Below are 54905 nucleotides of genomic sequence, written 5' to 3' on the forward strand. Positions count from 1 at the left end.
GAGGACGATCGCTCACTATACGAGCCGTTCACTATCGAGGAAAGCCAATCATGACCCAGACCCAAGCCGTCGTCGCCTTGATCGAGGATTACTTCAATTTGGCTTATGAGCCGGAGAGCCGTGACTTCAACAAGGTCTTTCACCCGAGCTGCCTGATTCAGTGGCTGGATGAAGGCCGGCTGCGCACCCTGTCATCGTCGGAGTATGCGGCGCTCATCAACGGGAGGCCGAGTCCCCGATCAACCGGCGCACCAAGAGACGAGGCGATTCTCTCCATGGAGAACATTTCGGACAGCCTTTCAACGGCCACGGTGCGGGTGCGGATCGGAAACAGACTGTTCAACGATCACTTCGCCATACACAAGGTGGAAGGCAGTTGGCTGATTGCAAACAAGGCGTCTGCCATCGTGAGTACGTTCGACTGAAGCGCAGCGCTGCAGATGCGACAGAGTCCGCGCAAACACCAACGAACAAAACCCCGGGAAACTCGTCGAATTCCCGGGGTTTTCATGCCATCGAACATTGATCGACTCGACGCGGGCGCCTGAAAGGCAGGCTCGAACCGTTCCCGTCAAACATGTCCCTCATGTTCGATCGGCGCGCCATGCCCCGCCCGCGCCGCAACGATAATCGGCGCCCCTGACCCCCGCGCCGCCCGCCGCGCCCACATCGCCGTCAGAATCGGCACGAGAATCGCCGTGACGAGGCAAGCAGTCGCGACGATCGCGGTCGCGGCCGGCACCATCGGTTTGAACTTCGGAATCATCTCGCCGATGATCGCCGGGTTCGCGACCGCGGCGCCGGCCGTCGACGACGCGGCGAGCCCGGCCGTGCCGTTGCCGCCGCCGACGAATTTGTCGGCGAGGATCAGCGGCACACCCGTCACGACGATCACCGCGAGCCCGAGCGCGATGCCCGGCAGCCCGCTTTTCGCGATCACGTTGAGATCGATGCCGTTGCCGAGCGCGAAGCCGAAGAACGGAATCAGCGGATGCACGCAGCGCCCGAACAGCTCGCGCAGGTCGGCATCGAGGTTGCCGAGCGTGAAGCCGATCAGGAACGGCAGCACCGCGCCGACGAACAGCCGCGTCTCGAACACCGCGACGCCGGCCGCGCCGAGAATCAGCATGCTGACGAGCGGCCCCGATTCGATCGACATCAGCACGAACGCGCCGGCCTCCTCCTTGCTGCCGTACTGCTGCATCACGGCCGCATAGAGGCCGCCGTTGGTCATGTCCATCGACGTCGTGATCGCGAGCAGCGACAGGCCCGCGAACAGGCCCGTCCGGATGCCGTCGTCGGGGATGAACCGCGCGGCGATCAGCGTCGCGAGCCACGCGACCACGATCTTGGTCGCGAGCAGCGTGCCCGATTTGCGCAGCACGACGCCCGTCGCGCGCAGGTTGATCGTCGCGCCCATGCAGAAGAACCACACGGCGAGGATCGGCACCGTGCCCGCGATCAGGCCGTTGGTAAACGAGCCGAAATACTTCCCGGCGTTCGGTGCGAACGTGTGCACGCACGCGCCGAGCAGCATCGGGACCAGCATGAGCCCGCCGGGAATGCGGTCGATGGCCTGTTTCAGCTTCACGTCTCCTCCGTGGACGTCGATGCGTCCTGTTGTCGAATGATGTCTGCCGACTGACTATAGGACATGATTCGGAACGTCGGTCCGTTTTTATGATTTTGTCGGGTAGTCGTATACCCGTAACTTCATAAATTGCTGATAAAAAAGGGATTAACTTCCAAAAGGAGCGATGCAAAAAATTCGGTCCATCGTTCCGAATCAGAAAAATCTGTGCTTCAATTCATCGTATGACCACCGGCCGCCCAGGTGTCGGAGGCGTATCCATCCCCCGCGGAGAACCGGTATGGAAGTGCGGCAAGGCATCCACAGCGAACACGCGAAGACGCTCGACACTGCCGGCCTGCGCCGGCATTTCCTGGTGGAGAACGTGTTCGCGCCGGACGCGCTGTCGCTCACCTACAGCCATATCGACCGCATCATCGTCGGCGGCGCGTGGCCGGCCGCGCGGCCGGTCGAGGTGCCCGCATCGCTCGGCGCCGAGATGGGCGTCAGCCATCTGCTGGAGCGGCGCGAACTGGGTGCGATCAACATCGGCGGGCCCGGCTGGGTCGAGGTCGACGGGCAGCGTCACGCGGTGGGCACCGAGGAGGCGATCTACATCGGGCAAGGCGGGCAGGGCGTCGTGTTCGGCAGCGACGATCGCGCGCATCCCGCGAAGTTCTACGTGAACTGCGCGCCTGCGCACACCGCCTATCCGACGCGCACCGTCACGCTTGCGCAGGCGTCGCCCGAGACGCTCGGCGATGCATCGACGAGCAACCGCCGCACGATCTACAAGTTCATCGTGCCCGACGTGCTGCCCACGTGCCAGTTGTCGATGGGGATGACGAAACTCGAGCCGGGCAGCCTGTGGAACACGATGCCGTGCCATACGCACGAACGCCGGATGGAGGTGTATTTCTACTTCAACCTCGCCGACGATGCGGCCGTGTTCCACATGCTCGGCGAACCGCAGGAAACGCGCCACGTGATCGTGCACAACGAGCAGGCGGTGATCTCGCCGAGCTGGTCGATCCACTCGGGCGTCGGCACGAAGGCGTACACGTTCATCTGGGGGATGGTCGGCGAGAACCAGGTGTTCAAGGACATGGACCACATCGCCGTCGCCGATCTGCGCTGACACCATGAAACGCGACAACCCCGATCTCCCTTCCGCCGATGCGCGCTCCGCGCTCGCCGGCCTGTTCGACCTGACCGGCAAGGTCGCGATCGTCACCGGTTGCAACGCGGGGCTCGGCGCGGCGATGGCTGTCGCGCTCGCGTCGGCCGGCTGCGACATCGTCGGCGCGAATCGCTCGGCGCCGGATGCGACGTCGGCGCGTGTCGAAGCGGCCGGGCGGCGCTTCGTCGACGTGCGCGCGGACCTGTCGACGCTCGAGCCGGTCGAGCGGATCGTCGGCGGTGCGGTCGATGCGTTCGGTCACGTCGACATCCTCGTCAACAACGCGGGCATGATCCGCCGCTGCGATGCGCTCGACTTCACCGAGGCCGACTGGGACGCCGTCGTCGACGTGAACCTGAAGAGCGTGTTCTTCCTGTCGCAGGCGGTTGCGCGGCAGATGGTGCGGCAGGGGCGCGGCGGCAAGATCGTGAACATCGCGTCGATGCTGTCGTTCCAGGGCGGCATTCGCGTGCCGTCGTACACGGCGTCGAAGAGCGGCGTGCTCGGCCTTACGCGCTTGCTCGCGAACGAATGGGCGGCGCGCGGCATCAACGTGAACGCGATCGCGCCCGGCTACATGGAGACCGACAACACCGCGCAGCTGCGCGAGGACGCTCGGCGCAGCGACGAAATCCTCGGCCGCATCCCGGCCGGCCGCTGGGGCGTGCCCGACGATCTCGCGGGCGCGGCGGTGTTCCTCGCATCGCGTGCGTCGGACTACGTGCACGGCCACACGCTCGCGGTCGACGGCGGGTGGCTCGCGCGCTGACCGTATCGCGCGGCGGACGCGTTATGCTCTCCCGTTTCGCATCTCATGGATTCACGGACATGACAGCAACGCTCAGGCAGCGCAAGCGCGATCAGGCGAACATGGCACCGCAGGCCGACCCGTCGGCGGCCGGTGCCGTGGAGAAGGCCGACTCGGTCGCGGCCGTCGGGAAGGTCTTCACGATCCTCGCGGCGCTCGGCGATCGCCGCGAGATCGGCATCAGCGAGCTGTCGCAGCAGCTCGGCATGTCGAAGACGACGGTCCATCGTTTCCTGCAGACGCTCAAGACGCTCGGTTATGTCGCGCAGGAAGGCGAGACCGACCGTTACCGGCTGACGATCCGGCTGTTCGAGCTCGGCAGCAAGGCGCTGGAGAGCGTGGACCTCGTGCGCGAGGCCGATCTCGAGATGCGCCGCATCGGGCAACTGACGCGCGAAGCCGTGCACCTCGGCGCGTTCGACGAGGACGCGATCATCTACATCCACAAGATCGACGCCGAATACGGGCTGCGCATGCAGTCGCGGATCGGCCGGCGCAATCCGCTCTACAGCACGGCGATCGGCAAGGTGCTGCTCGCGTGGATGTCGCCCGACGACGCGCGTGCGGTGCTGGCCGGCATCGAGTTCAGGAAGTCGACCGCGAAGACGCTGTCGTCGGCGGATGCGGTGATGAGCATCCTGCCGCACGTGCGGCAGCAGGGCTACGGCGAGGACAACGAAGAACAGGAGGACGGCCTGATGTGTCTCGCCGTGCCCGTGTTCGATCGTTTCGGCCGCGTGATCGCGGGGCTGTCGATTTCGTTTCCGACGATGCGCTGCGGCGCGGATACGAAGGCGCATTACATCGCATTGCTGAAGGAGGCCGGGCGAGCCATTTCGGAACGGCTCGGGTATCGCCCGGAAGCGGCCGGCATCGAGCCGGCGGCGGTCGCGCGGGATTGAGCGTTCGAGGTGCGCGCGATATGGCCGCACACCTCGGCGGCGACGCCGCTAAACCCATGCGCAATCGCGCCTCAGGTTCTCCGCCCGCTGCGGCCACTGATACAGGTAGCCTTGCGCATACTGAATCCCGATCGCCTCCAGCGCGCAATGCTGCGCTTCGGTCTCCACGCCTTCGGCGATGATCTTCAGGCCGTAGTAATGCGCGACTGCGGCGATACCCTCGATCAGCCCTGCGCCGCCATCGCTCAGTCGGGCGATGAACTGGCGATCGATCTTCACGTAGTCGAACGGAAAGCGCGACAGCATGTCGAGATTGCTGTGATTGGTGCCGAAATCGTCGATCGCGAACTTCACGCCTTTCGACCGGAGTGCATGGAATATCGCGGTGGTCCGTGCGTTTTTCTCGAGCAGGACGCGCTCGGTGACTTCGAGCACCAGCGTAAAGCCGGGCGGCAGCGAACGGATTGCTTTGTCGACGACGGACACGAACCGCGCGCGTTCGAGATCCCTTGGCGAGACGTTCACGGCGATGCGCAGCGGCACGGACGGCGTCAGCGCGGTCAATTCGGACACGGCCGTGCGCAGCACGAATTCGGTCACCTTCGGCAGGATCGTGCTCGATTCCACCTGCGGGACGAACAAGGCCGGACTGATTGGCCCCCATTTCGGATGGTTCCAGCGCAGCAATGCCTCGACGCCGACCGTCCTGCACGTCCGGACATCGACGATCGGCTGGTAGACGACATGGAACTCGTTTCGCCTAAGTGCATTGCGAACGGCCTTCAGCAACAGCCGCCGCGGCGCCATTGCCAGCAGGTAGGCGGCTATCACGAGGCCATCCGCGAGCAGCGCGATCGTCATGCAGATCAGCCAATAGCGGCGCTGGACCTGCGACGCGTATTGCGTCGACGCGGCGACCGACACCGCGAAAGGCCAGCGTTGCGATGCGATCGCACTGCCGCCTGCGGGGCCCGGCTCCGATTCCGGCGTGAACCTCCCGTGCTCGTCGAGACGGCCCGAACCCGCGATCGACAGCGTGGCGGTTTCCGCGCCGAATCGGGCGCTGTGCGCGAGCGCGTCGGCCACGTAGTCGCCCTCGATCAGGTAGAGGACGCCCGCGCCGCGCGCGGTGGCGCGAAACACGGACAGCACCGGAATGCCGTGCTGAAACGGCGTCTGGCGCAGCAGCGTGACGATCGTCGATCCCGGCTCCGGCTCGCGCGTGTACGCGTCGAGCGGCACGTCGATCGCGCCGAGCGCCGACGAACACGTGACGCGGCCGTGGTTCACCAACCCGACGGCACGCAGGTAGCGCAGGCGAGTGCCCACTTCGGCCAGCGTCCGGAAGATCGTCGAGCATCGCCGCCCGACGAGCGCGGTCAGCTCGTCCGCGTGTCGCTGCTGAACGCCATCCAGGATGCGGTCCATCGATGCGACGATGTCGTTCGCGACGACGCGTTCATGCGCGGTGACGGCATCGCGTGCGTAGCGATCGGCGAGCACCATCGCGAATCCGGGCACGAGTACGCAAACGATTACCGCAACGAAAAAGGCAACCCGCGGCCACGCGCCGCTGCGCTGGAAAACTGGCTTCGAGCCTGGCGTGAGCGCCGACATTCCCGCGGTTGCCTTTGGTGTTGTTCGCATGGAGAGGCAAGTCGAACCGGTCGATGCGCAAACGGCGAGCATGCGTCATGCCTGGTTCTGCAATACGGCGTGCGCCGATATCGCGATGCCAATCGATTCAACGGTCGCGACGGTCATGGGCGGCACCGTCGCGATCGGCCATTCATCCGGAGGCTCGCCTTTATAACATGTGCATGTTGCGCATGTATTTAGACGTAGCACACCGAAAAAAACCCCAGCCGCAGGGTCGTGCGGCCGGGATGAAAGACACCTTCTCTTGGCACGAGGATGGTGCGCGGCAAGTATAAGGCGCGACGCGAGATTGCGAAATATTGTTATTTAACAATTGGTGCAGTTTTGTGATTGCATCTCGACAGGAAATATTTTTGCAAGGTACCGTTTTCGGCGATTCGCGGCTGGCGCGCGAGCGGCCGCTGCACGGTCCGGTTGCACGTCATGCTGGAGTTTCGCGATGGAAGAAGAATCCATGCCCACGGTCATCGTGACCGATGGCGCAGCCGTGGCCGACGGCGGTTCGCTGTGGATCCAGGTTTCAGTGAACGGACAGATCCGCAACTACGGGCTCGACCGCGCACTCGCGTCGCGCGGCACGCCGCGCCATGACGCGATCAGCGGGGCAAACGGACTGCTTTCGAAAGGAGAACGACAGGAATTGCTGTCGCTGCTGGAGCGCATTGCCGACCCCGGTGCGTTGGCCGGTATCGCGGGCACGTTCATGCAGGTGCTGAAGCAGTCTGCCGGCGAATGATCGATGCAGCGCCGGCGCGTCGCACCGGCCGCGCTTCAGAAATCGTTGCGCATCTTGTGAAGCAGGTCGCCGGGCGACTGGTGCGTGTCGACCGCGTTGAGCACATCGGTCAGGAACCACGGCAGGTTCAGTTGCGTATCGGAATCGCCGACGCACACGCGGATCGGCGGCGCCTTTGACGGGGAGCGGACGTCATGTGTGGCGTCCCGCGACGGGACGCAATTTTTCGCATGTGCTTGAACTGGAACCGGCGCGTCGGCGCCGGATGACGGTGCGCCGGCGGCTGCCGGCAAGCTGGCGGCGGCAAGCAGGGTCAGTACAGCGAAAGCGGCAACGCGTTTCATGGGAATCTCCGGCGATGCAGGTTCGACCGCGCGGGCGGTCGCGAGTTCGTTGATGCCGTGGCGACTCATCCGCTCATCCGCCCGCGCCGGTTGCGCCATTGCGGTGGCGGATTCTCCCGGCTGTTGACGGTTTTGCGACGATGGCATGCGGCACCACGCATCCGGCGTCGGCCGGCGAAATCGGCATGCGGACGCTCAAACGCAGGAACACCGGGAAGAACAAGGAGCGGATCGAGGTGATGCTGCTCGAGCCGCAGGTTGCCGGAGGGCATCCGGGCGCGCGGTTTGCGTGATCCGCACCGCGCGTCACATCACTGATACCCGTAACACCGCTTCAATCCCGCGTAGTCATAGAAGTGGCTAGCCGGCGCGATCTTCGCGCCGTCGCACGCGGCCTGGAAATCCGTCTCGCGCTCGTTGTACAGCATCTTCACGATGAGCCGCGACCCGTTGCGATAGACATCCCACTGCATGTTCGCGGCCATCGGCGACACCTGGTCGCCGCGCCACGGGTTGTTCGCATACGTGTAGGTCTGCGCCTGCGGCGTCGGCACGAACACGTTCTTCAGGTTCATGATCGACGCGAACGGAATCACGATCTCCGCATGCGTGAAGCGCAGCTTCGCGGCGCGAGTCAGGTCGCCGCGCGCGATCGCATCGACTTCGCCGAAGAAGTCGTCCTGTAGCACTTTCGCCATCCGGTACGTGACGGGGTTCGCTTCCTGGATGCCGGGCCCCTTCTGGTAGTAGTCCTCGGCATCCTGCAGATAGGCCAGATACTGCGCCTGCTCCGCGCCGATGTATTTCTCCATCGTGACGCCGCCGGTTTCCGCCGTCATCGCGGGCGCGACCTGCAGCAGGTTGTACAGCACGTTCACCGCATCGACGGCCGTCGCGATCTTCGTCTTGCCGTCGCCCTTCAGCGTGTTGGTGAACTTGCCGTCCGCCGACGTGAACGCATAGGTTCCGGTGTTCGCGAACGTGTAGCCGTCGGTGCCTAGCTTCGCGATGAAGGCCGGCAACACGAGCGCGGACAGCACCGTTTGCGCGACGTCGGCCGCCCGCGGTGCGGCCTTGATCGCCTTCAGCTTCGCGGCCACCGTCGCGTCGTTCGCGTAGGCCTGGTAGGTTTGGCTCGCCTGATAGGTCGCGTAGTACGGATCGCTCGTATCGGTCACGAGATCGGTGGCCGGCTTCAGCGAATGGAAATACAGCAGGAAGCGGTTGGTGCCGGCCGGCTGTGCGGCCGGTGCGTTCGCCGGATAGCCGGACGGCGCGGCCGGCAGCGTGATCGCCGAGGCCAGCGCTGGCTGCGCGGCGACGAGCGCCGCGGAGAAATATGTCGAGCTGTCGACCGCGCGATCCTGGCCCGAGTTGACGACGACGACCTGCCGGTTGCCCGCCGAGAACAGTGCGGGCAGCCGCTGTGCGAGCCGCGCGGCGAGCTGCTGATGCTCGCGGATGCCGGTTTGCGTGAGGTTGCCGTATCCGGGCGTCGAGATGCCAGGCACGCCGTAACCGAGCAGCGCATTGGCCTTCATCATCGCGTACGTATCGGCCTTGAGCTGTGCGCCGAGCGCGGTCAGCGCACCGTCGGCCTCGGCCTTGACCAGCATCGCGTAGATTGCGCCGTCGTACTTGAAGCCCGACAGCCCGCGCGAGCCGTGGCGCGCGACGAGTTCCGCATAGACGGGTGCGTAACCCGCAGGCGGCGCTTCGTACGTCGAGGCGTCCTGCTGCGGGCGGTACGGCGTCTTCGTCTGGTAGTAGGTCGCGGGAGCCGGTGTCGGCTGAGGTTGCGGCTGCGGTGCGGGCGTCGAGCCGCTGTTGTCGGCCGACGTGGCGGGCGGCGTCGAGGTTTCCCCGCCGCAGGCGGCAAGCAGCAGGCAGGCGATCGTGAGGGCGGCGGCGGTGTGGGTCGGGTGTGTCATCGTGGCGTGCAACGGGCGGGGCGATGCGGTATCGCGTCGTCCCGCCTCCGGGAGAGATGGGTCAAGCCCGGAAGTGTTGCAAGCGACTTTGACAGCAGAATGTCAGGATTCGGTCGGGCATTCGTCGGAATGCGGCCCGATCGAGGCTGGCCGGCCGCCGCCGGCCAGCGTGCCGGCGTTCAGTGCAGGCCGGCCGATGCGATCGAGCGCACCGTATCGGTGATGTTCACGCAGCGCGACAGGCCGAAATGCTCGGCTTCGCGGCGCTCCGGTTCGCTGCTCGCAATCGCCACCGCACGTTCGCGCGGCACGCCGAGCGCTTGAAGCGCAACGTCGAACGGATGCCGGTTTGATCCGGAGTCCTGCTGATTTGAGTCCGTGACGACGACCGAGAAGCGGTCGAGGTTCGCGCGGCCGAACTGGCCTTCGAACATGTCGCTGAGCCGTGCGGCCGGCAGCGTCGTGACGAGACCGAGTCGATATCCTTCTTCCGACGCGCGGTCGAGCCACTGGATGATCGCGTCGCGCTGATGGCGCGCTTCGTGCGAATCCGGGGTTGCTTCGATCTGCGCGAATGCAGCGTCGAGACGTGTGACGATGGCTTCGATAACCACGGTGATTCCTCTTCAGAAACGTGATGATCCGTTCGCCGACGGGAATGCCACACACCTTAGCGTCGATCCGGAAAACGCGACCAATTAATATTTTTATCAGACTCATACGATTCGACTAATGAATCGGGTTGCGAGCCAGCGTGGGCGCGGGATGCGTGTCGCGCAATGTTTTCTGCGCGATGTGCATCGTATCGACGGCCTTCAATGCGATGCACCAAACTCGCGCACGTTGCGTATGCATCGGTCATATGCATATGAAAAAACGGCGTATCGGGGCGATGCGCGCCCGATACGCCGTCTTGCGACGCTGCGTGTCGGCAGTCGATCAGTGCAGCTTGATCGACGGCTGGTTGCGGCTTTGCAGCCAGTGGCTCAGCGACTGGAACAGCGCGCGCTTCACGCCGTACACGCTGAACAGGTGCTTGCGGTACAGGAACTTGTACAGGCCGATCGCGGCGAGCCCGTCGACGATCAGCGAGCGCGAACGCACGCCGAGGTCGGCCTGGTACACGGCACCGGCGTGCCCGAGCGACACGACGGTGCCCGCATCGCGGAACGTGAAGCCGGCCACCGGCTTGCCGGCGACGCGGCGCGCGAATGCGTGGACCAGATACACGGCCTGCTGGTGCGCGACCTGCGCGCGCGGCGGCAGGAAGCCGCTCGCACCGGCAGACGGGCACGCGGCGCAATCGCCGAACGCATACACGTGCGGATCGTCGGGCGTCTGCAGTGTGTCGGTCACGATCACCTGGTTCGCACGATTGAGGGCGATGTCGCCGATCTCCCGCAGGATCGCGGGGCCCGCGACGCCGGCCGCCCAGATCGTGATGTCGCTCGCGAGCCGTTCGCCCGTCGCGGTCGTCACGGCATCCGCGCTCACTTCCGCCACGCGCGTATCGGTCATCACGTCGACGTTCAGCGTGCGAAGCTGCGCATGCATCTTCGCGGACAGCCGCGCGTCGAGCGCCGGCAGGATGCGCGCGCCGCCTTCGATCAGCCGGATGTGTACGTCGCGCGCCGACACCAGCGCCTTGAAGCGGTACGTCGTCAGTTGCTGGATCGCGTGCCGCAGCGCGGCGGCCAGCTCCACGCCCGTCGCGCCCGCACCGATCACGTTGATGCAGATCGGCGCCGCGCGCTTCGCCGGATGCTGCTCGGCCTGATGATTCGCCTTCGTGCAGGCCGCGAGAAACTTGCGGCGGAAATCCTCGGCCTGGTCGAGGTTTTCGAGCGGCAGCGCATGGCGTGCCGCGCCCGGCACGTTGAAGAAGTTCGTCACGCTGCCGACCGCCAGCACGAGATCGTCATAACCGAGCTCGCGCTGCGGCAGGATTTCCGTGCCGTCCGCGTCCTGCACGGCCGCGATCGTCGCCGTGCGTGCGGCGCGGTCGACCTGCTGCAGCGCGCCCTGCACGAAGCGGAAGCCGTGGCGCTTGGCCTGCGCCGCGTATTCGATCGTGTGGGATGCCGGGTCGCGATGGCCCGACGCGGCTTCGTGCAGCAGCGGCTTCCAGAAGTGCGTCGGGTAGCGGTCGACGAGCACGACTTCGGCCTGCCCGCGGCGTCCGACCGTATCGCCGAGACGCGTGGCGAGCTGCAGGCCGCCGGCGCCGCCGCCGACGATCACGATGCGCGGCATGCGCGGCGCGCGGTCCGTTGCAAGGTTGGGCGTGATGTTGTCCATGTTGGGCTCCCACTGATGACGATTCGGATGACATTGCTCAAGAACCGACGATATAGTTTCGAACCCAGTCGAACAATTTAATGTTTATAAGCGACTCATATGTATTCACTTATAGGAAAGACCGCGACGTTCCGGCAGCTGAAGGCGCTGGACATGATTGCGCGGCTCGGCAGCGTGTCGCGCGCGGCCGAGGAGCTGAACCTGACGCAGCCGGCCGTGTCGCTGCAGGTTCGCCTGCTCGAGGAGGCCGTGGGCGCCGCGTTGCTACAGCGAGTGGGGCGTGGCGTGCAGCTGACCGCGGCCGGAGAGATCGTGTCGCGTTATGCGCGCGAGATCCTGCATCTGTGGAGCGAAGCCGGTGACGAAGTGGCCGCGCTGACGGGCGATCTCGGCGGCACGCTGCGGATCGGCGCGATCACGACGGCCGAATACCTGATCCCGCCGCTGCTCGTCAAATTCACCGCGACGCGCCCGCACGTGAAGACGTATTTCAAGGTCGGCAACCGCGACGACATCATCCGCATGCTCGCGACGCATGAAATCGATCTCGCGGTGATGGGCAGCGCGCCGAAGGAACTGCGCACGCACGCGGTCGAGTTCGCGAAGCATCCGATGGTGTTCGTCGCGGCGCCCGGCCATCCGCTGATGCAGCGCAAGCGCGTCGCGCTGAAGGATCTCGAATCCGCGCACCTGCTCGTGCGCGAACGCGGCGCGGGCACGCGCTCGACCGTCGAGAGCCTGTTCAAGACGGCCGGCTACCGCTTCCATGTGGGGTCCGAATTGTCGAGCAACGAGGCGATCAAGCAGATGGCCGAAGCGGGGCTCGGCATCGCGTTCCTGTCGTTGCACGCGTGTGCACTCGAACTGCGCACGGGGCTGCTCGGGCAGCTGCCGTTCCCCGGCAACCCGATCGAGCGCGAATGGTATGTGGTCACGCTCGCCGACCGGCGGATCTCGCAGGTGACGGGGCTGTTTCGCGACTTCCTGATCAAGCAGGGCGCGCCGGTGATCGACGGCGCGACGGCGGCGCCGCACGAGCGGCGGCGCAAGTAGGTGGATGACGTCGGCCGGGCGGTTAGAGGAGCCCGAAGTCGTCGTTGCTGTCGGGAATCGACGCGAGCAGCCGTTCGAGCCGATACCAGCCGACGATGCGCAGGCACCACGCGGCGACGGTGATCCGGTCGTTGCGGGCGTCGGGGCGGGACGAAAGGCGGGCGGCGCGGGACGGCGAGCGGGCGATGAATGCCGCGCATTGCTGGCAGTAATGGGGCATGACGGTCTCCGTAGGTGTCGGATGGGGCGATCGTAAGCGGCGGGGTGCCCGCCGGCGCTCACGTAAGGATCGGCTTGAGCAGAAACGGATGATCTTTTTCCATCAGCCCGGATACGGCCTCCGCAGGCCCGGCACGCCGCCCGAAAACGCGTCACAATGCGCGTTCGACACACGATCTGGTGGAGCCAAGCCATGAGCGATCCGATTCTCGCCGCGCCGCCGGACAACGGCGTGCCGGTCAGCCTGCGTTCCAGTCGCGGGCTCGGCTGGCGGGGTTTCGGCGCGGCGCTGCTCGACATTCGCGCCGGCACGTACCGGATTCCGGCGGCCGACCATCACCGCATCGGCGTGCATATCGGCGGGCCCGTTCGTGCGGACTGCGTGTGCGACGGCGAGCGCGTGTCGCGCATCCAGGCGCATGGCGACGTCGACGTGATTCCGGCCGGCCTGCCCGGCCAGTGGACCGACAGCGCCGACTGCCGGATCCTGCACATCATGCTCAGCGACACGTTCGTGCGGCGGACCTTCGAGCACCTCGAACTGAAGCCGTCGCAGGCGCAGATTCGCCGGCGGCTGCAGGTGCGCGACCCGCGCATGCAGCACATCGCGTGGGCGATGGCCGCCGAACTCGAAGCGGAAGACGCGTCGGACCCGCTCTATGCGGAAAGCCTGTGCACGGCGCTCGTCGCACGGCTGGTCGACAGCCAGCCGGCGTTCCGCGAGCGCCGGCGTACGCTCGCGCCGAAGGCGGCAGCGCGCGTGATCGACTATGTCGAAGCGAACCTCGACCGGCGCCTGACGCTTGCCGAACTCGCGGCGCTCGTATCGATCAGCGTGCCGCATTTCAAGGTGCTGTTCCGCGAAACGCTCGGGATGCCCGTGCACCAGTACGTCGTGCGGCGCCGCGTCGAGCGCGCGAAGGCGCTGCTGCTCGAAGGCCGGCTCAGCATCAGCCAGATCGCGCTCGAAGCCGGTTTCGCGCACCAGAGCCACATGGCGAACTGGATGAATCGTGTGCTCGGCGCGACGCCGATGGAGATTGCGAGAGCGGGGGCGGGAGGCGGGCTGCGGCTGGCTTACGACGGCGACGGAAGTCAGGCATAACGAAGCCGTTGGGCGTAGGCAAGGTGTTGTTCTGGATGCTCCAGCTTGACCGGCAACACCGGGTTATGGCCCCGGGGCAATTGTCCAACTGCCTGTTGGACGATTGCCGCGTCCGGCCAGGCGTCGGCGAAAGCGCGCATGGACATCAGGTCGGCGCGGGAAGATCCCTTCATACCCGGAAAGGTGGTCTCGAGGGCGAGCGCCAACCGCTCGATGGCCTTGCCCCCTAATCCGTCATCCTTTCCTGTCCGAATCATCCCTCCGTGCGCGCCGCCATGCGCGCGCATGCCGACAATCACCACACCATCATCCCCCCAGGAGCGGATCGTGTTCGTGATCTTCGGCGCATCAGGCAACGTCGGTTTGTCGACCGTAACAACCTTGCGCAATGCAGGCCATCCCGTGCGCGCGGTGCTGCACGACGCACGCCATCGTGAACGTTTCGCGCAGCTCGGCTGCGACGTGGCGATCGCGGCGCTGACGGACGAGCAAGCGGTCGCGTCGGCGCTCGACGGCGCGCAGGCCGTGCAGATGCTGTGCCCGGTGCCTGCCGCCGACCCCGATCCGGCCGCGACGATGGAGCGGACGATCGACGTCGCGACCGCCGCGCTCGCCGCGAATCCGCCGCCGGCGCTGCTCGCGCTGTCGGATTACGGCGCGGAGCGCGACGGCAATACGGGCATCACGCGTCTCTTTCATCGCTTCGAGGAACGGCTCAAGACGATCCCGACGCAGCTGACGCTGCTGCGCTCGGCCGAGCATCTGCAGAACTGGGCACGGGTCCTGCCGGTCGCGCTCGGCACCGGTGTGCTGCCGAGTTTTCATCATCCGGTGTCCAAGGTATTTCCGACGGTCTGGGCGCCCGATGTGGGCGTCGTCGCGGCGCGGCTGCTGCTCGATGCGCCCGAAGGCGGCAACGGGCCGCGCATCGTCAGCGTCGAAGGGCCGCGGCGAGTGAGTGTAGCGGCGATCGCGGATACGCTCGGTGCGGCGGCCGGCCGCGCGATCGTCGCGCATGAACTGCCGCGCGATACGTGGAATGCGACGCTGCTGCGTGCGGGCCTCAGCGAACGGCATGCGCAACTGATCGTCGATCTGTACGAAGTGCACAACGCCGGGCAGATCGACGTCGAGGCGGGCGTGTCGGAGCGGCTTTACGGCACGACGACGCTGGTGGATGCGCTCGCGCAACTGGTGCGCCAGCACGCGCGGTGATCGAAGCGGCGGCGAGCGGTGCGCACGACGGGCACAACGTGCATCACGCTTGCCGCCGCACCTTGTTCAGCACCGCATACGAAAGCGACCCGATCACGATCCCCCAGAACGCCGAGCCGAGCCCGAGCCACGTCATCCCCGATGCGGTTGCGAGGAACGTGATCACCGATGCTTCGCGGTGATTCTCGTCCTCGAAGATCCCGTGCACGTTCGCGCCGATCGCACCGATCAGTGCAAGCCCTGCGAGGATCGCGACGAACGCCTTCGGCAACGCGAAGAACACCGTGACGATCGTGCCCGCGAAAAGCCCGCCGATCAGGTAGAACGCGCCGTTCGCGAGCCCGGCGATGTACCGCCGGTCCGGATCCTCGTGCGCGTCCTTGCCCGTGCAGAGCGCCGCGGTGATCGCCGCGACGACGATCGTGATCCCGCCGAAGCATGCGACGACGAGCGACACCACGCTAGTCGCGGTGATGATCGGGCGCGCGGGCGTGTGATAGCCGGAAACGCGCAGGATCGTCATCCCCGGCAGGAACTGGCCGGTGAGGCTGACGACGACGAGCGGCAGCGCGAGGCTGAGCGTCGTGCCGAGCGTCCATTCGGGCGCGATGAAGATCGGCTGCGCGATGCTCGGCGACACGTTGCCGAGATGCGTCATCCCGAGCAGCGTCGCAAGCGCGGCGCCTGTGAGCAGCACGAGCACGATGCTGTAGCGCGGCAGCAGGCGCTTGAAGATCACGTAAGCCGCGATCATCCCGAATGCGAGCGCCGGCTGGTCGGATGCGGCGGCAAATGCGTGCGTGCCGAACGGCAGCAGGATGCCGGCCATCATCCCGCACGCGATGCCGCGCGGAATGTGGCGCACGAGCCGGTCGAAATAGCCGGTCACGCCGATCGGCAGGATGATCAGCGCGGCCGTGATGTACGCGCCGACGGCCTGGTTGAGCGTCAGTTGCGGAAACAGGCCGACGAGCAGCGCGGTGCCGGGCGCCGACCACGCGGTGATGACCGGCACCTTCAGCTTCCAGCTCGCGAGCAGGCCCGATACGCCCGCGCCGATCGAGATCGCCCAGACCCACGACGACACCATCGCATTGGACGCGTGAGCCGCCTGCGCAGCCTGGAAGAAGATCGCGAGCGGGCCCGCGTAGGAAATCAGCACCGCGAGAAAGCCCGCGGTGATCGCGGAAACGGACCAGTCGTTGCCGATCGCGCGGATCGCGCCGGACGGAGTGTTCGGTTGCATCGTCGTCGGAGGGTGGGGCGCCCAGCCAGGGGCGGAGCCGGGGTGAATGGCTTGTTTGGGGAACCCCGGATGACCCGCCATTCTGGGCATTGCCTACGCGATTGGCAATTCGCCGACGTATCTCCGTCTTGTCGGCATTTCGTAAGAAATCCGCGCCGACGCGAGCGGATCGGCAATGCGTGCGGCCTTGCGCCTGCATCGTCGAATCGGGCGGCTTCACGACGACGCGCGGCTCCGTCGAACGTCACGTACTGATCTGCAGAACCCCGTCGACCACCGCCACCTTCACCCCGCCCCCCGTCGACAGCGACGCCGTGCCCTGGTCGAACGGATGCACGGGCGCATCGGTCGGCGTCCACGTATGGCGCGCCAGCAACTCGCGATATCCGCCGCGGATCACGAAGCCGCCGCATTTCTCCGCATACGCGTCGCGACGCATCCGGTACGCGCGCGGCAAGTCGTACCACGGCAGCTTCGGCAAGTCGTGATGGACGAGGTGGTAGTTGTTGTTCAGGTACAGCAGCCGCATCGCGAAGCCGGCTTCGTTGATCGCGATGCGCGCCTTCGGATGCGGCGCGGCGCGGTGCTCGTACAGCGAGCGGATCATCGCGAGCGACAGCGCGGGCCACGTGACTGCGAGCAGGTAATACCACCACGGCACGCCGATCGCCCATTGCAGCCACGCGAGCAGCGCAACCACGCATGCAACGTGCGTCGCCCACATCGGCAAATAGCGGAAGTCGCCGCGCCGTAACGCGGCGAACGCATCGGCGAACATCGCGGCGACGCCCAGCGGCGGCCCGACGACGATCCGCCCGACGAACGTCTTGCGCGCGACCGTCAGCGCGCGACGCCAGCGCGGCAGCGCCGCCCAGCGGGCGCGCGACACGTAGTTCGTTTCGGGATCGACGCCGGGTACGGTCAGGTCTTCGTCGCGATGATGGTCGAGGTGCGTGTCGCGATACAGCGTGTACGGATACCAGACCGTCAGCGGCGGATAACCGAGCACCTTGTTCACGAACGCGGAACGCGTCGGATGGCCGTGCAGCAGTTCATGCTGCAGCGACAGGTGCCACGCGCCGAGCAGGATCAACGGCGGCGTCGCGGCCGCGAGCGACAGGTGCTGCGCACGCACGAGCAGCAGCACCGCGAGCCAGCCGCCGTAGATCGCGACGATCAGCAGCCAGGTCGGCCATTCGGTGCGGGCGGTGAAGCGTGCGTCGAGTGCGGCAATCGCGCGCGCGTGGTCGACGTCGAAGTATTCGGCCATGGTTTTGTGATGGAGCGAGCCGGACGCGGTGCGCCGGCCGGGACAACGACGAGCAAAAACGGAAAACGGAGGCGAGCGCCGCTCAATCCGGCGCGAGCCGCGCGGCGGCCGGCGCGAATGCGCGGCCGGCCTGGCCGAGCACGTCGTACACCGCCACCGCGAGCAACGCGACGACGATCCCGCCCTGCAGCACGAACGCCGTGTTCGACGTCTGCAGGCCCGCGATGATCACGTCGCCGAGTCCTTTTGCGGCGACCGTCGAGCCGATCGTCGCGGTGCCGAGATTGATCACGACTGCGAGCCGGATGCCGTTCAGGATCACCGGGAACGCGAGCGGCAACTCGACCGCGAACAGTTGCTGGCGCGCGCTCATGCCCATTCCGCGCGCGGCGTCGAGCGTCGCGGCGGGAATGTCGCGCAACCCGGCGATCGTGCTTTCGAACACGGGCAGCAGCCCGTACAGCACGAGCGCGATCAGCACCGGCTTCACGCCGAAGCCGACGGCCGGCACCGCGAGCGCGAGCACCGCGACGGGCGGGAAGGTCTGGCCGATGTTGACGATGCTGCGCGCGATCGGCAGGAAGTCCGCGCCTGCCGGCCGCGTGACGAAAATGCCGGCGGCCAGCGCGACGATCGCGCCGACGGCACTGGACACCGCGACGATCGAGAGATGGGCGAGCGTCAGGTCGAGCAGGCTCGACCGGTCGTAGAGCGCCGGCGCACCGTTGTCGGCGAACGGCGCGAACAGCGGCGCGAGCCATTCGCTGCGCAACAGCAGCACGAGCAGCGCGGCGAGCACGGCGGCGCGCGCGGCGCCGGAAGCGAACGCGGCGGCCCTCATCGCGGCTGCCTCGCACGCGCGACGATCGCGGGCAGTGAGATCCGGCCGCGCACGACGCCATCCGCGCCGGCGACCGGCAGCGCGTCGACGCCGCGCCACAGCAGCTCGGCGATCGCGTCGCGCAGCGATGCGGCACCGGACAGCGGCGCACCGTCGGCCGCGCCGGGCTCGACGGCCTCGTCGATGCGGGTCAGCGCGAGCAGCCGCAGCGGCCGGTCGTCGCCCGCGACGAGCTGTTCGACGAAACCGGGCGCGGGCCGCGCGAGGATGTCGGCGGGCGATGCCGCCTGCAGTACGCGGCCGCGATCCATCACGACGATCGTATCGCCGAGCTTCAGCGCTTCTTCCATGTCGTGCGTGACGAAGACGATCGTGATGCCGAGCCGGCGTTGCAGCGCGAGCAGGTCGTCCTGCGCCTTGCTGCGGATGATCGGGTCGAGCGCGCCGAACGGCTCGTCCATCAGCAGGATGCCGGGCTCGGCCGCGAGCGCGCGCGCGACGCCGACGCGCTGTTGCTGGCCGCCCGACAGTTCGTGCGGCAGCTTGCCCGCATAGACGGCCGGATCGAGCTCGAACAGGGCGAGCAGTTCGCGTACGCGCGCGTCGATGCGATCGGCCGGCCAGCCGAGCAGGCGCGGCACGGTCGCGATGTTGCGCGCGACGCTCCAGTGCGGGAACAGGCCGTGCCCCTGGATCGCATAACCGATGCCGCGCCGCAGTTGTTCCGGAGGGAGAATTGCGGTATCGACGCCGTCGATGCGGATCGTGCCGCTGGTCGGCGCGATCAGCCGGTTGATCATGCGCAGCAGTGTCGACTTGCCGCTGCCCGACGCGCCGACGAGCGCGGCGATCGTGCCGCGGCGAATCGACAGCGTGACGTTGTCGACGGCGGTCTGTTCGCCGAAGCGGCGGCTGACGTGTTCGATGTCGATCATGCGCGGCGTCCCTTTGCGAGTGCTGTAGCGGCGTCGAACACGACGGCGGCGGCGAGCGCCAGCACGATCGTCGGGATCGCGCCGAGCAGCACGAGGTCGGTCGCCGACTGTCCGATGCCCTGGAAGATGAAGGTGCCGAAGCCGCCGCCGCCGATCAGCGCGGCGACTGCTGCGAGGCCGATGTTCTGCACGAGCACGATCCGCACGCCGCTCAGGATCACCGGGAGCGCGAGCGGCAGCTCGACCTGGAACAGCCGCTGCGCGCGCGTCATGCCCATCGCGGCCGCGGCCTCGACGGCCTGAGACGGAATCTGACGCAGGCCGACCACGACGCTCGAGGCGATCGGCAGAAGCGAATACAGGAACAGTGCGAGCGCGGCCGGCGCTGCGCCGATCCCGCGTACGCCGAGCGCGGCCGCGAGCGGCACGTGCGCGGCGAGCAGCCCGAGCGGCACCATCAGCAGCCCGTACATCGCGATGCTCGGGATCGTCTGCACGATATTGAGAGCAGGCAGCAGCACGCCGCGCAGCGCGGCCGAGCGCGCGCACGCGACGCCGAGCGGCACGCCGGCCGCGCTCGCCGCGGCGACCGAGCCGCCGACGAGCGCGGCGTGCAGGCCCGCTTCCTGCCAGAACGTGTCGGCGCGCGCCGCGTATTCCTGCATGACCGAGAGACCGTCCCACCACCCGGCGTGCAGCAGCGCGGCGAGCACGGCGAAGGCGGCGGCCAGCGCGGCGAGGCGTCTGACCGGGCCGAGCGCGAGCCGTGCGGACGCATCGACGACGAGCGCCGCGTACGCGAAGAACAGCAGCCACGCGCCGGCCGCAGGCGACACGCGCGCGAGCGGATTGTCGTCGGTGACGAGATGGGCCGGCACATGGCCGACGAGCGCGCCGAGGCCGAGCAGCAGCACTGCGCCTGCCGCGAAACGCGGCGCCGGCCGGCCGCGCAGCAGCGCGAACAGCGCGCTCGCCGCGCCGGCCGCGTACAGCGTCACGGCCTGCCAGTGCGGGAAGATGTCGGCCAGCGCGAGATCGTGCCCGGCGACGATCCGGTTCGCGCGGAACGTGACGAATGGCGCGAACGCGAGCGCCGCCGCGATCGTGCCGGCAATCAGTACGCCGACGCGGTCGACGCGTGGCGCGCGCACGTTCGCGGCGCCGGCGCTCGAACCGGTGTCCGCCGGCTGGCCGGCCGCTGCGTGCGCGCCGGCGATCATTTGACGAAACCCTTCGACTTCAGATAGCCGGCGGCCACGGCCGACGCGGGTTCGCCATTGAGCTGGATGCGGCTGTTGAGCGTTTGCAGCGTCTTCAGGTCGAGGCTCGCGAACACCGGCTTCAGGTAGTCGGCGATTTGCGGATGCGCTTTCAGCACCGCTTCGCGGATCACCGGCGCCGGCGCGTAGACGGGCTGCACATGCTTGGCATCGTCGAGCACGACGAGGCTGGACGATGCGATGCCGCCGTCGGTGCCATAGACCATCGCGGCGTTCACGCCGTCGGTCTGGTTCGCGGCGGCCTTGATCGTCGCGGCCGTGTCGCCGCCCGACAGCACGAGCAACTGATCCTGCTTCAGCTTGAAGCCGTACGCCTTCTCGAACGACGGCAGTGCGGACGCGCTGTTCACGAACTCGGCCGACGCCGCGAGCTTCACCTTGCCGCCGCCGCTGGCCCATTTGCCGAAGTCGTCGAACGTCTTCAGCCCGTTCGCTTTCGCGACCGTGCCGAGCACCGCGACACCCCACGTGTTGTTGGCCGGCGCGGGCGTGAGCCAGACGAGATGGTTGGCCGCGTAGTCGAGCTGCTTCGCGGTGTCGTAGCCTTTCGCGGCGTCCTTCCAGACCGGATCGTCGGCCTTGTTGAAGAAGAACGCGGTGTTGCCGGTGTATTCCGGATAGATGTCGATCTCGCCGGTCGTCAGCGCCTTGCGCACGATCGGCGTGGTGCCGAGCCCGATCTTGTCGGTCACGGCGAGGCCGTGCGACTTCAGCACCTGGGAAATCAGGTTGCCGAGCAGGTTGCCTTCGGTGTCGATTTTCGATGCGACCGTGATCGACGGCGCGGCGCAGACGGCGGCCGAAGCGGTCACGGCGAAGGTGGCGACGCCGAGGCGGCGGATCGATCGGAGGAATGTCATGGGGGACCGGGGCTCCAGCGTGTTGTCGAGGCTTGCCGAATGCCGCGCCGCGCCGCGTGTCGTGCGCGCGGCTTCGGGGTGCCCGTCGTGCGGGTGACGCGACGGACACACGCTGCGAAACGGCCGACCCGGTGCGCCCGCCGCGATGCGACGTGCGGGCGAACCTCAGGCGGCTCGCGACGATTCGGAAGGAACGCGAACTTTACCGAACCGATGCGGGACGGCCAATCAATCGATTCGCATTTGCTTATCGCGATGGCTCACAAGCCTGCCGGCCGGCGTCCGACGGGGCGTGGCCGGGAAATTTCTGGAATCGAATTCTCGATTCGTTCGTTGGCGCGCGCCGGGCGCATCGATATAGTCCCGCATTCCCCGCTGACGGTTCGCATTTCTGAACAAATAAAACGGAACATCCCGATGAAGAAACTCCTGTTCGCGCTGCCGCTCGCCGCGGCCGCCACCGCCGCCGCCCACGCGCAAAGCAGCGTCACGCTGTACGGCATCGTCGAGGATGGCGTCGACTACGTATCGAACGTGCAGGGCAAGCACCTCGTGCAGCTCGCGTCGGGCGTGACGGCCGGCAGCCGCTGGGGCGTGCGCGGCACCGAGGATCTCGGCGGCGGCCTGAGCGCGATCTTCCGGCTCGAAAGCGGCTTCGACATCAATTCCGGCCGTCTCGGCAGCGGGCTCGCGTTCTCGCGCAACGCATACGTCGGCCTGAACGACGCGAGGCTCGGCACGCTCACGCTCGGCCGCCAGTGGGATTCGATCGTCGACTATGTCGAGCCGTTCACGCTGAACGGCAACATCGGCGGCTATTACTTCGCGCATCCGAACGACATGGACAACACCGACAACGGCTTCCCGATCTCGAACGCGGTCAAATACCGCAGCCCGACGATCGCGGGCGTCACGTTCGGCGGCCTCTATGCGTTCGGCGGGCAACCGGGCCGGTTCTCCGACAACGCGACGTTCAGCGTCGGCGCGAGCTATGCGGCGGGGCCGGTCGGCATCGGCATCGGCTACCTGCGGATCAACAACCCGGGCGTGTCGACGCAGGGTTATCAGAACTATCCGGGCTTCACGAACGCGATCTACGGCAACTACCTCGACGCGGCGCGCGCGCAGAAGGTGTTCGGCGTCGGCGCGTCGTACCAGGTCGTGCAGTGGCTGAAGGTGCTGGCCGACTTCACGAACACGAACTTCCAGCAAGGCAGCGCGGGGCACGACGCGACGTTCCAGAACTACGAACTGTCGGCGCTCGTCACGCCGACGCCCGCGGTGACGATCGGCACCGGCTACACGTACACGACGGGCCGCGACCATGCGACGAACGCGGAGCCGAAGTATCACCAGTTCAACCTGAGCGTCGAGTACGCGCTGTCCAAGCGCACGAGCGTCTATGTGATGGGTGCGTTCCAGAAGGCGGCGGGCGACGCGCCGGTCGCGCAGATCGCGGGCTTCAATCCGTCGGGCAACCAGAAGCAGGCGGTCGGGCGCGCGGGTATCCGGCACGTGTTCTGACGTTTCGACCGTAGAATGCGCGCATGAGCCAATGGATCGCAGAACTGCCGATGTACAACGTGACGCCGCGCCACGCCGCGCTGTGGCGCGCGCTGCTGCGCGACGCACTCGATGCGTTCGCGAACGCGGGCGGGCCGGCGGACGTCGCGCTGCCCGACGAGCCGTTCGACGACCTGCACGCGCTGTGGCGGCGCGACGATCTGCTGCTGTCGCAGACCTGCGGCTATCCATACCGGATGCTCGGGCTGCGCGATACGGTGCATCTGGTCGCGACGCCCGTATTCGATGCCGAAGGCTGCAATGGCGCACGCTACCGCAGCGTGCTGGTCGTGTCGGCGCGCGTGCATGCGGGCGGCGCGACCACGCTCGCCGCATGTCGCGGGTTGAGGGCCGCATTCAACGGCGGTGATTCGCACAGCGGAATGAACGCGTTCCGTCACGCGGTCGCGCCGCATGCGCACGACGGAAGATTCTTCGGATCGGTCACGCCGTTCGGTTCGCACCTGAACGTGCTGCGTGCGCTGGCGTCAGGAGAAGCCGATTGCGCGGCGATCGACTGCGTGACGTTCGCGTATGTGCGCGATGCGCTGCCCGGCTTGCTGAAGGAGATCCGGATCATCGGCACGACGGCATCCGCGCCGGGGTTGCCGTTCATCGCATCGCGGGCGCTGGAGGAAACGCAGGTCGCCGCATTGCAGGATGCGCTCGATCGCGCGGTCGCGGCCGATGCGGAGCGCTCGCGCGTGCTGAGACTGAAGGGATTCGAACGGCTGTCGCCGGACGACTACGAGACGATTGCGCGGTTTGCGCGGGAGGCCGCCGCGCACGGGTATCCGGAACTGGCGTGAGGTGCGGGTGGTGCAGGGCGGCGCGCAACGGTGAGACCGTCCGCGCCGCTTCCCGTCACTCTTCGTCCATCAACCGGACCTTGACCCGCTTGCCCTTGATCTTCCCCGCATTGAGCTTGCGCAGCGCATCGTGCGCGACGCCGCGCTCGATCGCGACATAGGTCGCGAACTCGGTCACGTTGATCTTGCCGATCTGCTTGCCGTCGAACCCTGCATCGCCGGTCAGCGCGCCGAGCACGTCGCCCGGGCGGATCTTGTCCTTGCGTCCGCCGAGAATCTGCAGCGTTTCCATCGGCGGCAGCAGCGTGTCGTCGCCGGCCGGCTTCAGCTCGGCGAGCGGATGCCATTCGACGTCGCGCTTCTGCGCCTGCTCGATCGCGCCGACGCGGCCCATCTCGTCCATGCTCGCGAGGCTCAGCGCCCAGCCGTCCTGATCGGCGCGGCCGGTGCGGCCGATGCGGTGCACGTGCACTTCGGGGTCCGGCGTCACGTCGACGTTGATCACCGCTTCGAGCTGCGCGATGTCGAGCCCGCGCGCGGCGACGTCGGTCGCGACCAGCACCGAGCAGCTGCGGTTCGCGAACTGGATCAGCACCTGGTCGCGTTCGCGCTGGTCGAGCTCGCCGTGCAGCGCGAGCGCGTGGAAGCCCTGCGCATGCAGCACGTCGAGCAGGTCGCGGCACTGCTGCTTCGTGTTGCAGAACGCGATCGTGCTCACGGGCCGGTAGTGGTTCAGCAACTGGCCGACCGCGTGCAGCCGCTCGTTCTCGGTCACTTCATAGAAGCGCTGGCGGATCTTGCTGTTGTCGTGGCGCTCTTCGAGCTTCACTTCCTTCGGATTGCGCAGGAACTGCTGGCTCAGCTTCACGATGCCGTCCGGATAGGTCGCGGAGAACAGCAGCGTCTGGCGCGTCGTCGGGCACATCCGCGCGACCTTCGCGATGTCGTCGAAGAAACCCATGTCGAGCATCCGGTCGGCTTCGTCGAGCACCAGCGTGTTCAGCGCGTCGAGCTTCAGGTTGCCGCGATCGAGGTGATCCATGATGCGGCCCGGCGTGCCGACGACGATATGCGCGCCGTGCTCGAGGCTCTGCGCCTGCGGGCGCATCGGCGTGCCGCCGCACAGCGTCAGCACCTTCACGTTTTCCTCGGCGCGCGCGAGGCGGCGCACTTCCTGCGCGACCTGGTCGGCGAGTTCGCGCGTCGGGCACAGGATCATCGCCTGCACGTCGAAGCGGCGCGCGTCGAGGCGCGACAGCAGCGCGAGCGAGAACGCGGCTGTCTTGCCGCTGCCCGTCTTCGCCTGCGCGATCAGGTCCTGGCCGGCCAGCGCGATCGGCAGGCTCGCGGCCTGGATCGGCGTCATGTCGACATAGCCGAGCTGCGCGAGGTTGGCGAGCGTGGCGGGCGTCAGCGGCAGCGCGCTGAAGGGCGCTGCGGTCGGTTGGGTCATTCCAGGTCCCCGAGGTAAGGCTTGCCTTCCATCTGTTCGTAGACGATGGTGCCGTCGTCGGCTTCGAAGCGTTCGAGATAGTTGCGCGCGCCGCACAGCGGGCAGCGGAACAACAGCCCCTGGCCTTCGTCCTTGATGACGACGTCGGACGTTTCCCACTGCGTGCCGCAGCTCTGGTTTCTGCAGGTAAACACGGTCTTTCTCCAGCTGAATTCGGTTGGTGGCGCGCCCGGGCGGGCGCGGCAACGGTGTGCGGCGCTCGCGCGGCTCGGGCGCGGGCCGCACCGGCGGTCGCTTGGACTGCGTCGATGCGGATGATGGATCGGGCGGCGACGGGGTCGCGCGTGCCGCAATTCTAGCGGATGCGGGCGACCGGCAGTGGGCAACCGGCAGTGGGCGACGGCTGCGGGCGACCGGCGTGGGCGGCCGGCGTGGACGTCGCCTCCGGTCCGTGCCATGAAAAATGGCCGCCCCGGAGGGCGGCCATGTCGTGCGGCGAAACGGCGCCGCACGGCGGTCGTACGCGTTACAGCGCCATGTCGGCCGACGCCTTCGCCGGGCGGGCCGGCGCGGTGCCGACTGCCTGCGACGGCACGTTGACGTCGATCTTCGGCGGCGGCGCGAGCTGCAGCACGTCGCTCGTGTAGGTCCATTCCTCGACGACCTTCGCCGGGCTGTCGTTCAGCTTCGTGCCGTAGCTCGGCACGATCTGGCGGATCTTCTGCTGCCACTCGGGCGTCGCGACCTTGTCCTTGAACACCTTCTTCATCAGGTTCAGCATGATCGGCGCGGCCGTCGACGCCCCCGGCGACGCGCCGAGCAGGCCCGCGATGCTGCCGTCCTGCGAGCTGACGATCTCGGTGCCGAGCTTCAGCACGCCGCCCTTCACCGGGTCGCGCTTGATGATCTGCACGCGCTGGCCGGCCTGCCACAGGCGCCAGTCTTCCTTCTTCGCGTTCGGGAAGTATTCCTTCAGCGCGTTGTAGCGGTCGTCGTCGGTCAGCATCAGCTGGCCGGCGAGATACTGGACCAGCGGGAATTCGTCGACGCCCACGCGCATCATCGGCGCGACGTTGTGCGTGTTGGTGCTCGTGAGCAGGTCGAAGTACGAGCCGTTCTTCAGGAACTTGGTCGAGAACGTCGCGAACGGCCCGAACAGGATGATCTTCTTGCCGTCGATGATCCGCGTGTCGAGGTGCGGCACCGACATCGGCGGCGAGCCGACCGACGCCTTGCCGTACGCCTTCGCGAGGTGCTGCTTCACGACGTCGGGGTTGTCGGTCACGAGGAACGAGCCGCCGACCGGGAACGCGCCGTAGTCCTTCGCCTCGGGGATGCCCGACGCCTGCAGCAGGTGCAGCGCGCCGCCGCCCGCGCCGATGAACACGAACTTCGCGTCGACGGCCTGCGGCGGTTCATCCGAATGCAGCTTGACCCACGACACGTGCCACGTGCCGTCGGCGTTGCGCGTGATCTCGCGCACTTCGCTCGACAGCGACAGCGTGAAGTTCGGCTGCGTCTTCAGGTAGCCGACGAACTGGCGGGTGATCTCGCCGAAGTTCACGTCGGTGCCGATCGGCGTCCACGTCGCGGCGACCTTCTGCTTGCGATCGCGGCCTTCCATCATCAGCGGCACCCACTGCTTGATCTGGTCGTAGTCTTCCGAATACTGCATGCCCCGGAACAGCGGGCTTGCCTGGAGCGCTTCGTAGCGCTTCTTCAGGAAGCGGACGTTGTCGTCGCCCCACACGAAGCTCATGTGCGGCGTCGAGTTGATGAACGAATGCGGGTTCTTCAGCACGCCCTGCCTGACCTGCCATGCCCAGAACTGGCGCGAGATCTGGAACGATTCGTTGATCTCGACGGCCTTCGAGATGTCGATCTTGCCGTCCGCCTTTTCCGGCGTGTAGTTGAGTTCGGCGAGCGCGGAGTGGCCGGTGCCCGCGTTGTTCCAGCCGTTCGAACTTTCGAGCGCGACGCCGTCGAGTCGCTCGACCATCGTCATCGACCAGTCAGGCTGAAGCTCGTGCAGCCAGACGCCGAGCGTCGAGCTCATGATGCCGCCGCCCACCAGCAGGACGTCGACCTTCTTCGTATCGGCCGCGTGCGCGGACGACGCGGCGACGCACAGCGCGAGCGCCGACAGTATTACCCGTAACGTTTTGATCACAGCAGATCCCTTCTTCAACTTGGATGCATCGGTTTGCCATGCCGCCCGACGAGCGTTTCGATCGCGGCCGATACGCGCATCCGGAGATCCGGATCACGAATCCGGAATTCCGGATCGGCGCTGCTCGCCGTTGCATTTGCGCACGCGAAGCCGTTGAGGAGGACACCTTCGGATCGGCTTCTTGCGGGCGGGCAATCACCTGCGTCGCGGTGGCGCGCAACGCGCCCGGGCCCCTGCGGCAAGCCTGCGCGGACGACGCTTCAGGCTGCGTGAAAAGAGGCCGCGCGCGACGCGTGTGGCGGGGGCGGGGTGGCAAGGGGCGCGTAATATAACCGATGTCGATTGCCGTGTCGCACGCGAAAAATGTCCTTGTTTTTGTGGGGTTTTTCGCGTGTCCGGGTTTCCGGAATCGGGGTGTGCGGCGCCGGAAAACCGGTGGGAATTTGATGGCGTGGCGCGCGCCGATGCGAAACGTCGACACGTTGAATCGTCGGAATGTCGATGCGCCGATGCAATGCGCGAGCGATCACGCAATACTTCGCGCCGGCACGCCATTGCGTCGCGGCATCGTGCCGCGATCCGCTCACTTCGCCGAATTATTCCTGCAGAACTGCTCGTACGACAGCGCCGAATTCGCGAAGCCCTGTTTCTTTGCGAGTTCCCACGGGCGCTCGCATTGCTGCGTCTGTTCGCACCATGCGTAGCCGGCCGAGCCGATGCAGCCGTGCGCATCGCGATCGCCGCCGACCATCGGCGGCGCGGCCGGCGCCGACGAATCGGCAGGTGCAGACGATTGCGCCGCACAGGCGCTCAATGCGAATGCGCATGCAAGCGCGGCGGCAATCGAGACGGAGGGGATGAAACGCTTCATCGGGTAGTGCTCCATGGGATGAGGTTGAGGGAACGGAATGACGGCCCGCGCATTCATCGCGCCATTCACGCGTCCGGCACCGGCACGCGCGACGAGAACTTCACCTCGCGCAACGCGAGGCTCGACTGGATCGACGACACGCCGGCCTGCTTCCTCAGCACACGCTCGACGAATTCCGCATACGCGTCGAGATCGGCCGCGACGACCTGCAGGATGTAGTCGGCCGCGCCGGTGATCTTGTGGCAAGACAGCACCTCGTCGTGCCGCCGCATTACATCCTCGAAGTGATCCGAATCCTGGCCCGAGTGCATGTTGAACGTCACCTGCACGAACGCGAACACGTTCATCCCGAGCGCGCGCCGGTCGAGATTCGCCTGGTAGCCGGTGATCACGCGTTCGTCCTCGAGCCGCTTGCGGCGGCGCCAGCACGGCGTGACGCTCAGCGACAGCTTTTCGCCGAGCGTCGCGTTCGACAGCGCGCCGTCTTCCTGCAAGAGACGGAGCATCGCGCGGTCGACGCCGTCCAGTTCAACCGAAGCGCGATTTTTGCTCATATCCGTGATTCCGTAGACAGTTTTCTCAAAATTGTACGAAACGGGAATGTGAAAAGCAAAGTTATTGCCGGTCGGCGTCAATAGACTGTTGCCACCCCCTCACTGCCATCACTGCAACGGTCAACCATGCTCACGGTCTACAGCAGCGATCACCACCTGCATCGCGGCGTCGAACTGAAGGACGGCGCGATCACCGAGTCGTTCGAAAACCCCCTGCGCGCCGAAACGGTGCTCGCGCAGGTCCGCGCGGCGGGCCTCGGCGACGTGATCGCGCCGCGCGCGTTCGATCGCGTCAGCTATGCCGGCGCGCACAGCGCGCGCTACGTCGAGTTCCTCGCCGGCGCGTGGGACGAATGGACCGCGACCGGCCGCACCTGCCAGGCGCTGCCGCTCGTGTGGCCGGTGCGCGCGATGCCGGCGGCCGCGACGCTGCCCGAGTTCATCGACGGCAAGCTCGGCTTCTACGCGATGGACGCCGGCGCGCCGATCAATGCGGGCACGTGGGACGCGGTGAGCGCGAGCGCGAATTCGGCATTGACCGGCGCCGACCTGCTGTCGAACGGCGCCGCGCGCGCGGCCTTCGCGCTGTGCCGGCCGCCCGGCCACCACGCGGGCCGCGAGTACATGGGCGGCTACTGCTACCTGAACAACGCGGCGATCGCGGCGCAGCACGGCATCGCGAGCGGCGCGGCGCGCGTCGCGGTGCTCGACGTCGATTTCCATCACGGCAACGGCACGCAGGACATCTTCTATGAACGCGCGGACGTGCTGTTCGCGTCGATCCATGGCGAGCCATCGGTGTCGTATCCGTACTTCTCCGGTTACGCGGACGAGCGCGGCGCGGGCGCGGGCGAAGGCTTCAACCTGAACCTGCCGCTGCCGAAGGGCACGCAGTGGGACACCTACGAAGCGGCGCTTGGCCATGCGGCGGCCGCGATCGTTGCGCATGCACCCGATCTGCTCGTCGTGTCGCTCGGCGTCGACACGTTCGAGCACGATCCGATCAGCCACTTCCGGCTGCGCTCGCCCGACTACCTGCGCATCGGCGAGGCACTCGCGCGCCTGAACCTGCCGACGCTGTTCGTGATGGAAGGCGGCTACATGGTCGACGAGATCGGCATCAACGCGGTGAACGTACTGCTGGGTTTCGAAGGGCGCGCGTAAGCACGTGGCATTGCCTTCAACGAACGACGTATCCGAATACGAACGAAGTGCGACAACGAAGGAGACAAGCATGAATCGACATCACAAGACGGCACTCGCCACCGCGGCCACGCTGACATGCGCGCTGTCCGCGTTTTCCGCGCACGCGGACGAAATCGTGCGCATCGGCCACGTCGCGCCGCTGACCGGCGCGATCGCGCACCTCGGCAAGGACAGCGAAAACGGCGCGCGGCTCGCGGTCGAGGAAATCAACGCGAAGGGGCTCACGATCGGCGGCAGGAAAGTCACGCTGCAGCTCGACGCGCAGGACGATGCGGGCGATCCGCGCACCGCGACGCAGGTCGCGCAGCGGCTCGTCGACGACAAGGTCGTCGGCGTCGTCGGCCATCACAACTCGGGCACGTCGATTCCGGCGTCGCGCGTGTATCGCGACGGCGGCGTCGTGCAGATCTCGCAGGCGGCGACCAACCCGACATACACGCACCAGGGTTTCAAGACGACCTATCGCGTCGTCGCGACCGATGCGCAGCAGGGGCCGGCGCTCGCGATGTACGCGGCAAAGAACATGGGCATCAGGACGGTGGCGGTGGTCGACGATTCGACCGCGTACGGGCAGGGCCTCGCGACCGAGTTCGAGAAGGCCGCGAAGGCGGCCGGCATGAAGGTCGTGTCGCGCGACGCGACCAACGACAAGGCAATCGACTTCCGCGCGATCCTCACGAAGATCAAGGGCGCGAACCCGGACGCGATCATGTACGGCGGGATGGACGCGACGGGCGGCCCGCTCGCGAAGCAGGCGCGCCAGCTCGGCATGCGCGCGAAGATCCTCGCCGGCGACGGCGTGTGCTCGACCGACCTGCCGAAGCTCGCGGGCCCGGCGTCCGACAACGTCGTGTGCTCCGAAGCCGGCATCGCGCTCGAGAAGATGCCGGGCGGCGCGGCGTTCGCGAAGCGCTACGAAGCGCGTTACCACCAGCCGATGCAGGTGTATGCGCCGTTCTCGTACGACGCGGTGTACATCATCGTCGACGCGATGAAGCGCGCGAACGCGACCGACCCGGCGAAGGTGCTGGCCGCGATGCCGGCCACCGACTATCGCGGCGTGATCGGCGAAACGAGCTTCACGCCGCAGGGCGACCTGAAGCACGGCGCGATCTCGGTGTTCACGTACAGGAGCGGCAAGAAGGCGCTGCTCGATATCGTGAAGATGTGACGACGAAGCCGGGGCACGCCGCGCGTGATGCGCGGTAACGCGCCCCGACGTCGTTCCGAGTTACGACGCCCGCACGCGCACGCTGTCCGCGCGACGTTCCGCGTCGTGCACGATGTGCAGCTCGCGCGTGCGGATCGGCAGTGCGCAGTCCGCATCGTCGAGCGCCTTGCGCACCTGGCGCGCGAGACGCCAGCGCATCGCCCAGAACTTGTCGGTATGCGTCCAGACACGCATGTTCGCGACGGCCGTGCTGTCGTCGAAGCGCATCACCATCACGTCCGGCGCCGGATCCTGCAGCACGTCGGGATCGGCTTCGGCCAGCGCGCGCAGCGCGTCGAGCGCGCGATCGATATCGTCATGCACGGACACTTCCACTTCGAGATCGAGGCGGCGCGTCGGATTGCGCGTGTAGTTGCGGATCGAGCTGCCCCACAGCGCGCTGTTCGGCACGAATTCGCAGATGCCGTCCGGCTTCGTCAGCCGCGTCATGAAGAGCCCGACCTCGTCGACGGTACCCGCGACGCCGGTGCCGCCGTCGATATAGTCGCCGACCTTGAACGGCCGCAGCAGCAGGAGCATGATGCCGGCCGCGATGTTCTGCATCGTGCCCTGCAGTGCGAGCGCGATCGCGAGGCCGGCCGCGCCGAGCACCGCGACGATGCTCGCGGTTTCGACGCCGAGCTGCGACAGCGCGCCGACGATCGCGACGATGCGGATGCCCCACACGGCGACGTCGCAGAGAATCGGCCGCAGCGTGTCGTCGACGCGCTCCTTGTTCGAGAGCAGCCGGTTCAGCCAGTTGCCGATGCGTTTCGACAGCCACCAGCCCGCGACGAGCAGCGCAAGGCCCGCGCACAGCTTGATGGAAAGGGTGGACAGCGCGTTCCACAGGAACGTCCAGCGTTCCGGATGAAGATGATCGAGAAACATGACGGGATTCCGGTTTGGAGACACATGGCGCGACGCGTGGCGCGCCCGCCGTTGTCGGGCAGGCGCGGCAACCCTCGACTGTACACGGCACGCGATGTTTCGCGCGAATGCACGGGGTCGGACTGGCCCGCCGTCGGACGGTGAAATCGCGATTTCGTTCTAGTACTAATCGGTGCCTCAATAAAATAGGATTTATCCTATTCAGCCGTCTCAAGCACGCCGATACAATCGGTTTCACGTTGCCGGATCGCGACGCTAGTTTCTCCGCGATACCCGGTTTTTTCCCGATTTTTCATTGATAGCGAGTGACGACGTCATGCGGTTGAACCTGCGTTTCCGTCTCGCACGCGAACAAGGTCAACCCGCCCGACGCGGCGTTCGCTGTTTCCCGATTCGCCGCGCGCTGCTGCGCGGCGTCGTTGCGGCGGCTTGTGCGGCCGGTACGCAGGGTGCGACAGCGCAGGCGTTTCACGACGCCGCGCCGTTTACGCCCGTGACGCCGGAAACGGCAGACCTTGTCGACGTGCCTTTTTTCAGTTCTGCCCGAACGACGTGGGGCGGCTTGCGTGCATCGGCGGCGGCGCCGCTCGACGTCGCGTACGCATGGCATGCGTCGAACCTGCCGACGGGTGCCGATCGCGATGATCCCGTTACCCGTTTCGGCGCATGCGTGGCTTACCGCGTGCTCTGCGACGCGGCGCGCGGTGCGATCGAACGTGGCTATGCAACGCGGTTCGCCTACGGCATTGCATCGCCGTTGCCGTCGATGGGCGCGCAGCCGGCATTCGAGCGGAGCGCCGTCGATCTGGCGTCGGCCGAGCCGTTCATGCTCGCGCAGCCGGATCGCGGCACGCGCGCCGGTGCAATTACCGGCAGCCTGCGTGCGACGCTGGCGCGTGCCGAATTGCCGGCCGGCGTCGCGGCGCAGGTCATCCGCCTGCTGGCCGGGCGCATCGACCCGAAGCAGCGCGGCGAGATCGGCGATACCTTCCGCGTGGCATTCGAACCGGACGACGACGCATCGCTGCCGGATGGCGTGCGCGTGACGGCGCTCGATATCCGCTATCGTGGCCAGCAGGTGGCGGGCGTGTGGTTCGCACCCGACGCAGGCTCGCCGGGCGCGTACTACGACCTCGACGGCGTGCCGCTCTCCAGTGCGCGATTCGCGATGCCGGTCGCCGCGACGCGGATCAGCTCGCAGTTCGGCGCGCGCGTGCATCCGGTGACGGGGGCGCGCCACGTGCATTCCGGCGTCGATCTGGCTGCGCCGACGGGCCGTGCCGTCCATGCGTCGGAGAACGGCGTCGTGTCGTTCATCGGCACCGAGCCGCGCGGCTACGGCAAGTACGTGGTGATTCGTCACGACGGCGGCTATGCGTCGTACTACGCGCATCTGTCGGCGTTCGAGCCGACGCTGCGAACCGGCGCGCGCGTCGAGCGCGGCCAGCGCGTCGGCGCCGTCGGTAGTACGGGGACGGCGACCGGCCCGCATCTGCACTTCGAGGTCCGGCGGCAGAACCGTATCGTCGATCCGGTCGCACTCGTGCAGGCGGCCAAGGCGGCGACGCTGAAGGGCGAGCGGCGTGTGGCGTTCAACCGCTTGGCCGTTGACGCGCGTACGCGCCTGGCGTCGGCTGCCTGGTCGCAGCCGGTCGCTATTGCGACGCCCGTCGCGCCGCATGCCGGCTGACCGCTAACCGGATGCCGGCCGCGCCGGCGGGCATCGTTGCAGGCGCGCATCGTCGCGGCCGATCGGCGTACGCGTAGACACCCAACTCACGAGGATTTTTCCACAGGCAACCAGATTTCAAGCACCCCCGTACCCGCAACCGGATCGTAGTCCTCGCTATAGCGTTCAAACTCGGGTGCGTCCACCGCGTTGAACCCCGACGTCGGCAGCCAGCCGTTCCAGATGCTGTAGAAGGTCTGGTGCAGCGTGGAGATGTGCCCGCTGTGTTCGAAGACCGCATAACGTTGCGGTTCAAGTTCGACGCAACGAAATGGAGCGGGCAACCGGTCGCGGCTCTCGACCTCCACGCCCGCGATGTATTCGAAGCTGCCATCCGCATCCGGGTTGCAGCACACGCCATAAGTCACGTCGCCGACCTGGCCGGGGATGTTGCCGATATACGGGATAAAGGCTTGCCAGAGCGCCGGAATCCCTTCGTTGGTTTCGAAGGTATACCGGCTGCTCAGGCCCGCGATCAGCTGCCTTTCGGCGACTTCGAAGCGCGATGGCGTAACGGCGATGATTTTCAGCTCTTTCATGCGAAGCGGCTCCACAAGAGACAACCCGTCGAGAGTGCGCCGTGCCCGCACTTCCTCCGGCGTGACGCCGAAGAGATCGCGGAAGGCGCGCGTAAACGCCTCATGGGAGCCATATCCGGCATCGAGCGCCACGTGAAGGATGTCCGGCGCGCCTTGCGCCAATGCTCGCGCCGCACGCGTCAGCCGCCTCGACCGGACATAGCGCATCACCGGCCAACCGGTATTCATCGAGAACAGGCGTGAAAAACCGAAGCGCGTCATGTCGCAACCGGCGGAAATCCGGTCGAGTGTCAGTTCCCTGTCCAGTTCGGTTTCGATCAACCAGAGTGCTTTTCCAACCGGGTTCATAGCAAGCCAATGAGGGTGTCGGGCCGACTATATGTTATCGGTGGCGGGGGCATTTGATCGTTCTTGCGACACGCGCTTGGCCTGGCGGCTGCGCCAAAGCAAATCGCCACGCCGGGCGGCGTGGCGAGGGGCGGCAGGATTGCGCTGCTTAACCGAGCGGCCAGTTCAGGAACACGATGCCGTCGTTGTAATCGTCGTCCGTGCCGTCTTCCGACCCGACGATCCCGAAGAACGATTTCTTGAAGATGTCGACCTGTCGCGAGCCGAGCCGCGACGGCTTGCCGTTCACCGTCACGATCACGCGGACGCGGCCCTTGCCGGAGTCGAGCACCTTCGTGCCGAGGTTCTCGTCATGCGTGCCGGCGCCCTTGAACGTGGCGGCCGGCTTCGGGTTGTCGTCGATGTAGATGTCGATCGTCTGCTCGTTCGCGGCGTTCGCGAGCGCGGTGACGCCGAACTTGATGTTGGCCGGGAGATTGAACGTGCCGTCGCGTTCGCCGCCGCCGCCGATGTTGCCGGCGCTGCCGCTGCTGCCACCGGCTTCGGCACCCTGATTACCGCCGGATTGCGACGACGATTGCGCGGCGGTGCCGCCGATCGCGGAAATGCTCGCGTACGAGTCGATATGCATCGCGCTGCCGCGCACGCTCTTCCACTGGCCTTTCACGAACGTGACGCCGTTGCCGACGTCGATCGTCGCGACGAGCGTGAACGGCATGCGCCCGGTGCTTTCCGGCACCTTGGACGAATAGGTGAAGCAGCCGTCCGCGACGACGCCTTTATCGGTCGCGATCGCGAAATAGATGCCGGGGAAGTTGTTGCCGGTGGCGTACGGCGTCGGCACGTTGAGGATGACTTGCAGTTTCCCGTCGCGAATCTCTGCCTTGGCGATATCGATGTGCAGGCCCGGGATGTCGACGTAAGTCTCGGACGTCACCACGGGCGCGCTGTTGATCGAAGCCGAAAGGAGGGGCATGAATGTCTCCGGTGGTAAGGCGGTTTTCGATGGGGGTGTTGCGTGAGGTGCCGCTGAATGGGGCGCGGAACCGCCGGCCGGCGCAGAGGCGGCCGGCCGGCGGTGGTCGGCCTTCAATCGTGCGTCAGGTCAGCCGATCGGCCATTGCAGCACGACGATGCCGTCGTTGTAGTCGCTGTCGTGCCCGTCTTCCGATACGACGATCCCGAAGTTGACCGTGTACGGCGAGCCGTCCGACTTCTTGCCGTTGATCGGCGCGAGGCGCGCGTCGGTGGCCGACGGCTTGCCGTTTACCGTCACTTCGAAACGGATCTTGCCGTTGCCGGAATTCAGCGTGGCTTCGCGCGTGCCGTCGCGCGTGGTCAGCTTGTGATAAGCGGCGGGTTCCTTGCTGTCGCCGATAAACAGCTTGATGTGCTGTTGTTCGGCGGCATTCGCAAAGAAAATCGCGCGGAAATCGGTATTCGGCGGAATCGAAAATTCGCCGGCGCGATTGGATGACGTTTGAGAATCGGCCATGCTTTCCTCCTGAAGATCAGTAGTAAGGCGTCTCCCCGCGTCTCGCAAACGTTTGCCGTTTGAAACGCGGTTCGACAAGCATGTCGAAAAATAAATAAAAAAATATTCAGATGGGAATGGTAATTGTTCAGTAAATCGAAAATCAAGGTGAATCGATTTAATGAAACAGGTTTAATCGAGGATGTTTTTATATATTCCGGAAACTATGCCGGCGCGCATGTCGTTTTTCTGAATAGTGCGCGGTACAGGCGGATCGGCAACGGGGCAATCGGGCTTCGGGGCGAGCGCTCGGTGTTCGCATCTGGCAGCGTTCGTTTCAACATCAGCATCTCTGTCGTGGCCGCGCCCACCGGCCACCACCGAACGCCCACGCCGAAGCCCGATCGCAAGGGAAGGGTGTGCGGCGAACGGCGAAGAGGATGGACCGACTCACTCCGAACATGAATAGGACCTCACCGGCGCCGCACCCATGAAGCATATCGACGGGCGAGGCCGCAGCCTATCGGACGGGACTGATTTTGCAGACGGCGCGGCCATGCGAGGCACGCGCTTCCCGTTGACAGCCCCGTCCACACTGTGATTTGATTCCGGCCATGCAAGCCGCCCAGTCCCTCTTCTCGCTACGACTACTAGCCCGCTTCTCCGGGCTGGGTCTGCGGCTGCGCGCTTTCCATCTGCTTCGTTCCTGAAGCGCCAGATTTCCCCCGCATCACCGACCTCGCCCCGGTTGTCGACCGGCGCCTGAGCTCGTCTTTTTTCCGTTTCGCTCCGCTCCGTCCCGGTCGCCCAACCGCCAAGGCTGTCGTTCGCCGTACCGCTTTGCAGTTGTGCCGCTTTTTTTACCGCTTTCACCGCTGCGCGCGCAGCCGGCCTCCAAGGCCGATGGCCGCCGCGCCGCGGTTTCCCGACAAACCGACCGAGGACCGAACATCATGATGCTGAAGAACCCCGCGACGAAATACCGACCGTTCACGCCCGTCAACCTGCCGAACCGCACGTGGCCGTCGCGCACGATCACGCACGCGCCGATCTGGATGAGCACCGACCTGCGCGACGGCAACCAGGCGCTGTTCGAACCGATGGACGCGACGCGCAAGATGCGGATGTTCAAGACGCTCGTCGCGATCGGTTTCAAGGAGATCGAGGTGGCGTTCCCGTCGGCGTCCGAGACCGACTTCAACTTCGTGCGCGAACTGATCGAAGGCGGCCACATTCCCGACGACGTGACGATCGAGGTGCTCACGCAGGCGCGCGACGACCTGATCGAGCGCACCTTCGAATCGCTGCGCGGCGCGAAGCGCGCGATCGTGCACCTGTACAACGCGACCGCGCCGGAATTCCGCAAGATCGTGTTCGGCCTCGACCGCGACGGCGTGAAACAGCTCGCGGTGAACGCGGCGCGCACGATCAAGCGCTGCGCCGATGCCGCGACCGACACGCAGTTCACGCTGCAATACAGCCCGGAAACCTTCACGGCGACCGAGCTCGACTTCGCGAAGGAAGTCTGCGACGCGGTATTCGACGTGTGGCAGCCGACCCCCGAGCGCAAGGCGATCGTGAACCTGCCGGCCACCGTCGAAGTCGGCACGCCGAACTTCTACGCGGACCAGATCGAATGGATGCACCGCAACCTCGCGCGCCGCGATGCGCTGATCCTGTCCGTGCATCCGCACAACGACCGCGGCACCGCGGTCGCGGCGGCCGAGCTCGCGGTGATGGCCGGTGCCGACCGGATCGAGGGCTGCCTGTTCGGCAACGGCGAGCGCACCGGCAACGTCGATCTCGTGACGCTCGCGCTGAACCTGTACACGCAGGGCGTCGATCCGGGCCTCGATTTCTCGCAGATCAACGAAGTCGCGCGCACGGCCGAGGAATGCACGCAGCTGCCGATCCATCCGCGTCATCCGTATGTCGGCGACCTCGTGTTCACCGCGTTCTCCGGCTCGCACCAGGATGCGATCAAGAAGGGCTTCGCGGTGCAGCGCGCCGACGCCGTGTGGGAAATGCCGTATCTGCCGATCGATCCGAGCGACCTCGGCCGCACGTACGATTCGATCATTCGCGTGAACAGCCAGTCGGGCAAGGGCGGCATCGCGTACCTGCTCGAACAGGGTTATGGCGTCGCGCTGCCGCGTCGCCTGCAGGTCGATTTCAGCGCGGCCGTGCAGCGCCTGACCGACGACAGCGGGCACGAGGTGACGAGCGCGCAGATCTGGTCGCTGTTCCAGCAGGAATACGTGGAGGGCGATGCGCCGCTGCGTTATGTCGGCCATGAACTTAGCGAACGCGACGGCCGCGAGACGATCGTGCTGACCGCCGACGTGCACGGCGAGCGCCGCGTGCTGCGCGGCGAAGGCAACGGCCCGCTCGACGCGCTGATGCATGCGCTGCGCACGCCGCTGCGGATCCAGCACTACGAGGAATGCGCGTTGTCGCAGGGCGCCGATGCGAAGGCGATCGCGATCGCGGAACTGGCCGGTTCGGGCGTGCGCGGCAGCGCGTTCGGCGTGGGCATCGACGCGAACCTGACGACCGCGTCGATCCGCGCGGTGCTCAGCGGCGTCAACCGCGCGTATGCGCGGGCCGATGAAGCGGCGCAGGCGACGTTTTTCGACGTGCAGCACGCGGTGAAGGCTGTCGCGTAAGCGTGGCGATGGTGGCCGCGCCGGCGGCGCGGCCTGACAAACCTGACAGGCGATCACTTCGCGCAACGGGCGTATCGTGCTAGCGGCGCGCGCGGGACCATTTTCCCGCGCCCATCACCATGAGGAATGCGTCATGTCGAAGCTCGATGCCCTGCGGGGCGACATCAAGGGGCAGGCCCAGGAAGCGGATCGCCACAACCTGGTCCGGCCGGACGTGAACGGTGCGCTGTGGGCGCGCGGCCTGACGACGAAGCGGGTCGCCGACCTGTTCCGGACCCTGCCGGGTTTGCCGGGTCACTGGATGCAGTTGCAGAACGAGGTCAACGCCGGGAATCGCTACTTCTACGGCGGCATCCAGAACGGCAGCGTGACGACCGAGGAAGGGAAGGCGCTGATCCGCTGGATTGCCAAGTCGGTCGTGAGCGCGGCCGAGAAGGCGTCGTTCGACTTTCCGCTGCAGCAACTGCGCTTCACGGCCGATATGGGCTGGCTCAAGCTGCAGCGCGTGTCGGGGCGCGTGATGGTGTTCTCGCAACCGTAAGCCGGGCGTCGGGCCTGATACGTCGTTGGAAGCGTAGGCTGGCATCGGTGTCCAGTGCACCGATCGCAGCCGATTTGGTCTGCGTGTACGAGGGTGGCGCGAGCCGAAGAGTACGAACACGTCACCTGAGAATAGGGTGGGTCCGGACTGCGGATGCGGTTCCGATCGTCACGCCTTCAATGCGGCATGTAAATCGGCCAAGGTAATCATAAGCGTCATGGGATCGAGCGGCGATGTCTCGAACCCCAAGCTCAGATAGCAGCGTTGTGCATCGGGCGACAGCGCGTGCGTAATCACCGCACGGATGCCAATCGCGTCCGCTGCTTGGGCGATACGCAGTCCGGCATCTCGCATGAGCCCGCGGCCAAGTCCTCTACGTTGCCAGATACGATCAACGGCCAGGCGTGCAAGTACCACCACCGGCACAGGATCGGGCATATTGCGCCGAACCCGGCCCGGCGACGCTGTCAAATCCACTGCGCCCGAGGCTAATGCGTAATACGCCACGACCCGCTTATCGTCGCAAGCGACATAGGTCCGCGTCGCACCACTGGCTTGGTTGCGCAGGGCGCGCCGCTTGAGCCAATCATCGAGCGTTGGCTCGCCCGAGTCGAACGCAGTGAGCCAGCCGGACTGCGCGTGGTCGAGCGTGAGCAGTGTCGGGGCGCGCAACGTCATGCGATCGGGCCATCCCAAGGTGCCGGTGTTTGCAACGTACGGATCAGATTCGGATTGGGCGCGGGCGGGCGGTCGAGCAGCGCAACGAAAGCTGCCATCGCCTCGGGGCTGACTCGAAGCAAAGCCGCGTCCAGCAACGCTTCTTCGGCGGCGGCCCGGGCAGCGGACAGGATGAAATCAGTGCGATTCTGACCGCGCGCGGTAGCTGCGCGATCGATCAAATCGCGCTCGTCGGGTTGAATGCGCAGATTCAGCGTGTTGCGCTGGGATCCGGTATGCGATGTGGGCATGGGGTACCTCCTGGGAATGAAAGAAGTATACGCCCATCGCAATGACATTGTCATTACGCTGCCGATCCGTCCGCAGAATATTGGGGTATGTGTGACTGGTACTGAAGCTGGTTTACAGAATTCGACAATTCGAATATTGTGGAAAGATGGAAACGAACCAGACCATCGCCGCTCTCTCGGCCCTTGCGCACGAATCCCGGCTTGCCGTCTTCCGCGCGCTGGTGCAGGCGGGGCCGCAGGGCCTGCCTGCCGGGCAGATCGCCACGCTGCTGGATGTGCCCCCTTCATCGCTCTCCTTTCATCTGAAGGAACTGGCCCATGCAGCGCTCGTCACGAGCCGGCAGGAGGGCCGCTTCGTCATCTATAGCGCGAACTTCGCGACGATGAACGGCTTGCTGGCCTATCTCACGGAGAACTGCTGCGGCGGCAATCCGTGCTCGCCGGTGTCCGCGTGTTCGACGTCCGGCCCGCAACCTTGCTGAAGCGCCTTCGCATACCTCGCCCATGACCACGAACGTCCTGATCCTCTGTACCCACAACTCCGCGCGCAGCGTGCTCGCGGAGGGCATGCTCAATCATTGGGCCGCGAAGCTCGGCAAGGACGTGCGCGCGCACAGCGCCGGCAGCGCGCCGAGCGGCCGGCTCAATCCGTTCGCGCTGGAAGCGTTGACGAACGCCGGTGTCGACGTAAGCGGCTACCGCAGCAAGAGCTGGGATGAATTCGTCGGTGATGGCGCGCCTGAAATGCGCATCGTTGTCACGGTGTGCGACAGCGCGGCCGCGGAGGCGTGTCCGTACTGGCCCGGCAGCCCCGTGAAAGTGCATTGGGGTTATGCCGATCCGTCGAACGCGGTGGGCGGCGACGAAGGCAAGCGGCTCGCGTTCGAACTCACGCGCCAGGCGATCGGCTATCGGATGCTGCAGTTGCTGGCGCTGCCGCTCGATCGCATGAGCAACGCCGAACTCCAGGCGGCACTGACCGAGATTTCGCGAAACTGAGCATTCCCGCAGCGGTCGGCCGAATCCACCGGCCGCCGGCGACTTCGAGACCGATACCCATCCAATGAACACGTCCAACGCCGCTCCGCCGGAACAAGCTGTCGCCAAGCCTTCCATCAATTTCTTCGAACGCTATCTGACCGTCTGGGTGGCGCTGTGCATCGTCGCCGGCATCGCGCTCGGCCAGGCGCTGCCCGGCCTGTTCCGGCAGATCGGCCGGATGGAATACGCACAGGTCAATCTGCCGGTCGGGCTGCTGATCTGGGTGATGATCATCCCGATGCTCGTCAAGGTCGACTTCGGCGCGCTGCACGAAGTGCGTCAGCACGTGAAAGGCATCGGCGTCACGCTCGTCGTGAACTGGCTCGTCAAGCCGTTTTCGATGGCGTTCCTCGGCTGGCTGTTCATCCGGCATCTGTTCGCGCCGCTGCTGCCGGCCGAGCAACTCGACAGCTACATCGCAGGCTTGATCCTCTTGGCTGCCGCACCATGCACGGCGATGGTGTTCGTGTGGAGCCGGCTGACGGGCGGCGATCCGCTGTTCACGCTGTCGCAGGTCGCGCTGAACGACAGCATCATGGTGATCGCGTTCGCGCCGCTGGTCGGCCTGCTGCTGGGGATGTCGGCGATTACGGTGCCATGGGCGACGCTGCTCACGTCGGTGGTGCTCTACATCGTCATTCCGGTGATCCTCGCGCAGCTCTGGCGCAAGCGGCTGCTCGCGAACGGGCAGGCGGCGTTCGATGCCGCGATGGCAAAAATCGGCCCGTGGTCGATCGCCGCATTGCTGGCCACGCTCGTGCTGCTGTTCGCGTTCCAGGGCGAAGCAATCCTGACGCAGCCGCTGGTGATCGCGCTGCTCGCGGTGCCGATCCTGATCCAGGTGTTTTTCAACTCGGCGCTCGCGTACTGGCTCAATCGTGCCGTGGGCGAGAAGCACAACATCGCGTGTCCGTCGGCACTGATCGGCGCATCCAATTTCTTCGAGCTGGCGGTCGCGGCCGCGATCAGCCTGTTCGGTTTTCATTCCGGCGCGGCGTTGGCCACCGTCGTGGGCGTGCTGATCGAAGTGCCGGTCATGCTGCTGGTGGTGCGCATCGTGAACCGGTCGAAGGGCTGGTACGAACGCGCTTGAGCAAACTGGAGAATTCATCTGCATGACCATGACCGACGCCACGATTCATCGCAATCACGCGGAACGCAAGCATGTCTGATTATCTGAGTGATCTGCCGCAACTCGACGTCGAACTGTTCCGCGTGCCGAATGCCGGCCAGTTACGGCCGACGTCGCCGTCGACGCATCCGCCCCGGTTCCTGCTGCTGTACGGCTCGCTGCGCGAGCGTTCGTTCAGCCGCTTGCTGATCGAGGAAGCCGCGCGCCTGCTCACGGCGATGGGCGCCGAAGTGCGCGTGTTCAATCCGAGCGGCCTGCCGTTGCCGGACGATGCGCCCGAGAGTCATCCGAAGGTCGTCGAGTTGCGCGAACTGGTGCAGTGGTCGGAAGGCATGGTGTGGTGCTCGCCGGAACGGCACGGTGCGATGACCGGCATCATGAAATCTCAGATCGACTGGATTCCGCTGTCGATGGGTGCCGTTCGGCCGACCCAGGGCAAGACGCTCGCCGTCATGCAGGTCAGCGGCGGCTCGCAATCGTTCAACGCGGTGAACCAGATGCGCGTGCTCGGGCGCTGGATGCGCATGTTGACCATCCCGAACCAGTCGTCGGTGGCGAAGGCGTTCGCGGAATTCGACGAGGCCGGGCGGATGAAGCCGTCGGCTTATTTCGATCGTGTGGTGGACGTGCTGGAGGAGCTGGTCAAGTTCACGTTGCTGACGCGGGATATCGGGCCTTATCTCGTCGATCGATATAGCGAGCGGAAGGAAAGCGCGGAGGAACTGTCGAAGCGCGTGAATCAGCGGAGTATCTGACGTGAGGTGGCGCGGTGGCTCTGATGATCAACGATGGCTTGCAGAGCCGCTTGCACTTCGATCGAGGTCATGGTCGCCCGCAAATCGCTACCGTCTGCAAGGTCTCCAACCTTCGAGGATCGACACTATGTCACTCCGCGCTGCCGTGGTATCCGATCTGGCCTCGATAGAGGCCCTGCTTCGCGCTTCCGACTTGCCTGTTGCCGGTGTGGCGGAGCACTTGCCGAATTTCATGGTGGCGGTCGACACCCAAAGCATCGTTGCATGCGGCGGCATCGAATACCACGGCAACTTCGCGCTGATCCGTTCGATTGCCGTCGCTGCGCAAGCGCGCGGCGGCGGACTGGGAAAGACGATCGTTTCGCGCTTGCTGGCGGCATGCCGCAGTCGCGCGGTCGAAGCGGTAGCGTTGCGTACGACCACGGCAGAGCGCTATTTCGCTCGGCAGGGTTTTGTACGCATTGCGCTCAGTGACGTGCCTGGACCGCTGCTATCGTCCGGTCAGTTCGCAGGTGTGTGCCCGGCATCTGCGACCGTCATGCTGAAGGTGATTGAGCGGGACACGCGGCGTCGACGCTAAACCGTTCGCCGCCTCGGGCGATGCTTGTTGCGGAGAATCGACTTGATCGTCCGGTATCGGTAAGACTCCTGAATCGTCACGAAACGATCGGGGAAAAGGGCGGGTGCGCTATCATTCGCGTCAGCCATGACTAACTCCTGTGAAGTTGGTTGTGGTCAGCGGATCGGGGGTGTTGCTGCACTCACGGCCCGCGCTCGTTTACGCGTCGAACTCGGACCAACATCCTTCGCATGACGAATAACCCTTTGCGAAGATCACTTCATTCGCACGCGCAAACGAATCTCCACAGTAGGGGAATTTGCGTCTGCACTGGGATCCGTTATGTGCGTTTTAATCGACGTTAGCCGTTTGGCCTAGGTTGGAACACGTTCGATATGGCTTGAATGCGCGCAGGCGCTGGACGTGATGACGCGCGATCGATTCGACGCGGCAAGCAGTGTCCGGTACAGACCGGGTGGAGGAAAGGGTGCGGAGTGTTGCGGGTGGCGTGTTGGCCGATCCAGCCAAGCCGAACTGTTGTGACGAAGCGGCATCGCGCCGCTTCCTGTCGGCCGACGCGCGTTACTGCCCGAAGCGTTGCGTCACGGTGTCCTTCAGCCGTGCGGCGGTCAGCTCGCCCATGTGCGATTCGACGAGTTCGCCTTTCGCGTTGAAGAACAGTGTGGTCGGCAGCCCGCGCGACCCGTACGCGTGCATCGCGTGCAGCGACGGATCGAGCAGCACGTGATCGAAGCGCAGGCCCTGCTGTTCGAGGAACGCGCGCACGGCTTGCGCATTTTCACCCTGGTTGAGCATCAGCACCGTGATGTCCGGATGGTCGCGCTGCGCCTGTTCGAGGATCGGCATTTCGCGGCGGCACGGCGGGCACCATGTCGCCCACAGGTTCACGACGACCGGCTTGCCGGCAAGGCTTTGCGGCAACACGGGCGTCGAATCGAGCGCTTGGAGCCGCATCGCGGCGAGCGGCGGCGCGGCATGCTGCCACGTCGCCAGCGTGCCCTGCGCAATGCCCCATGCGGCGAGGCCCGCGACCATGCCGGCCAGCACCGGGCGACGCAGCGCAGGCAGCCGGCGCAGCCGCCAGCCGGCGAACACCAGCGCGGCCGCGACGCCGATGCGCCAGTCGAAGCCGCCATCGCCGAGCGCGATGATCGATCGCGGCGCGGCCGCGTAGTCGCGCCACCATTGCGTGACATACCCGATGCGCGCGGCGACCAGCCCGAGCAGCAGCACGTCGAGGATCAGGCTCGAGGCGGTTTTGTGATGTCCGTCAGGCGGGCGGCGCTGGATGAAACGGGCGACGAGCCACGCCAGCAACGCGGCGACGGCTACCGCGACGACGCGGATCGAGAAGGGACCGATGCTGAGCATGAAAGGAAAAGGGTGGACGTGAACGAGCGGGGCAGGAGACGGGATTGTCCGCCTCGGCGATGACGCTGTCGACGGGCGTGCGGCGTTTCGACCGACTGTGATGCACACGGGTTCCCTTCGCGAACGTAACGGCGTGTTGCGAATTCGATGCGCGCGGTTGCGTCAGGACTGCGTGATTTTCATGCGGATGGGCCGCGAGTCAGACGGGTCTGATGGCCGTGATCGGGCTGCTGACTGACGCGGTGCGCGGCCTGTACTGGAGCGTGCTCGAACGCATGTGACATGCCGCCCCGCATCACGGGGCTCGCGATCGGCATCGTGTCGCTGCCCGATTATTCGCCCGACGTGTTTCTGCCGCTCTTGAACGGCTGGCTGACGACCGCGTATCCCGGCATGCACGGCTATCAGCTCTAATTCGGCTATGTCGCGGGCGTCAGTGCGGTGGGCCGCGACGCGTGCCTGTTGCTAAGAGGCATGCTCAAAGGAGAATCTGCCCGATGAAGATCGCTGCGGTCGCAACCCGCATCGTAGCCGTTGGGTGAGCGCAGCGGCTGCCGCCCGACGGGCCGCGAATCCGCGGTCCATCGGGCGTCGGACATTACAGCTTCTTCGCGTGAGCCGCGTCAGTTTGTTGCGCGTCGGTCGACGGGTCGAGTGTCGACAGCGTCTTCTCGGTGAATTTCTCGTACAGCCAGTCCATGCGTGTCCCGTCCATACCGGCGATGCCGCCGAGTGCGTACGATGCCGACACCTTGAAGCGGTCGAGCTGACGATTGTCGGTGCCGACGAGCGTCACGGTGCCGTCGACATAATCGCTGCCCGCCATGAAGCCGAACATGACCGCGGAGAAACTCGAGCGCACCCGAATGCCGGTGACTTCAACGTTCAGTTGCATCGCATCGGTTGAATCGGCCTTTGCCAGAAGCTTGCGTGCGTCCAGCGCGTTTTCGATTTGCTCCTGCAGTTTCTTGGGGCTGAACTTCAGATTGTCTTTCAACGCTTCCTGGGCAGCCGCGTCCAGCGTAACTTTCACGATAACCGGCTTGGTGCCGAATTTGGACGTCGACGCAGTCGCGGTGGCCCCCGCCTGATTACCTGCGTCGCGTGTCACGCTGCTTGCGCAGCCCGACAGGAAGCCGATCGTCACCAGTGCCAGAGCGGCATGACGGATAACAGATTTCATGATTTGGTCTATTGATTAAGGTTATTTGAGATGGCTCTGTGGCCGGGTGGAAACTTATCACGGGGAGATCCGATTCAAATGGTCGAATTGATAGAAAACAACCCGGCATTTATTCGCCACGGACTTTTCCGCGGATCGAGGATATGAGCACGCTGCGCGGCGATCCGGTTTCGTTCTACCCGAATCCGAACGAGGAGAAGCGGTGATGCAGGCGCGGTAAGCAGGCATCCGCTACCGCGCCGCCGATCATTTGCGTGCGGTCACTGGCCGTTGCCGGATGCCGCGCCGCCGAGCCTGTAGGCCGTGAAGAATTCGTACCACGGCGACCCTTCCGCGATCGGTACGCCGAGCGCCGATGTGCGCTGTTTCAGTGCCGTGAATACGTCGTTGATGCGTGCGGCCTGCGCGGCATCGTTGAACGGATAAGGTCTCGACCGTCCCGCCGCGAACGCGCCATACGCGATCGCGAGCAGGCGTGCGCTGTCGTCGGCACCCGCGATCGCCGCGTCGATCGTTTCGACGAAACGCGGCCGGTCTTCGGCGCGCGACCCGGACAGGCACAGGAATACGATTGCCGACAGTTCATGCAGGTCATTCACCTGCAGCAAGGCGGGCAGCCGCGCGACGATCCGTTCCACCGGCTCTTCACGCAGCGCATCGCCGAAGTCGAGCACGGCGGTCATCGGATTCCTGTCGCGCTGTATGCGATCGAGCGCCGACACATCGGCCGGCCCGGTCGACCGGGCGCTGTTCCCGGACGCGGACCTGAGCACTTCCGCCACCTGCTGCGTCCACTCCGGAAAAATCATCCTGACCGCGCCGAACTGCTCGCCGCCTTCGGCCGCCGGATTCCATCGATAAACGATCGTGCCGCCAAGAATGAACGGCGAATACAGGTGCTCGGGCGTTTGCGGCAGCGGCCGCCGGTTGATCGGGAGCCACGCGAGCGTCAGCCAGTCGTAGCGGCCGGTCGCGGGTACCGACGGGCTCGAACTTGCGACGACCTGCCACGTGCCGCGATTCGCATAACGGCGGCGCGCGTCGGGCACCGGGACGGTCCGGCCTTTCGCGGTGTCGAAATACGTCGCGCCGGTCACGTTCGCGCCGCTGTCCGCGGCCGGCGTGACGATCGAGATGACCCACGACGAACCGTCCGCCGAACGGTAGTCGGACGGCTTCAGCGTGGCGACGTCGTGAACCATGCGCGTTTCCGCCGCGACGGGGCTCGGGGGGAGATTGGCGGGAGCGGCGACGATACTCGGCATGGGCTTTCCTCGGAATCGGGTGCGACTCGTCGAACGGGGACGACGCACGGCGGCGCAGGTTGTTTCCTGTAACTGTAGGACTTCGCCGCCGGAAACGGAAAGCGCCGGATGGGGCGTAACCCGGTCATGCGAACCGCCGCCGGACCATGCCGATACGGGCTAGTCGAAGCAGTGGGCGTGCATACCGCCGTTTCCGTGGATCAACGCGCGGCAGGTGGATTGACGCAGGCGCAGGAGGCCGGACGTGTTCCCGTCGGCTGAACCTGCGCGGGCATCAGTTTTCCTTGCCGTGATTTGCCAGCAATTCCGAGCGGCCAATCACCTCTCTCGCGTTATCAGCCCGGTCCGCGTCCGAGAACCCGGCGGCCTCGATGACCGGCGTGAGTGCTTTGAGCGCCACTTGTGGCTTGGCGCTGCGGAGCGACCCCATGCCTTCGTTCCATGCGTGCAGCATCTGCTTCGCGATCCAGTGCCACCGCGTTTCATTTTTCGCCGCTTCGACGATGTCTTTTCCTGTCGATACGGCGGAGTCGCACAGTGCTTCGACCATTTCGCGATATTGCCTCGGCGGAATGCCGAGACGCGTGTTGAAAAAGCGTTCCAGCGTCTTGCCGGGTGCCCACGTTTTGCGACCGTCGACGCTCAGACCGGGGGGATTGTTCGCAAAGCGCGGATAAGGCCTCCGTGGTGACAATGTCGTAGGCTGGCGTGTAGGCGACGTCATCGATGTTCGAGTAGAGGAGAGCGATGTTCTTGGCGTGGCAGACCGCGTTGCGCACGACATAGTTGGTGATGAGCTGCCAGCCGAGTTGCTCGGCCTCGCGTCTCCAATTGGCGGCGCCGATATAAGGCTTCGTTGCGTTGAGGATCTGTTCGGTCGACGGGCGGTATTTCTCATGAGGAGGAAGGCCAAGCAGGCTGCAAGCGTCTTCCACGCCAAATGTCGGGTTGCCTTGTTCGTCGACGTCGAACCGGTCGACGACGAGCACGCGGCCATCGTCCGACATCGCGGTCCTGGCTACCCGGGCGACGCCGAGTCTTGCCAGCACTTGCATCGAGTAGTGCTCGTTGAAACCAAGATAGGGTGTTTGCTCGTCGGATCCCTTGATGATGTGTCGGCTCGTGCGGAGTGTTTGCTTGCCTACCGGTGCCTGGGTCGGCGAGCGTTCAGGCGCAAGGAATTTGGTCACGGCACCTGAAATTGCCGCGCGAGCGTAGTACCGTACGAGTTCCGCAAAGCGGGCGGTTGTGATGTCCTCGTGCAGCAGGCTCTTCAGGTCGAGCGGGTCGAGTGCACCGCCTGGCGCGCCGCCTTCCGGTGCGACGGTTACCCGGCCGATGCCGGCGCCGCCGATGACGGCCAGAAGCGAAAGGTCCGTTCCATCGAGATAGGGGCCGAACTCTTCGCGAATCACCTGAAAGAGAAAACCTTCCGGCAAGTTCTGCCGGAAGAAGGGATGCAAGTCGCGAGGCCAGACCCAGGGATCTTCGCGGACGGGCATGGTCAGGCTCGCAAAATCTTCGGCGGTAGCGTCCGCCGTGTAACGCAGCGCATAGTCGTCCGCCTGGCGATAGAGATGAGCAACGAGTCTGCCTTTGACGTAGACGTGAAGGCGCATGTCACGAGTCTCCCATCGTGCGCTGTTCGGTCAGTATGTCGTCCAGCGTGCGTCCATGTCCGCGCTTGACCGCTCGCAGGTCATAACCGGCTGCTTCAAGGAGGCGAACGAGCGCAGATACGCTCATGTCGCCTCGCGCAAGCGTTTCCATGCGTGCGAGCGTCGTACGTGCGACACCGGCGCGCTCGGCCAGCTCTTGCTGTGAAAGGCCTGCCGCGCGGCGGCCCTCTCTCAGCATCTCTCCAACATCGGCCAGTGTTGTCATTTGTAGCCCCAGGACATCAGAAATTACCAGATTGGTTCTGACTGTAGCCCTTCTGCTACAAAACGGCATGTTCAAATTGTAGCCCTGGAGATACAGGAGCTGGCGGAGAGGAAGATTTTGTGGCCCGAGGGCTACCAAGGCTGCCGAGGCGACCGTTTCCGGGATTGAGCATGGCATTCAATCGTGCGGGGCAATTCCGGAGGCGAAGCTTGCGCACGTTTCGTCATTTGGCTCATTGAAGCAATGGTCGCGCGTGCCGCCGTTTCCGTGGATCAAGGCGCGGCCGCTGAATCGACCACCCGCCCCGCCGCGCTCAGCGCGGCAGCACCTTCCTGTACACCACGAACCCCGATTTCTCCGCGACGGTGTCGTACAGCCGCATCGCCGTGTGATTCGTCTCGTGCGTCTGCCAGTACACGCGTTCGGCGCGATGCTGGCGCGCGGCGTCGTACACGGCCTCGATCAGCGCGCGGCCGACACCCTTGCCGCGTTCGCTGTCGAGCGTGAACAGATCCTGCAGATAGCAGGTCGGCCCGGCGAGCGTCGTGCTGCGGTGATACAGGAAATGCACGAGCCCGACCAGCTTGCCGTCGCGCTCCGCGACGAAAGCATGCACGGGTTCGTAGCCGTCGAAGAAGCGCGACCACGTGAGCTGCGTGATGGCCGGTGGCAGTGCCGTGTCGCCGAAGCGTCCGTAGAAGCGGTTGTAGCCGTCCCACAGCGGCAGCCAGTTGTCGTAGTCGTCTTCCCGGACCGCGCGTACGGTCAGGCTGGCGTCGTTGGCGTTCATGTGCGCGAACCTTTCGATGAGGGTTGGACGTGTTGCCGGCTCGGCTGGCAACAACGCAGACCTCCACGATAGGAAGTTCGCGGCGCGCCGGGTAGGCCCATGACGGCCGCGGTTTCTGGTGCCACGGCGGGGGAGTGTGCCGACCGCCGACCGCCGACTGCCGACTGCCGTCGCACCGTGTCGGCCGTCGCCGCTTACCCGCGCATCGGCGGGTTGAGCCGCGCGAACGCCTGTTGCCGGCGATACGGGAAGTACGGATACGGCGCTTGCACCGCGCTCGCCGCGTCGAGCGACGCGACCTGCGCATCGGTCAGCGACCAGCCGACCGCGCCGAGGTTCTGGCGCAGCTGTTCCTCGTTGCGCGCGCCGATGATCACCGACGACACGGTCGGTCGTTGCAGCAGCCAGTTCAGCGCGATCTGCGGCACGGTCTTGCCGGTTTCCTCCGCGATCGCGTCGAGCGCATCGACCACGTCGTACAGGCGTGCGTCGTCGACCGGCGGCCCGTAGCTGGCCGTTTCATGCAAACGGCTGCCTTCTGGCAGCGGCGCGTTGCGACGGATCTTGCCGGTGAGCCGGCCCCAGCCGAGCGGGCTCCACACGAGCGCGCCGAGGCCCTGATCGGCGCCGAGCGGCATCAGGTCCCACTCGTAGTCGCGGCCGACGAGCGAGTAGTAGACCTGGTTCGCCACGTAGCGCGACCACCCGTAGCGATCGGCCGCCGCAAGCGATTTCATGATCTGCCAGCCGGCGAAGTTCGATACGCCGATATAGCGCAGCTTGCCCGCGCGTACGAGATCGTCCAGCGTCGACATCACTTCCTCGACCGGCGTGCCCGCGTCGAATGCGTGCAACTGCAGCAGGTCGATGTAGTCGGTGTCGAGGCGGCGCAATGCGTCGTCGACGGCGCGCACGAGCCGCGCACGCGACGTGCCCGCGTCGTTCGGGCCGTCGCCGGTCGGCAGGCCCGTCTTCGTCGAGATCAACACCCGGTCGCGACGGCCCTTGATCGCGGCGCCGAGCACGCGTTCGGATTCACCGTCCGAATACACGTCGGCGGTGTCGAACAGGTTGACGCCGGCTTCCAGGCAGATGTCGACCAGACGGCGCGCTTCGTCGACGCCGGTATTGCCCCATGCGCCGAACAACGGGCCGGTGCCGCCGAACGTGCCGGCTCCGAAGCTCAGGACGGGAACCTTGAGGCCGGAGCGGCCGAGCGTACGGTATTCCATGTGCGTTTCCTTTGAATGGTCGAAGCCCGGCGCGTGCCGGACGGGCGCTCGTCGGCGGACTCACACTGTATCGCTTGCGGATATTTCAGATAATTGGGCAGACTTCGAAAATATCCTTCGGAGAAAGCGAATAATGCTGCTCGATAACCTCGCGCTGTTCCTGCGCATCGTGGAGAAGGGCGGGCTGGCCGCGGCGGGCCGGGAGGTCGGCCTGTCGCCGGCCACGGTGTCCGAGCGGCTGGCGGCGCTCGAGCGCCACTACGGCGCGGCGCTGCTCACGCGCACGACGCGCGCGATCAGCCTGACCGACGAGGGCCGCACGGTCGTCGCCGGCGCGCGGCGCCTGCTGGCCGAGGCCGACGAACTCGAAAGCCGCGTGCGGGTGGGCGCGCAGACGCTGTCGGGGCCCGTGCGCCTGAGCGCGCCGGCCGATCTCGGGCGCGAGCGTGTCGTGCCCGTCGTCGACGCGTTCCTGGCCGAGCATCCGGGCGTCACGGTCGACCTGCATCTCGGCGACGGTTACGTCGATCTGGTCGGGCAAGGGCTCGATTTCGCGATCCGCCGCGGCACGCTGGCGGACAGTTCGCTGCGCAGCCGTTCGCTCGGCCGTGCACGGCGCGTGGTGTGCGCGTCGCCCGCGTATCTCGCCGCGCACGGCACGCCACGGCATCCGGACGATCTCGCCGCGCACGACTGCATCGTGATGCGTTTCGGGCCGGATCTGTATGCCGAATGGCCGTTCCGCATCGACGGCGAATTGAAACGCGTGATGGTGCGTGGCCGGCGCGTAGCCAATGACGGCGCGCTCGTCCGTGCGTGGTGTGTCGCGGGGCACGGCGTCGCGCTGAAGTCGCTGGTCGACGTCGAACGGGATCTGGCGTCCGGCGTGCTCGTCGAGGTCCTGCATGACTTCTCGCCGGGCGACGTCGATTTGCAGATCGTCTATCCGGGCAGCGCCGTGCAGCCGCGGCGCGTGCGCGCGCTGATCGAGCGGCTGGCACAGGCTTTGGCGGCGGTGTAAAGGCGCGTTGCTCGCGCTGCCTGCCGGACGTTGTGGCAGCTGTGTTGCCGCGATCGCATCGCATGCCGATGTCGTGATCCCGAACGTGACATGACAGCCTGAAACCGGACCTCGAACAGATTGCCCACGTTTCGTCATTTAGCTAATATGCGAAACGTTAAACGAAGCCTTCCGACCCCATGGACGACGTCACCCGCATCAGCGCACTGGCCAACGAAAGCCGTCTGGCCGTGATGCGCTGGCTCAAGCAGCCGCGCAAGCATTTCCCGCCGCAGCCGCACGGCGATTTCGACGAGCTCGGCGTGTGCTGCACGTACATCACCGAGAAGCTCGGCATCGCGCCGGCCACGACCACGCGCCACATGCGCATCCTCGCGGATGCCGGGCTCGTGCAGGCGACCCGCGTCGGCAAGTTCACGTACTACAAGCGGATCGACGGCGCGCTGCAGCAGCTCGGCCGCGATCTCTCGCAACTCTGATTCGACCGATCCCCACCGATCCCCACCGAGGCAACCGATATGGACGAACTTGCATTGCTGGCCGACGCCGACCGCCGCGCGCACGCGTATCTCGCAGCGACGAACGAACGGCGCGCGTTTCCCGACGCGGCCGCGCTGGCCGGCCTCGTCGCATTCGACGAGCCGCTGCCCGATACGGGACGCCCGGCCGACGACGTGCTGCGCCTGCTCGACGAGCAGGGCTCACCGGCGACCGTCGCGTCGAACGGCCCGAACTACTTCGGCTTCGTGATCGGCGCCGCGCTGCCGGCCGCGGCGGCGGCCGAGCGGCTGATGCTCGCGTGGGACCAGTGCGCGTCGTCGTACGCGAATTCGCCGGTGGCCGCGACGCTCGAGCGCCAGGCCGCGCGCTGGGTCGTCGACGCGCTTGCGCTGCCCGAAGGCAGTGCGGTCGGGTTCGGCACGAGCGCGACGGCCTGCACACTGGTCGCGCTGGTGGCCGCGCGGCGCGCGCTGCTCGCGCGCAAGGGCTGGGACATCGACGAGGACGGCCTGATCGGCGCGCCCGAGGTGAAGGTCGTGATCTCCGAGCTCGCGCACATCACGGTGAAGAAAGCGCTGCGCGTGCTCGGCTTCGGGATGAAGCGCATCGTCGTCGCGCCGGTCGATGCACACGGCCGCATCGACCCCGCGCAGTTGCCGCCGCTCGACGACATGACGATCCTCTGCGTGCAGGCCGGCGAAGTGAACACCGGCGAATTCGATCCGTTCGCGGCGCTGATTCCGCCCGCGAAGGCGGCCGGCGCGTGGGTGCACGTGGACGGTGCGTTCGGGCTGTGGGCACGCGCGTCGTCGAAGCGCGCGCTGACGGAAGGCATCGACGGCGCGGACAGCTGGACGACCGACGGCCACAAGTGGCTCAACACGCCGTACGACGGCGCGATGGTGATCTGCCGCGACGCGGCGGCGCTCGCGACCGCGATGAACAGCGATGCCGTCTACCTGAGCGGCGCGCAGGACGCGCAGAAGAACCTGAACCTCGAGTTCTCGCGGCGCGCGCGCGGCATCCCCGTGTGGGCCGCGCTGCGCTCGCTCGGCCGCGCCGGGCTGGCGACGATGGTCGAGCGGCATTGCGCGCAGGCGTCGCGTGTCGCGGACGGCCTGCGTGCGGCCGGCTACGACGTGCTGAACCGCGTCGTGCTGAACCAGGTGCTGGTGCGCGCCGGCACCGATGACGAGACGGTCGCGATCCGCGAGGCCGCGCAGGATTCGGGCGACGTGTGGTTCGGCGCGACCGTGTGGCAGGGGCGTCCGGCGTTCCGGATCAGCGTGTCGTCGTGGCGCACGGAAGACGCGCACATCGATCGGCTCGTGGCACTGCTGACTGGACTGCGCGGCACGCCCGTGCGCTGAATGCCGGCGTGGCGGGAGCGGAGGCGAACCGGCGTCGCGATGCGATGCCGTGTCTCCACGCGGCCGGAAATGTCGGACAATGCCGGAGCGCGCCCATGCGCCGCATCGCCCGTCGGCCGATTGCCCGTTCGCCGGCCCGGGCGGCGTGTCCAACCGATGCAGTCACGCTAACGAGAGCCCCCCATGTCGATCACCCATCCCCGGGAATTGCTGAAGGCCGCCGATATCGCGAAGATGGAACCGACGCGCGCCGTGCATTCGCTGAATCCCAATGCCGTTCGTCTCAAGAGACCGCTCAGCGACCTGACCGGCATCACGCAGTTCGGCTTCCACCTG

General features: G+C 66.1%; 58 protein-coding genes and 1 pseudogene (1 of these 59 only partly in view). 26 read left to right on the forward strand and 33 right to left on the reverse strand.

Translation table 11 applies throughout. From position 1 onward, the window contains the following. Window positions 1-50: 50 nt before the first annotated feature. On the forward strand, window positions 51-425 hold the full coding sequence (locus tag GD429_RS05030) for a nuclear transport factor 2 family protein (RefSeq protein WP_152855938.1): 375 nt from the start codon (window positions 51-53) through the stop codon (window positions 423-425). A gap of 146 nt (window positions 426-571) precedes the next feature. Here GD429_RS05030 and kdgT read toward each other — a convergent pair whose 3' ends face one another. Continuing rightward, a complete protein-coding gene (gene kdgT, locus GD429_RS05035; RefSeq protein ID WP_258284838.1) occupies window positions 572-1591 on the reverse strand; it encodes a 2-keto-3-deoxygluconate transporter in 1020 nt (339 codons plus the stop codon). A 280-nt stretch (window positions 1592-1871) separates the two neighbouring features. Between kdgT and kduI the strand changes: the two genes are divergently transcribed. Genes kduI through kdgR form a run of 3 tightly spaced genes read left to right on the forward strand, consistent with a single transcriptional unit; the run spans window position 1872 to window position 4460 of the window. Beyond that, on the forward strand, window positions 1872-2708 hold the full coding sequence (gene kduI / locus GD429_RS05040) for a 5-dehydro-4-deoxy-D-glucuronate isomerase (RefSeq protein ID WP_152855939.1): 837 nt from the start codon (window positions 1872-1874) through the stop codon (window positions 2706-2708). Window positions 2709-2712: 4 nt separating this feature from the next. Beyond that, complete coding sequence (gene kduD / locus GD429_RS05045) at window positions 2713-3519, forward strand: 2-dehydro-3-deoxy-D-gluconate 5-dehydrogenase KduD (protein WP_152855940.1); 807 nt, start codon at window positions 2713-2715, stop codon at window positions 3517-3519. Between the two features lie 59 nt (window positions 3520-3578). After that, entirely contained in the window at window positions 3579-4460 is an 882-nt protein-coding gene (gene kdgR, locus GD429_RS05050; RefSeq protein WP_152855941.1) for a DNA-binding transcriptional regulator KdgR, read from the forward strand. Between the two features lie 48 nt (window positions 4461-4508). On the opposite strand, the gene GD429_RS05055 is transcribed toward kdgR, so the two are convergent. Further along, complete coding sequence (locus tag GD429_RS05055; RefSeq protein WP_152855942.1) at window positions 4509-6107, reverse strand: EAL domain-containing protein; 1599 nt, start codon at window positions 6105-6107, stop codon at window positions 4509-4511. Here GD429_RS05055 and GD429_RS40295 point away from each other — a divergent pair. Both GD429_RS40295 and GD429_RS05060 read left to right on the forward strand, forming a co-directional pair. Then, a complete protein-coding gene (locus tag GD429_RS40295; RefSeq protein WP_193727059.1) occupies window positions 6064-6273 on the forward strand; it encodes a hypothetical protein in 210 nt (69 codons plus the stop codon). The two genes, GD429_RS05055 and GD429_RS40295, sit on opposite strands and share 44 nt — an antisense overlap. Window positions 6274-6558: 285 nt before the next feature. After that, window positions 6559-6855: a hypothetical protein gene (locus tag GD429_RS05060; protein ID WP_152855943.1), complete on the forward strand. Its 297-nt coding sequence runs from the start codon at window positions 6559-6561 to the stop codon at window positions 6853-6855. A 35-nt stretch (window positions 6856-6890) separates the two neighbouring features. Here GD429_RS05060 and GD429_RS05065 read toward each other — a convergent pair whose 3' ends face one another. The 4 genes from GD429_RS05065 to GD429_RS05085 form a co-directional block, all read right to left on the reverse strand. Further along, entirely contained in the window at window positions 6891-7199 is a 309-nt protein-coding gene (locus GD429_RS05065) for a hypothetical protein (protein WP_152856007.1), read from the reverse strand. Window positions 7200-7510: 311 nt separating this feature from the next. After that, on the reverse strand, window positions 7511-9130 hold the full coding sequence (locus tag GD429_RS05075; RefSeq protein WP_152855944.1) for a histidine-type phosphatase: 1620 nt from the start codon (window positions 9128-9130) through the stop codon (window positions 7511-7513). A 179-nt stretch (window positions 9131-9309) separates the two neighbouring features. Then, complete coding sequence (locus tag GD429_RS05080) at window positions 9310-9744, reverse strand: phosphatase (RefSeq protein ID WP_174416800.1); 435 nt, start codon at window positions 9742-9744, stop codon at window positions 9310-9312. A gap of 325 nt (window positions 9745-10069) precedes the next feature. Further along, window positions 10070-11428 (reverse strand): NAD(P)/FAD-dependent oxidoreductase, encoded by a 1359-nt coding sequence (locus tag GD429_RS05085; protein WP_152855945.1) that lies wholly within the window; start codon window positions 11426-11428, stop codon window positions 10070-10072. Window positions 11429-11527: 99 nt separating this feature from the next. Here GD429_RS05085 and GD429_RS05090 point away from each other — a divergent pair, with 99 nt between their 5' ends. After that, window positions 11528-12481 carry a LysR family transcriptional regulator gene (locus GD429_RS05090; protein WP_128850964.1) on the forward strand — a complete coding sequence of 318 codons (954 nt, stop codon included), beginning with the start codon at window positions 11528-11530 and terminating at the stop codon, window positions 12479-12481. Window positions 12482-12503: 22 nt separating this feature from the next. Here GD429_RS05090 and GD429_RS05095 read toward each other — a convergent pair whose 3' ends face one another. Continuing rightward, on the reverse strand, window positions 12504-12701 hold the full coding sequence (locus tag GD429_RS05095; RefSeq protein ID WP_152855946.1) for a hypothetical protein: 198 nt from the start codon (window positions 12699-12701) through the stop codon (window positions 12504-12506). Between the two features lie 192 nt (window positions 12702-12893). Between GD429_RS05095 and GD429_RS05100 the strand changes: the two genes are divergently transcribed. Beyond that, window positions 12894-13805 carry an AraC family transcriptional regulator gene (locus GD429_RS05100; protein WP_152855947.1) on the forward strand — a complete coding sequence of 304 codons (912 nt, stop codon included), beginning with the start codon at window positions 12894-12896 and terminating at the stop codon, window positions 13803-13805. On the opposite strand, the gene GD429_RS05105 is transcribed toward GD429_RS05100, so the two are convergent. Then, window positions 13796-14194: a DUF1016 N-terminal domain-containing protein gene (locus tag GD429_RS05105; RefSeq protein WP_227791539.1), complete on the reverse strand. Its 399-nt coding sequence runs from the start codon at window positions 14192-14194 to the stop codon at window positions 13796-13798. The two genes, GD429_RS05100 and GD429_RS05105, sit on opposite strands and share 10 nt — an antisense overlap. Between GD429_RS05105 and GD429_RS05110 the strand changes: the two genes are divergently transcribed. Continuing rightward, window positions 14133-15020, forward strand: a complete 888-nt coding sequence (locus GD429_RS05110) for an NAD(P)H-binding protein (protein WP_321574413.1) — start codon at window positions 14133-14135, stop codon at window positions 15018-15020. The two genes, GD429_RS05105 and GD429_RS05110, sit on opposite strands and share 62 nt — an antisense overlap. 43 nt (window positions 15021-15063) lie before the next feature. Here GD429_RS05110 and GD429_RS05115 read toward each other — a convergent pair whose 3' ends face one another. From GD429_RS05115 to GD429_RS05140, 6 genes are all read right to left on the reverse strand, one after another. Next, window positions 15064-16266: a benzoate/H(+) symporter BenE family transporter gene (locus tag GD429_RS05115; protein ID WP_152855949.1), complete on the reverse strand. Its 1203-nt coding sequence runs from the start codon at window positions 16264-16266 to the stop codon at window positions 15064-15066. A 244-nt stretch (window positions 16267-16510) separates the two neighbouring features. Continuing rightward, entirely contained in the window at window positions 16511-17536 is a 1026-nt protein-coding gene (locus GD429_RS05120; protein ID WP_152855950.1) for a fatty acid desaturase, read from the reverse strand. A gap of 82 nt (window positions 17537-17618) precedes the next feature. Then, entirely contained in the window at window positions 17619-18377 is a 759-nt protein-coding gene (locus GD429_RS05125; RefSeq protein ID WP_152855951.1) for an ABC transporter permease, read from the reverse strand. After that, window positions 18374-19312: an ABC transporter ATP-binding protein gene (locus tag GD429_RS05130; RefSeq protein WP_152855952.1), complete on the reverse strand. Its 939-nt coding sequence runs from the start codon at window positions 19310-19312 to the stop codon at window positions 18374-18376. The genes GD429_RS05125 and GD429_RS05130 overlap by 4 nt, the downstream gene beginning before the upstream one ends. Beyond that, window positions 19309-20532 carry an ABC transporter permease gene (locus tag GD429_RS05135; RefSeq protein ID WP_152855953.1) on the reverse strand — a complete coding sequence of 408 codons (1224 nt, stop codon included), beginning with the start codon at window positions 20530-20532 and terminating at the stop codon, window positions 19309-19311. The genes GD429_RS05130 and GD429_RS05135 overlap by 4 nt, the downstream gene beginning before the upstream one ends. Beyond that, on the reverse strand, window positions 20529-21452 hold the full coding sequence (locus GD429_RS05140; protein WP_152855954.1) for an ABC transporter substrate-binding protein: 924 nt from the start codon (window positions 21450-21452) through the stop codon (window positions 20529-20531). Before GD429_RS05140 ends, GD429_RS05135 begins: the two co-directional genes overlap by 4 nt. Before the next feature lie 417 nt (window positions 21453-21869). Here GD429_RS05140 and GD429_RS05145 point away from each other — a divergent pair, with 417 nt between their 5' ends. Beyond that, window positions 21870-22976 (forward strand): porin, encoded by a 1107-nt coding sequence (locus GD429_RS05145; protein WP_152855955.1) that lies wholly within the window; start codon window positions 21870-21872, stop codon window positions 22974-22976. Window positions 22977-22999: 23 nt separating this feature from the next. Beyond that, complete coding sequence (locus tag GD429_RS05150) at window positions 23000-23824, forward strand: phosphate/phosphite/phosphonate ABC transporter substrate-binding protein (RefSeq protein WP_152855956.1); 825 nt, start codon at window positions 23000-23002, stop codon at window positions 23822-23824. A 55-nt stretch (window positions 23825-23879) separates the two neighbouring features. Here GD429_RS05150 and dbpA read toward each other — a convergent pair whose 3' ends face one another. The 5 genes from dbpA to GD429_RS05175 all read right to left on the reverse strand — a co-directional run bounded on the left by dbpA (window position 23880) and on the right by GD429_RS05175 (window position 28872). Next, window positions 23880-25277: an ATP-dependent RNA helicase DbpA gene (gene dbpA, locus GD429_RS05155; protein WP_152855957.1), complete on the reverse strand. Its 1398-nt coding sequence runs from the start codon at window positions 25275-25277 to the stop codon at window positions 23880-23882. Beyond that, complete coding sequence (locus GD429_RS05160) at window positions 25274-25471, reverse strand: hypothetical protein (protein WP_034181070.1); 198 nt, start codon at window positions 25469-25471, stop codon at window positions 25274-25276. Before GD429_RS05160 ends, dbpA begins: the two co-directional genes overlap by 4 nt. A 332-nt stretch (window positions 25472-25803) precedes the next feature. Further along, a complete protein-coding gene (gene mqo / locus GD429_RS05165) occupies window positions 25804-27465 on the reverse strand; it encodes a malate dehydrogenase (quinone) (protein WP_152855958.1) in 1662 nt (553 codons plus the stop codon). Between the two features lie 565 nt (window positions 27466-28030). Continuing rightward, complete coding sequence (locus GD429_RS05170; protein ID WP_152855959.1) at window positions 28031-28318, reverse strand: hypothetical protein; 288 nt, start codon at window positions 28316-28318, stop codon at window positions 28031-28033. Between the two features lie 65 nt (window positions 28319-28383). Further along, window positions 28384-28872 carry an Lrp/AsnC family transcriptional regulator gene (locus tag GD429_RS05175; protein ID WP_034181074.1) on the reverse strand — a complete coding sequence of 163 codons (489 nt, stop codon included), beginning with the start codon at window positions 28870-28872 and terminating at the stop codon, window positions 28384-28386. 126 nt (window positions 28873-28998) lie between these two features. Between GD429_RS05175 and GD429_RS05180 the strand changes: the two genes are divergently transcribed. Together GD429_RS05180 and GD429_RS05185 are read left to right on the forward strand one after the other, a co-directional pair. Next, complete coding sequence (locus GD429_RS05180; protein WP_152855960.1) at window positions 28999-30036, forward strand: histone deacetylase family protein; 1038 nt, start codon at window positions 28999-29001, stop codon at window positions 30034-30036. 70 nt (window positions 30037-30106) lie between these two features. Continuing rightward, window positions 30107-31249 carry a branched-chain amino acid ABC transporter substrate-binding protein gene (locus tag GD429_RS05185; RefSeq protein WP_152855961.1) on the forward strand — a complete coding sequence of 381 codons (1143 nt, stop codon included), beginning with the start codon at window positions 30107-30109 and terminating at the stop codon, window positions 31247-31249. A 60-nt stretch (window positions 31250-31309) separates the two neighbouring features. Here the strand turns inward: GD429_RS05185 and GD429_RS05190 are convergent, their stop codons facing one another. Both GD429_RS05190 and GD429_RS40910 read right to left on the reverse strand, forming a co-directional pair. Beyond that, window positions 31310-32179 carry a mechanosensitive ion channel family protein gene (locus GD429_RS05190; protein WP_152855962.1) on the reverse strand — a complete coding sequence of 290 codons (870 nt, stop codon included), beginning with the start codon at window positions 32177-32179 and terminating at the stop codon, window positions 31310-31312. Window positions 32180-32471: 292 nt separating this feature from the next. Further along, on the reverse strand, window positions 32472-32651 hold the full coding sequence (locus GD429_RS40910) for a hypothetical protein (protein ID WP_227791540.1): 180 nt from the start codon (window positions 32649-32651) through the stop codon (window positions 32472-32474). 90 nt (window positions 32652-32741) lie between these two features. Here GD429_RS40910 and GD429_RS05195 point away from each other — a divergent pair, with 90 nt between their 5' ends. After that, window positions 32742-33869 carry a M23 family metallopeptidase gene (locus GD429_RS05195; RefSeq protein ID WP_227791541.1) on the forward strand — a complete coding sequence of 376 codons (1128 nt, stop codon included), beginning with the start codon at window positions 32742-32744 and terminating at the stop codon, window positions 33867-33869. 86 nt (window positions 33870-33955) lie between these two features. On the opposite strand, the gene GD429_RS05200 is transcribed toward GD429_RS05195, so the two are convergent. The 3 genes from GD429_RS05200 to GD429_RS05210 all read right to left on the reverse strand — a co-directional run bounded on the left by GD429_RS05200 (window position 33956) and on the right by GD429_RS05210 (window position 36290). Next, window positions 33956-34795: an AraC family transcriptional regulator gene (locus tag GD429_RS05200; protein ID WP_152855964.1), complete on the reverse strand. Its 840-nt coding sequence runs from the start codon at window positions 34793-34795 to the stop codon at window positions 33956-33958. Between the two features lie 148 nt (window positions 34796-34943). Continuing rightward, window positions 34944-35771 carry a fucose-binding lectin II gene (locus GD429_RS05205; RefSeq protein WP_152855965.1) on the reverse strand — a complete coding sequence of 276 codons (828 nt, stop codon included), beginning with the start codon at window positions 35769-35771 and terminating at the stop codon, window positions 34944-34946. A 129-nt stretch (window positions 35772-35900) separates the two neighbouring features. Continuing rightward, window positions 35901-36290, reverse strand: a complete 390-nt coding sequence (locus GD429_RS05210; RefSeq protein WP_048243048.1) for a fucose-binding lectin II — start codon at window positions 36288-36290, stop codon at window positions 35901-35903. 935 nt (window positions 36291-37225) lie between these two features. Here GD429_RS05210 and leuA point away from each other — a divergent pair. Next, a complete protein-coding gene (leuA, locus tag GD429_RS05215; RefSeq protein ID WP_193727057.1) occupies window positions 37226-38935 on the forward strand; it encodes a 2-isopropylmalate synthase in 1710 nt (569 codons plus the stop codon). A gap of 133 nt (window positions 38936-39068) precedes the next feature. Next, complete coding sequence (locus GD429_RS05220) at window positions 39069-39476, forward strand: peptide ABC transporter ATPase (RefSeq protein WP_072438137.1); 408 nt, start codon at window positions 39069-39071, stop codon at window positions 39474-39476. Window positions 39477-39644: 168 nt separating this feature from the next. On the opposite strand, the gene GD429_RS05225 is transcribed toward GD429_RS05220, so the two are convergent. Further along, window positions 39645-40154 carry a GNAT family N-acetyltransferase gene (locus GD429_RS05225; protein ID WP_152855967.1) on the reverse strand — a complete coding sequence of 170 codons (510 nt, stop codon included), beginning with the start codon at window positions 40152-40154 and terminating at the stop codon, window positions 39645-39647. Next, complete coding sequence (locus GD429_RS05230) at window positions 40151-40444, reverse strand: DUF1778 domain-containing protein (protein WP_152855968.1); 294 nt, start codon at window positions 40442-40444, stop codon at window positions 40151-40153. The genes GD429_RS05225 and GD429_RS05230 overlap by 4 nt, the downstream gene beginning before the upstream one ends. 146 nt (window positions 40445-40590) lie before the next feature. Here GD429_RS05230 and GD429_RS05235 point away from each other — a divergent pair, with 146 nt between their 5' ends. From GD429_RS05235 to arsN2, 5 genes are all read left to right on the forward strand, one after another. After that, window positions 40591-40926 carry an ArsR/SmtB family transcription factor gene (locus GD429_RS05235; protein WP_152855969.1) on the forward strand — a complete coding sequence of 112 codons (336 nt, stop codon included), beginning with the start codon at window positions 40591-40593 and terminating at the stop codon, window positions 40924-40926. A gap of 22 nt (window positions 40927-40948) precedes the next feature. Continuing rightward, window positions 40949-41443: an arsenate reductase ArsC gene (locus GD429_RS05240; RefSeq protein WP_152855970.1), complete on the forward strand. Its 495-nt coding sequence runs from the start codon at window positions 40949-40951 to the stop codon at window positions 41441-41443. A 64-nt stretch (window positions 41444-41507) separates the two neighbouring features. Further along, window positions 41508-42578 carry an ACR3 family arsenite efflux transporter gene (gene arsB / locus GD429_RS05245; RefSeq protein ID WP_152855971.1) on the forward strand — a complete coding sequence of 357 codons (1071 nt, stop codon included), beginning with the start codon at window positions 41508-41510 and terminating at the stop codon, window positions 42576-42578. Window positions 42579-42649: 71 nt separating this feature from the next. Beyond that, window positions 42650-43372, forward strand: a complete 723-nt coding sequence (gene arsH, locus GD429_RS05250; protein WP_152855972.1) for an arsenical resistance protein ArsH — start codon at window positions 42650-42652, stop codon at window positions 43370-43372. A 127-nt stretch (window positions 43373-43499) separates the two neighbouring features. Continuing rightward, the gene (gene arsN2 / locus GD429_RS05255) at window positions 43500-43952 is read left to right on the forward strand and encodes an arsenic resistance N-acetyltransferase ArsN2 (RefSeq protein WP_152855973.1); all 453 of its coding nucleotides are present in this window, start codon (window positions 43500-43502) and stop codon (window positions 43950-43952) included. 561 nt (window positions 43953-44513) lie between these two features. On the opposite strand, the gene GD429_RS05260 is transcribed toward arsN2, so the two are convergent. Then, on the reverse strand, window positions 44514-45323 hold the full coding sequence (locus tag GD429_RS05260; RefSeq protein ID WP_152855974.1) for a TlpA family protein disulfide reductase: 810 nt from the start codon (window positions 45321-45323) through the stop codon (window positions 44514-44516). A gap of 282 nt (window positions 45324-45605) precedes the next feature. On the opposite strand from GD429_RS05260, the gene GD429_RS41575 reads away from it, so the two are divergent. Next, a complete protein-coding gene (locus tag GD429_RS41575) occupies window positions 45606-45737 on the forward strand; it encodes a hypothetical protein (RefSeq protein WP_265334668.1) in 132 nt (43 codons plus the stop codon). A gap of 184 nt (window positions 45738-45921) precedes the next feature. Here the strand turns inward: GD429_RS41575 and GD429_RS05265 are convergent, their stop codons facing one another. The 6 genes and pseudogenes from GD429_RS05265 to GD429_RS05290 form a co-directional block, all read right to left on the reverse strand. After that, entirely contained in the window at window positions 45922-46506 is a 585-nt protein-coding gene (locus GD429_RS05265) for a DUF4410 domain-containing protein (protein ID WP_152855975.1), read from the reverse strand. A gap of 260 nt (window positions 46507-46766) precedes the next feature. Next, window positions 46767-47771, reverse strand: a complete 1005-nt coding sequence (locus GD429_RS05270) for a hypothetical protein (RefSeq protein WP_152855976.1) — start codon at window positions 47769-47771, stop codon at window positions 46767-46769. Window positions 47772-48045: 274 nt separating this feature from the next. Continuing rightward, window positions 48046-49390: pseudogene (locus GD429_RS05275) on the reverse strand (type II toxin-antitoxin system HipA family toxin). Window position 49391: 1 nt separating this feature from the next. Further along, on the reverse strand, window positions 49392-49655 hold the full coding sequence (locus tag GD429_RS05280; protein WP_152855977.1) for a helix-turn-helix domain-containing protein: 264 nt from the start codon (window positions 49653-49655) through the stop codon (window positions 49392-49394). Between the two features lie 313 nt (window positions 49656-49968). After that, window positions 49969-50445, reverse strand: coding sequence for a GNAT family N-acetyltransferase (locus tag GD429_RS05285; protein ID WP_152855978.1), 477 nt, complete (start codon window positions 50443-50445; stop codon window positions 49969-49971). Window positions 50446-50639: 194 nt separating this feature from the next. After that, a complete protein-coding gene (locus tag GD429_RS05290; RefSeq protein ID WP_152855979.1) occupies window positions 50640-51677 on the reverse strand; it encodes an aldo/keto reductase in 1038 nt (345 codons plus the stop codon). A gap of 133 nt (window positions 51678-51810) precedes the next feature. On the opposite strand from GD429_RS05290, the gene GD429_RS05295 reads away from it, so the two are divergent. From GD429_RS05295 to GD429_RS05310, 4 genes are all read left to right on the forward strand, one after another. Then, window positions 51811-52698 (forward strand): LysR family transcriptional regulator, encoded by an 888-nt coding sequence (locus GD429_RS05295; protein WP_152855980.1) that lies wholly within the window; start codon window positions 51811-51813, stop codon window positions 52696-52698. 179 nt (window positions 52699-52877) lie between these two features. Next, complete coding sequence (locus GD429_RS05300; RefSeq protein WP_034181860.1) at window positions 52878-53177, forward strand: ArsR/SmtB family transcription factor; 300 nt, start codon at window positions 52878-52880, stop codon at window positions 53175-53177. Between the two features lie 39 nt (window positions 53178-53216). Beyond that, window positions 53217-54569, forward strand: a complete 1353-nt coding sequence (locus tag GD429_RS05305; RefSeq protein ID WP_152855981.1) for a pyridoxal phosphate-dependent decarboxylase family protein — start codon at window positions 53217-53219, stop codon at window positions 54567-54569. A 183-nt stretch (window positions 54570-54752) separates the two neighbouring features. Continuing rightward, window positions 54753-54905: the beginning of a cupin domain-containing protein gene (locus tag GD429_RS05310; protein WP_152855982.1), read on the forward strand. The gene runs 315 nt beyond the window's last position; 153 of the gene's 468 nt are visible here — the first part of the coding sequence; the start codon lies at window positions 54753-54755; its stop codon lies beyond the right edge, outside the window.

This window comes from Burkholderia sp. BE17, from assembly GCF_009362305.1.
Classification (GTDB): domain Bacteria; phylum Pseudomonadota; class Gammaproteobacteria; order Burkholderiales; family Burkholderiaceae; genus Burkholderia; species Burkholderia pyrrocinia_C.

Excerpts from the sequence above, each read along its gene's own strand:
- GD429_RS05030 (WP_152855938.1), top strand. The coding sequence starts at position 51 with ATGACCCAGACCCAAGCCGTCGTCGCCTTGATCGAGGATTACTTCAAT.
- kduI (WP_152855939.1), top strand. The coding sequence starts at position 1,872 with ATGGAAGTGCGGCAAGGCATCCACAGCGAACACGCGAAGACGCTCGAC.
- kduD (WP_152855940.1), top strand. The coding sequence starts at position 2,713 with ATGAAACGCGACAACCCCGATCTCCCTTCCGCCGATGCGCGCTCCGCG.
- kdgR (WP_152855941.1), top strand. The coding sequence starts at position 3,579 with ATGACAGCAACGCTCAGGCAGCGCAAGCGCGATCAGGCGAACATGGCA.
- GD429_RS05055 (WP_152855942.1), bottom strand. The coding sequence starts at position 6,107 with ATGCGAACAACACCAAAGGCAACCGCGGGAATGTCGGCGCTCACGCCA.
- GD429_RS05060 (WP_152855943.1), top strand. The coding sequence starts at position 6,559 with ATGGAAGAAGAATCCATGCCCACGGTCATCGTGACCGATGGCGCAGCC.
- GD429_RS05065 (WP_152856007.1), bottom strand. The coding sequence starts at position 7,199 with ATGAAACGCGTTGCCGCTTTCGCTGTACTGACCCTGCTTGCCGCCGCC.
- GD429_RS05075 (WP_152855944.1), bottom strand. The coding sequence starts at position 9,130 with ATGACACACCCGACCCACACCGCCGCCGCCCTCACGATCGCCTGCCTG.
- GD429_RS05085 (WP_152855945.1), bottom strand. The coding sequence starts at position 11,428 with ATGGACAACATCACGCCCAACCTTGCAACGGACCGCGCGCCGCGCATG.
- GD429_RS05090 (WP_128850964.1), top strand. The coding sequence starts at position 11,528 with ATGTATTCACTTATAGGAAAGACCGCGACGTTCCGGCAGCTGAAGGCG.
- GD429_RS05095 (WP_152855946.1), bottom strand. The coding sequence starts at position 12,701 with ATGCCCCATTACTGCCAGCAATGCGCGGCATTCATCGCCCGCTCGCCG.
- GD429_RS05100 (WP_152855947.1), top strand. The coding sequence starts at position 12,894 with ATGAGCGATCCGATTCTCGCCGCGCCGCCGGACAACGGCGTGCCGGTC.
- GD429_RS05115 (WP_152855949.1), bottom strand. The coding sequence starts at position 16,266 with ATGCAACCGAACACTCCGTCCGGCGCGATCCGCGCGATCGGCAACGAC.
- GD429_RS05120 (WP_152855950.1), bottom strand. The coding sequence starts at position 17,536 with ATGGCCGAATACTTCGACGTCGACCACGCGCGCGCGATTGCCGCACTC.
- GD429_RS05125 (WP_152855951.1), bottom strand. The coding sequence starts at position 18,377 with ATGAGGGCCGCCGCGTTCGCTTCCGGCGCCGCGCGCGCCGCCGTGCTC.
- GD429_RS05130 (WP_152855952.1), bottom strand. The coding sequence starts at position 19,312 with ATGATCGACATCGAACACGTCAGCCGCCGCTTCGGCGAACAGACCGCC.
- GD429_RS05135 (WP_152855953.1), bottom strand. The coding sequence starts at position 20,532 with ATGATCGCCGGCGCGCACGCAGCGGCCGGCCAGCCGGCGGACACCGGT.
- GD429_RS05140 (WP_152855954.1), bottom strand. The coding sequence starts at position 21,452 with ATGACATTCCTCCGATCGATCCGCCGCCTCGGCGTCGCCACCTTCGCC.
- GD429_RS05145 (WP_152855955.1), top strand. The coding sequence starts at position 21,870 with ATGAAGAAACTCCTGTTCGCGCTGCCGCTCGCCGCGGCCGCCACCGCC.
- GD429_RS05150 (WP_152855956.1), top strand. The coding sequence starts at position 23,000 with ATGAGCCAATGGATCGCAGAACTGCCGATGTACAACGTGACGCCGCGC.
- dbpA (WP_152855957.1), bottom strand. The coding sequence starts at position 25,277 with ATGACCCAACCGACCGCAGCGCCCTTCAGCGCGCTGCCGCTGACGCCC.
- GD429_RS05170 (WP_152855959.1), bottom strand. The coding sequence starts at position 28,318 with ATGAAGCGTTTCATCCCCTCCGTCTCGATTGCCGCCGCGCTTGCATGC.
- GD429_RS05175 (WP_034181074.1), bottom strand. The coding sequence starts at position 28,872 with ATGAGCAAAAATCGCGCTTCGGTTGAACTGGACGGCGTCGACCGCGCG.
- GD429_RS05180 (WP_152855960.1), top strand. The coding sequence starts at position 28,999 with ATGCTCACGGTCTACAGCAGCGATCACCACCTGCATCGCGGCGTCGAA.
- GD429_RS05185 (WP_152855961.1), top strand. The coding sequence starts at position 30,107 with ATGAATCGACATCACAAGACGGCACTCGCCACCGCGGCCACGCTGACA.
- GD429_RS05190 (WP_152855962.1), bottom strand. The coding sequence starts at position 32,179 with ATGTTTCTCGATCATCTTCATCCGGAACGCTGGACGTTCCTGTGGAAC.
- GD429_RS05200 (WP_152855964.1), bottom strand. The coding sequence starts at position 34,795 with ATGAACCCGGTTGGAAAAGCACTCTGGTTGATCGAAACCGAACTGGAC.
- GD429_RS05205 (WP_152855965.1), bottom strand. The coding sequence starts at position 35,771 with ATGCCCCTCCTTTCGGCTTCGATCAACAGCGCGCCCGTGGTGACGTCC.
- GD429_RS05210 (WP_048243048.1), bottom strand. The coding sequence starts at position 36,290 with ATGGCCGATTCTCAAACGTCATCCAATCGCGCCGGCGAATTTTCGATT.
- leuA (WP_193727057.1), top strand. The coding sequence starts at position 37,226 with ATGCTGAAGAACCCCGCGACGAAATACCGACCGTTCACGCCCGTCAAC.
- GD429_RS05220 (WP_072438137.1), top strand. The coding sequence starts at position 39,069 with ATGTCGAAGCTCGATGCCCTGCGGGGCGACATCAAGGGGCAGGCCCAG.
- GD429_RS05225 (WP_152855967.1), bottom strand. The coding sequence starts at position 40,154 with ATGACGTTGCGCGCCCCGACACTGCTCACGCTCGACCACGCGCAGTCC.
- GD429_RS05230 (WP_152855968.1), bottom strand. The coding sequence starts at position 40,444 with ATGCCCACATCGCATACCGGATCCCAGCGCAACACGCTGAATCTGCGC.
- GD429_RS05235 (WP_152855969.1), top strand. The coding sequence starts at position 40,591 with ATGGAAACGAACCAGACCATCGCCGCTCTCTCGGCCCTTGCGCACGAA.
- GD429_RS05240 (WP_152855970.1), top strand. The coding sequence starts at position 40,949 with ATGACCACGAACGTCCTGATCCTCTGTACCCACAACTCCGCGCGCAGC.
- arsB (WP_152855971.1), top strand. The coding sequence starts at position 41,508 with ATGAACACGTCCAACGCCGCTCCGCCGGAACAAGCTGTCGCCAAGCCT.
- arsH (WP_152855972.1), top strand. The coding sequence starts at position 42,650 with ATGTCTGATTATCTGAGTGATCTGCCGCAACTCGACGTCGAACTGTTC.
- arsN2 (WP_152855973.1), top strand. The coding sequence starts at position 43,500 with ATGTCACTCCGCGCTGCCGTGGTATCCGATCTGGCCTCGATAGAGGCC.
- GD429_RS05260 (WP_152855974.1), bottom strand. The coding sequence starts at position 45,323 with ATGCTCAGCATCGGTCCCTTCTCGATCCGCGTCGTCGCGGTAGCCGTC.
- GD429_RS41575 (WP_265334668.1), top strand. The coding sequence starts at position 45,606 with ATGCCGCCCCGCATCACGGGGCTCGCGATCGGCATCGTGTCGCTGCCC.
- GD429_RS05265 (WP_152855975.1), bottom strand. The coding sequence starts at position 46,506 with ATGAAATCTGTTATCCGTCATGCCGCTCTGGCACTGGTGACGATCGGC.
- GD429_RS05270 (WP_152855976.1), bottom strand. The coding sequence starts at position 47,771 with ATGCCGAGTATCGTCGCCGCTCCCGCCAATCTCCCCCCGAGCCCCGTC.
- GD429_RS05280 (WP_152855977.1), bottom strand. The coding sequence starts at position 49,655 with ATGACAACACTGGCCGATGTTGGAGAGATGCTGAGAGAGGGCCGCCGC.
- GD429_RS05285 (WP_152855978.1), bottom strand. The coding sequence starts at position 50,445 with ATGAACGCCAACGACGCCAGCCTGACCGTACGCGCGGTCCGGGAAGAC.
- GD429_RS05290 (WP_152855979.1), bottom strand. The coding sequence starts at position 51,677 with ATGGAATACCGTACGCTCGGCCGCTCCGGCCTCAAGGTTCCCGTCCTG.
- GD429_RS05295 (WP_152855980.1), top strand. The coding sequence starts at position 51,811 with ATGCTGCTCGATAACCTCGCGCTGTTCCTGCGCATCGTGGAGAAGGGC.
- GD429_RS05300 (WP_034181860.1), top strand. The coding sequence starts at position 52,878 with ATGGACGACGTCACCCGCATCAGCGCACTGGCCAACGAAAGCCGTCTG.
- GD429_RS05305 (WP_152855981.1), top strand. The coding sequence starts at position 53,217 with ATGGACGAACTTGCATTGCTGGCCGACGCCGACCGCCGCGCGCACGCG.